The sequence below is a fragment of the Catenuloplanes sp. NPDC051500 genome, assembly GCF_044454585.1.
Lineage (GTDB): Bacteria > Actinomycetota > Actinomycetes > Mycobacteriales > Micromonosporaceae > Catenuloplanes.
This window is the reverse complement of record NZ_JBITDX010000021.1, coordinates 1-56238: the sequence shown is the minus strand read 5'-3', so window position 1 is coordinate 56238 and position 56238 is coordinate 1. Positions and strand designations below refer to the sequence as shown.

The 56238-nt window shown below is 71.2% G+C and carries 53 protein-coding genes, 2 pseudogenes and 1 riboswitch (1 of these 56 only partly in view); of the genes and pseudogenes, 32 read left to right on the top strand and 23 right to left on the bottom strand.

The genetic code is table 11. The features are described from left to right. Positions 1-489, bottom strand: the 5' portion of a protein-coding gene (locus ACIA8K_RS32320) for an ECF transporter S component (protein WP_396066150.1). The gene continues 96 nt to the left of window position 1, outside the view; only the first 489 of its 585 coding nucleotides appear in the window; it begins with the start codon at positions 487-489; its stop codon lies beyond the left edge, outside the window. Positions 490-564: 75 nt separating this feature from the next. Further along, positions 565-674: riboswitch (TPP riboswitch) on the bottom strand. Between the two features lie 70 nt (positions 675-744). Here ACIA8K_RS32320 and ACIA8K_RS32315 point away from each other — a divergent pair. The 6 genes from ACIA8K_RS32315 to ACIA8K_RS32290 are packed head-to-tail and all read left to right on the top strand — an operon-like array spanning position 745 to position 6685. Beyond that, on the top strand, positions 745-1782 hold the full coding sequence (locus ACIA8K_RS32315) for a permease (protein ID WP_396066148.1): 1038 nt from the start codon (positions 745-747) through the stop codon (positions 1780-1782). Further along, positions 1779-2510 carry a TIGR03943 family putative permease subunit gene (locus ACIA8K_RS32310; RefSeq protein ID WP_396066146.1) on the top strand — a complete coding sequence of 244 codons (732 nt, stop codon included), beginning with the start codon at positions 1779-1781 and terminating at the stop codon, positions 2508-2510. Before ACIA8K_RS32315 ends, ACIA8K_RS32310 begins: the two co-directional genes overlap by 4 nt. Next, positions 2471-3304 carry an alpha/beta fold hydrolase gene (locus tag ACIA8K_RS32305; protein ID WP_396066144.1) on the top strand — a complete coding sequence of 278 codons (834 nt, stop codon included), beginning with the start codon at positions 2471-2473 and terminating at the stop codon, positions 3302-3304. Before ACIA8K_RS32310 ends, ACIA8K_RS32305 begins: the two co-directional genes overlap by 40 nt. Beyond that, entirely contained in the window at positions 3301-4092 is a 792-nt protein-coding gene (locus ACIA8K_RS32300; RefSeq protein ID WP_396066142.1) for an aminoglycoside N(3)-acetyltransferase, read from the top strand. The genes ACIA8K_RS32305 and ACIA8K_RS32300 overlap by 4 nt, the downstream gene beginning before the upstream one ends. A gap of 56 nt (positions 4093-4148) precedes the next feature. Continuing rightward, positions 4149-4691 (top strand): DUF6328 family protein, encoded by a 543-nt coding sequence (locus ACIA8K_RS32295; protein WP_396066140.1) that lies wholly within the window; start codon positions 4149-4151, stop codon positions 4689-4691. A 59-nt stretch (positions 4692-4750) separates the two neighbouring features. Next, entirely contained in the window at positions 4751-6685 is a 1935-nt protein-coding gene (locus tag ACIA8K_RS32290) for an acyl-CoA dehydrogenase family protein (protein WP_396066138.1), read from the top strand. On the opposite strand, the gene ACIA8K_RS32285 is transcribed toward ACIA8K_RS32290, so the two are convergent. The 9 genes and pseudogenes from ACIA8K_RS32285 to ACIA8K_RS32245 all read right to left on the bottom strand — a co-directional run bounded on the left by ACIA8K_RS32285 (position 6663) and on the right by ACIA8K_RS32245 (position 12290). Further along, on the bottom strand, positions 6663-7238 hold the full coding sequence (locus tag ACIA8K_RS32285) for a hypothetical protein (protein ID WP_396066136.1): 576 nt from the start codon (positions 7236-7238) through the stop codon (positions 6663-6665). The genes ACIA8K_RS32290 and ACIA8K_RS32285 overlap by 23 nt on opposite strands. Before the next feature lie 79 nt (positions 7239-7317). After that, positions 7318-7767, bottom strand: coding sequence for a PIN domain-containing protein (locus ACIA8K_RS32280; protein WP_396066134.1), 450 nt, complete (start codon positions 7765-7767; stop codon positions 7318-7320). Between the two features lie 31 nt (positions 7768-7798). After that, positions 7799-8332, bottom strand: a complete 534-nt coding sequence (locus ACIA8K_RS32275; RefSeq protein ID WP_396066132.1) for a helix-turn-helix domain-containing protein — start codon at positions 8330-8332, stop codon at positions 7799-7801. 188 nt (positions 8333-8520) lie between these two features. Then, entirely contained in the window at positions 8521-8946 is a 426-nt protein-coding gene (locus ACIA8K_RS32270) for a Fur family transcriptional regulator (protein WP_396066130.1), read from the bottom strand. Positions 8947-9020: 74 nt separating this feature from the next. Next, positions 9021-9314: pseudogene (locus ACIA8K_RS32265) on the bottom strand (ArsR/SmtB family transcription factor); the annotation flags it as partial. 29 nt (positions 9315-9343) lie between these two features. Next, positions 9344-10222, bottom strand: a complete 879-nt coding sequence (locus ACIA8K_RS32260) for a metal ABC transporter permease (RefSeq protein WP_396066128.1) — start codon at positions 10220-10222, stop codon at positions 9344-9346. Further along, positions 10219-10995: a metal ABC transporter ATP-binding protein gene (locus ACIA8K_RS32255; protein WP_396066126.1), complete on the bottom strand. Its 777-nt coding sequence runs from the start codon at positions 10993-10995 to the stop codon at positions 10219-10221. The genes ACIA8K_RS32260 and ACIA8K_RS32255 overlap by 4 nt, the downstream gene beginning before the upstream one ends. Next, the gene (locus ACIA8K_RS32250) at positions 10995-11987 is read right to left on the bottom strand and encodes a metal ABC transporter substrate-binding protein (RefSeq protein ID WP_396066124.1); all 993 of its coding nucleotides are present in this window, start codon (positions 11985-11987) and stop codon (positions 10995-10997) included. Before ACIA8K_RS32250 ends, ACIA8K_RS32255 begins: the two co-directional genes overlap by 1 nt. Before the next feature lie 63 nt (positions 11988-12050). Further along, on the bottom strand, positions 12051-12290 hold the full coding sequence (locus ACIA8K_RS32245; RefSeq protein WP_396066122.1) for a hypothetical protein: 240 nt from the start codon (positions 12288-12290) through the stop codon (positions 12051-12053). Positions 12291-12350: 60 nt separating this feature from the next. Here ACIA8K_RS32245 and ACIA8K_RS32240 point away from each other — a divergent pair, with 60 nt between their 5' ends. The 7 genes from ACIA8K_RS32240 (at position 12351) to ACIA8K_RS32210 (ending at position 22184) form a co-directional block, all read left to right on the top strand. Continuing rightward, complete coding sequence (locus tag ACIA8K_RS32240; RefSeq protein ID WP_396066120.1) at positions 12351-12692, top strand: antibiotic biosynthesis monooxygenase family protein; 342 nt, start codon at positions 12351-12353, stop codon at positions 12690-12692. Positions 12693-12714: 22 nt separating this feature from the next. After that, a complete protein-coding gene (locus ACIA8K_RS32235) occupies positions 12715-13302 on the top strand; it encodes a hypothetical protein (protein WP_396066118.1) in 588 nt (195 codons plus the stop codon). Positions 13303-13372: 70 nt separating this feature from the next. Then, complete coding sequence (locus ACIA8K_RS32230) at positions 13373-14752, top strand: glycine--tRNA ligase (protein WP_396066116.1); 1380 nt, start codon at positions 13373-13375, stop codon at positions 14750-14752. A gap of 125 nt (positions 14753-14877) precedes the next feature. Beyond that, a complete protein-coding gene (locus ACIA8K_RS32225; RefSeq protein WP_396066114.1) occupies positions 14878-17484 on the top strand; it encodes a hypothetical protein in 2607 nt (868 codons plus the stop codon). Positions 17485-17494: 10 nt separating this feature from the next. Further along, entirely contained in the window at positions 17495-18637 is a 1143-nt protein-coding gene (locus ACIA8K_RS32220) for a DUF2786 domain-containing protein (RefSeq protein WP_396066112.1), read from the top strand. A gap of 163 nt (positions 18638-18800) precedes the next feature. Beyond that, positions 18801-20585, top strand: coding sequence for a thiamine pyrophosphate-requiring protein (locus ACIA8K_RS32215; protein WP_396066110.1), 1785 nt, complete (start codon positions 18801-18803; stop codon positions 20583-20585). A 174-nt stretch (positions 20586-20759) separates the two neighbouring features. Continuing rightward, the gene (locus ACIA8K_RS32210) at positions 20760-22184 is read left to right on the top strand and encodes an AI-2E family transporter (RefSeq protein WP_396066108.1); all 1425 of its coding nucleotides are present in this window, start codon (positions 20760-20762) and stop codon (positions 22182-22184) included. 57 nt (positions 22185-22241) lie between these two features. Here the strand turns inward: ACIA8K_RS32210 and ACIA8K_RS32205 are convergent, their stop codons facing one another. The 3 genes from ACIA8K_RS32205 to ACIA8K_RS32195 all read right to left on the bottom strand — a co-directional run bounded on the left by ACIA8K_RS32205 (position 22242) and on the right by ACIA8K_RS32195 (position 24227). Beyond that, positions 22242-23117: a helix-turn-helix domain-containing protein gene (locus tag ACIA8K_RS32205; protein ID WP_396066106.1), complete on the bottom strand. Its 876-nt coding sequence runs from the start codon at positions 23115-23117 to the stop codon at positions 22242-22244. 2 nt (positions 23118-23119) lie between these two features. After that, positions 23120-23275, bottom strand: a complete 156-nt coding sequence (locus ACIA8K_RS32200; protein WP_396066104.1) for a hypothetical protein — start codon at positions 23273-23275, stop codon at positions 23120-23122. 76 nt (positions 23276-23351) lie between these two features. Further along, positions 23352-24227 (bottom strand): winged helix-turn-helix transcriptional regulator, encoded by an 876-nt coding sequence (locus tag ACIA8K_RS32195; RefSeq protein ID WP_396066102.1) that lies wholly within the window; start codon positions 24225-24227, stop codon positions 23352-23354. A gap of 54 nt (positions 24228-24281) precedes the next feature. Between ACIA8K_RS32195 and ACIA8K_RS32190 the strand changes: the two genes are divergently transcribed. Then, positions 24282-25508 carry an MFS transporter gene (locus ACIA8K_RS32190; protein ID WP_396066100.1) on the top strand — a complete coding sequence of 409 codons (1227 nt, stop codon included), beginning with the start codon at positions 24282-24284 and terminating at the stop codon, positions 25506-25508. Between the two features lie 77 nt (positions 25509-25585). Here the strand turns inward: ACIA8K_RS32190 and ACIA8K_RS32185 are convergent, their stop codons facing one another. Continuing rightward, entirely contained in the window at positions 25586-27163 is a 1578-nt protein-coding gene (locus ACIA8K_RS32185) for a peptide-N4-asparagine amidase (protein ID WP_396066098.1), read from the bottom strand. 97 nt (positions 27164-27260) lie between these two features. On the opposite strand from ACIA8K_RS32185, the gene dusB reads away from it, so the two are divergent. The 4 genes and pseudogenes from dusB to ACIA8K_RS32165 form a co-directional block, all read left to right on the top strand. After that, positions 27261-28376 (top strand): tRNA dihydrouridine synthase DusB, encoded by a 1116-nt coding sequence (gene dusB, locus ACIA8K_RS32180; RefSeq protein WP_396066096.1) that lies wholly within the window; start codon positions 27261-27263, stop codon positions 28374-28376. Positions 28377-28465: 89 nt separating this feature from the next. Continuing rightward, positions 28466-28720 carry a type II toxin-antitoxin system VapB family antitoxin gene (locus ACIA8K_RS32175; RefSeq protein WP_396066094.1) on the top strand — a complete coding sequence of 85 codons (255 nt, stop codon included), beginning with the start codon at positions 28466-28468 and terminating at the stop codon, positions 28718-28720. Further along, the gene (locus ACIA8K_RS32170; protein WP_396066092.1) at positions 28720-29139 is read left to right on the top strand and encodes a PIN domain nuclease; all 420 of its coding nucleotides are present in this window, start codon (positions 28720-28722) and stop codon (positions 29137-29139) included. Before ACIA8K_RS32175 ends, ACIA8K_RS32170 begins: the two co-directional genes overlap by 1 nt. A gap of 174 nt (positions 29140-29313) precedes the next feature. Continuing rightward, positions 29314-29454, top strand: a pseudogene (locus ACIA8K_RS32165) (tRNA dihydrouridine synthase DusB); the annotation flags it as partial. A 2-nt stretch (positions 29455-29456) separates the two neighbouring features. On the opposite strand, the gene ACIA8K_RS32160 reads toward ACIA8K_RS32165, so the two are convergent. Genes ACIA8K_RS32160 through ACIA8K_RS32150 form a run of 3 tightly spaced genes read right to left on the bottom strand, consistent with a single transcriptional unit; the run spans position 29457 to position 30728 of the window. Continuing rightward, positions 29457-29879 (bottom strand): type II toxin-antitoxin system VapC family toxin, encoded by a 423-nt coding sequence (locus tag ACIA8K_RS32160; protein WP_396066090.1) that lies wholly within the window; start codon positions 29877-29879, stop codon positions 29457-29459. Continuing rightward, positions 29869-30138, bottom strand: coding sequence for a type II toxin-antitoxin system Phd/YefM family antitoxin (locus ACIA8K_RS32155; protein ID WP_396066088.1), 270 nt, complete (start codon positions 30136-30138; stop codon positions 29869-29871). The genes ACIA8K_RS32160 and ACIA8K_RS32155 overlap by 11 nt, the downstream gene beginning before the upstream one ends. A 41-nt stretch (positions 30139-30179) precedes the next feature. Beyond that, on the bottom strand, positions 30180-30728 hold the full coding sequence (locus ACIA8K_RS32150; protein WP_396066086.1) for a hypothetical protein: 549 nt from the start codon (positions 30726-30728) through the stop codon (positions 30180-30182). 175 nt (positions 30729-30903) lie between these two features. On the opposite strand from ACIA8K_RS32150, the gene ACIA8K_RS32145 reads away from it, so the two are divergent. After that, positions 30904-31962: a hypothetical protein gene (locus ACIA8K_RS32145; RefSeq protein WP_396066084.1), complete on the top strand. Its 1059-nt coding sequence runs from the start codon at positions 30904-30906 to the stop codon at positions 31960-31962. Positions 31963-32242: 280 nt separating this feature from the next. After that, positions 32243-34882, top strand: a complete 2640-nt coding sequence (gene ppdK / locus ACIA8K_RS32140) for a pyruvate, phosphate dikinase (RefSeq protein WP_396066082.1) — start codon at positions 32243-32245, stop codon at positions 34880-34882. Between the two features lie 42 nt (positions 34883-34924). Here ppdK and ACIA8K_RS32135 read toward each other — a convergent pair whose 3' ends face one another. The 4 genes from ACIA8K_RS32135 to ACIA8K_RS32120 all read right to left on the bottom strand — a co-directional run bounded on the left by ACIA8K_RS32135 (position 34925) and on the right by ACIA8K_RS32120 (position 37579). Beyond that, entirely contained in the window at positions 34925-35296 is a 372-nt protein-coding gene (locus ACIA8K_RS32135; protein WP_396066080.1) for a hypothetical protein, read from the bottom strand. Between the two features lie 43 nt (positions 35297-35339). Beyond that, positions 35340-35834 carry a roadblock/LC7 domain-containing protein gene (locus ACIA8K_RS32130; protein ID WP_396066078.1) on the bottom strand — a complete coding sequence of 165 codons (495 nt, stop codon included), beginning with the start codon at positions 35832-35834 and terminating at the stop codon, positions 35340-35342. A gap of 102 nt (positions 35835-35936) precedes the next feature. Further along, the gene (locus ACIA8K_RS32125) at positions 35937-37148 is read right to left on the bottom strand and encodes a DUF4388 domain-containing protein (protein WP_396066076.1); all 1212 of its coding nucleotides are present in this window, start codon (positions 37146-37148) and stop codon (positions 35937-35939) included. A 50-nt stretch (positions 37149-37198) separates the two neighbouring features. Next, positions 37199-37579, bottom strand: a complete 381-nt coding sequence (locus ACIA8K_RS32120; protein WP_396066074.1) for a hypothetical protein — start codon at positions 37577-37579, stop codon at positions 37199-37201. Between the two features lie 324 nt (positions 37580-37903). Between ACIA8K_RS32120 and ACIA8K_RS32115 the strand changes: the two genes are divergently transcribed. The 8 genes from ACIA8K_RS32115 (at position 37904) to ACIA8K_RS32080 (ending at position 48314) form a co-directional block, all read left to right on the top strand. Then, positions 37904-38257, top strand: coding sequence for a VOC family protein (locus ACIA8K_RS32115; protein WP_396066072.1), 354 nt, complete (start codon positions 37904-37906; stop codon positions 38255-38257). A gap of 68 nt (positions 38258-38325) precedes the next feature. Beyond that, a complete protein-coding gene (locus tag ACIA8K_RS32110; protein WP_396066070.1) occupies positions 38326-41952 on the top strand; it encodes a hypothetical protein in 3627 nt (1208 codons plus the stop codon). Between the two features lie 63 nt (positions 41953-42015). Next, positions 42016-43230 carry a deoxyguanosinetriphosphate triphosphohydrolase gene (locus ACIA8K_RS32105; protein WP_396066068.1) on the top strand — a complete coding sequence of 405 codons (1215 nt, stop codon included), beginning with the start codon at positions 42016-42018 and terminating at the stop codon, positions 43228-43230. Between the two features lie 167 nt (positions 43231-43397). After that, positions 43398-45257, top strand: a complete 1860-nt coding sequence (gene dnaG / locus ACIA8K_RS32100; protein WP_396066066.1) for a DNA primase — start codon at positions 43398-43400, stop codon at positions 45255-45257. Between the two features lie 3 nt (positions 45258-45260). Further along, the gene (locus ACIA8K_RS32095; protein WP_396066064.1) at positions 45261-45791 is read left to right on the top strand and encodes a hypothetical protein; all 531 of its coding nucleotides are present in this window, start codon (positions 45261-45263) and stop codon (positions 45789-45791) included. Between the two features lie 42 nt (positions 45792-45833). Next, positions 45834-46757 (top strand): ABC transporter ATP-binding protein, encoded by a 924-nt coding sequence (locus tag ACIA8K_RS32090; protein WP_396066062.1) that lies wholly within the window; start codon positions 45834-45836, stop codon positions 46755-46757. Further along, entirely contained in the window at positions 46757-47506 is a 750-nt protein-coding gene (locus ACIA8K_RS32085; RefSeq protein WP_396066060.1) for an ABC transporter permease, read from the top strand. The genes ACIA8K_RS32090 and ACIA8K_RS32085 overlap by 1 nt, the downstream gene beginning before the upstream one ends. A gap of 4 nt (positions 47507-47510) precedes the next feature. Further along, on the top strand, positions 47511-48314 hold the full coding sequence (locus ACIA8K_RS32080; protein ID WP_396066058.1) for an ABC transporter permease: 804 nt from the start codon (positions 47511-47513) through the stop codon (positions 48312-48314). A 285-nt stretch (positions 48315-48599) separates the two neighbouring features. Here the strand turns inward: ACIA8K_RS32080 and ACIA8K_RS32075 are convergent, their stop codons facing one another. Both ACIA8K_RS32075 and ACIA8K_RS32070 read right to left on the bottom strand, forming a co-directional pair. Further along, positions 48600-49844 carry a D-arabinono-1,4-lactone oxidase gene (locus ACIA8K_RS32075; protein WP_396066056.1) on the bottom strand — a complete coding sequence of 415 codons (1245 nt, stop codon included), beginning with the start codon at positions 49842-49844 and terminating at the stop codon, positions 48600-48602. Beyond that, entirely contained in the window at positions 49841-50797 is a 957-nt protein-coding gene (locus tag ACIA8K_RS32070) for an ADP-ribosylglycohydrolase family protein (protein WP_396066054.1), read from the bottom strand. The genes ACIA8K_RS32075 and ACIA8K_RS32070 overlap by 4 nt, the downstream gene beginning before the upstream one ends. A gap of 313 nt (positions 50798-51110) precedes the next feature. Here ACIA8K_RS32070 and ACIA8K_RS32065 point away from each other — a divergent pair, with 313 nt between their 5' ends. From ACIA8K_RS32065 to ACIA8K_RS32050, 4 genes are all read left to right on the top strand, one after another. Further along, entirely contained in the window at positions 51111-52517 is a 1407-nt protein-coding gene (locus ACIA8K_RS32065; RefSeq protein WP_396066052.1) for a S8 family serine peptidase, read from the top strand. Between the two features lie 48 nt (positions 52518-52565). Further along, complete coding sequence (locus ACIA8K_RS32060; protein WP_396066050.1) at positions 52566-53288, top strand: hypothetical protein; 723 nt, start codon at positions 52566-52568, stop codon at positions 53286-53288. Next, the gene (locus tag ACIA8K_RS32055; RefSeq protein WP_396066048.1) at positions 53285-54631 is read left to right on the top strand and encodes a WXG100 family type VII secretion target; all 1347 of its coding nucleotides are present in this window, start codon (positions 53285-53287) and stop codon (positions 54629-54631) included. Before ACIA8K_RS32060 ends, ACIA8K_RS32055 begins: the two co-directional genes overlap by 4 nt. A gap of 432 nt (positions 54632-55063) precedes the next feature. Beyond that, on the top strand, positions 55064-55834 hold the full coding sequence (locus tag ACIA8K_RS32050; RefSeq protein ID WP_396066046.1) for a hypothetical protein: 771 nt from the start codon (positions 55064-55066) through the stop codon (positions 55832-55834). Positions 55835-56238: the final 404 nt, after the last annotated feature.

Here is a 56238-nt window from a genome sequence, read left to right as displayed (position 1 = left end):
GACTGCGGCGCTGAGTGCGGTGATCACGATCATCGGGACCCGGAACGCCAGGAGGTCGTTCGCGGCGTACCAGGCGAACGTGTCCCACAGCCCGGCGGCGAGGCCCGCGAGCAGGCCGGCCAGCACCGCGACCGGAAGCCGGAAACTCCGGTAGGCGAACGCGAGGAAGACCAGCTCCGCGCCGAGACCCTGGACCAGGCCCTGCGGGATGACAGTGGTACCCCAGGCGTTGCCGAGAAGCGCGGAGATGATCGCGGCGAGCGTCTCCGCGTAGAGCGCGGCGCCCGGCTTGCGGATGATCAGGCCGGCCAGTACGCCCGGCAGCAGCCAGACGCCGTAGAGCACGGCCTGCGCCGGCGGGAAGAACGCGAAGGCGGCGCCGCTTGCGTTCCACAGCAGATTCCAGGCCCAGAAGACGACGCCGAAGGCGACGGCGATCACCGAGGCGACGACGATGTCGACGGTGCGCCACCGATTGGTTTGATTCATGACGGATTGCCCCCTGCACAGGATGGGGGAAGACGCGCGCCACGGGTCCGGTGGACGGACTCGTGGCGCGGCGATGAGGTTGTCAGACCGAACTCCCTGCGCTGGCATTACCCAGATCAGGTGGTTGAGGGTCTGCGGCTCGATGACCGCACTCTCAGCGCTGTGGCGCTCCCCTGTCGGATATGAAGTTGTATCGCGGACGCTACTACACGTCGTGATGACGGGACAGCGGGTGCGGCCGCTAGTGTGGTGCGCGTGACGCAGCAGATCCTCCCGGGCGACGAGATCGACTGGGCAGCGCCGCCGCCGAAGGACCCCGGACCGCCGCGGCGGAAGCCGTTCGGCGACCGGATCGGCTCGGTCGAGGTGCTCGCCGTCCTGCTCGTGCTCCTGGTGATCTTCCGAAATCCGATCGCCGGCCTGATCTCCGATCCGGCGCTGCAGACCTGGACCACTGTCTTCGTCTCCGTGATGGTCCAGGCCGTACCGTTCCTGGTCTTCGGCGTGCTGCTCTCCGCGGTCATCGCGGTCTTCGTGCCGCGCTCGTTCTGGGCGAAGGCGCTGCCCCGGCACCCGGCGCTCGCGGTCCCGGTCGCCAGCGTGGCCGGGGTGATCCTGCCCGGCTGCGAGTGCGGGTCCGTCCCGATCGCCGGGTCACTGATCCGCCGTGGCGTCACGCCGGCCGCCGCGCTCGCGTTCCTGCTTGCCGCGCCCGCGATCAACCCGATCGTGCTGGCCGCCACCGCTGTCGCGTTCCCGAACAACCCGGAGATGGTGGTGGCCCGCGCGGTCGCCAGCCTGATCGTCGCGATGCTGATGGGCTGGCTCTGGCTGCGGCTCGGCAAGACCGAGTGGATCAAGCTGCCGCACCGCCCCGACCTGGAGGGCGTGTCGAAGGCGCGCGCGTTCTGGGCCGCCGTCCGGCACGACATCACGCACGCCGGCGGCTTCCTGGTGGTCGGCGCGATGGCGGCCGCCACGATCAACGTGGTGGTGCCGGAGGCGTGGCTGCAGAGCCTTGCCGCGCAGCCGGTGCTCGCCGTGCTCGCGCTTGCCGTGCTCGCGGTGCTGCTCTCCATCTGCTCCGAGGCGGACGCGTTCGTGGCCGCGTCGCTCTCCCAGTTCTCGCTCACCGCGCGCCTGGCGTTCCTTGTGGTCGGCCCGATGGTCGACCTGAAGCTGATCTCGATGCAGGCAGGCATGTTCGGGCGGCGGTTCACCACCCGGTTCGCGCCCGCGACGTTCGTGGCGGCGGTCATCGTCGCATCGGGAGTCGGGCTGGTGCTGCTGTGAACCGTCAGGCCCAAGCGGTGATCATGCTGCTGTTCGGCGGCGCGATCCTCAAGGCGTCGATCGGCGACCTCTATCTCCGCTACGTCAAGGAAGGGCTGCGGCCGTTCCTGATCGTGGCCGCCCTGCTGCTGATCGCGGCCGCGGTGATGACGCTCTGGTACGACCTGCGCTCCCCCCGGGACACCGGCCACGACCACGGCGATCACGACCACGGCGATCATGCCCATCACGAGCCGCGGGTGGGCTGGCTGCTCGTGCTGCCGGTGCTCGGGCTGCTGCTTGTCACGCCGCCCGCGCTCGGTTCCTATGCGGCAGGTCAGTCCGGCACCGCGCTGGCCGGTGTGCAGTCCGACTCGGACTACCCGGCGCTGCCCGAGGGCGACCCGGTCACGGTCACCATGCTCGACTACGCGTCCCGGGCCGTCTTCGACGAGGGGAAGTCGCTGACCGGCAGGCGTCTGCGGGTGACCGGCTTCGTCACCCAGGGGCCGGACGGGAAGCCGATGCTGGCCCGCATGATCCTCAGCTGCTGCGCGGCGGACGGGCGGCCGATCAAGGTCGGGCTGAGCGGGAACGTGCCTGCGAACGTACCCTCGGACACCTGGATCGAGGTCACCGGCGGGTACACCGCGCAGACCACGAAGGATCCGGTCAACCAGGCCACCGTGCCGTACCTCGAGGTGGAGACATGGACGGAGATTCCGGCACCGAAGCAGCAGTACGAGTAGCGGCACGCGGGCTGACGTTCGATGTCTACCCCGGCGGGCCCGCCGAGGGAGAGCCGATCCTGCTGCTGCACGGCTTCCCGCAGCACAGTGCGGAGTGGGACCTGGTCGTGCCGCACCTGCACGCTGCGGGCATGCGCAGCTACGCGCTCGACCAGCGTGGATATTCACCCGGCGCGCGGCCGTCAGGTGCGGCCGCGTACACGATGACCGAGCTGGTCGCGGACGCGGTCGCGGTGCTCGACGCGCTCGGCCTGGACAGCGCGCACGTGGCCGGGCACGACTGGGGTGCGGCCGTCGCCTGGGCGCTTGCGGGGGAGCACCCCGGCCGGGTGCGGTCGCTCACCGCGGTCTCCGTGCCGCACCCGCGTGCCTTCGGCTGGGCGCTGCGCAACGACCGTGACCAGCGCCGGCGTTCCGCGTACTTCCTGCTCTTCCGTACCCGGTTCGTGGCCGAGGCGGTGCTGCGCGCGGGCGGTCTGCGGCGGATGCTGATCCGGAGACGGGCCGGCCTCTACGTGTCCCGCATGCGTGAGCCGGGCGCGCTGACCGCGGCGCTCAACTGGTACCGGGCGCCCGCCTCGCTCCGGACCGGCGACATCCAGGTGCCGACCACGCTGGTCTGGAGCGATGCCGACCCCGCGCTCGGCCGGGCCGGGGTGGAACGCACCAGCAGGTACGTCACGGCCGACTACCGGTTCACCGAGCTGACCGGCGTGGACCACTGGATCCCGGAGCGGGCGCCCGGGGAATTGGCCCGCGAGATCCTCCGGCGGGCCGATATCGTTCCCGGGTGAACGACAGCCTGCTGCCGCCGACCCGATCGTCGCTCGCGGCCGAGCTGGCCGCGCTCGGCGTCCGTACCGGCGGCGTCCTGTTGGTGCACGGCTCGCTTCGCGCACTCGGCTGGGTGTGCGGCGGCGCGGAGGCGGTGGTGCTTGCGCTTCGCGACGTGCTCGGCCCGGGCGGCACGCTCGTGGTGCCCACCCACACGCCGATCAACTCGGACCCGGCGCACTGGGTCAATCCGCCGGTGCCGGTCGAGTGGTGGCCTGTCATCCGCGCCGAGACGCCCGCGTTCGACCCGGCGCGTACGCCCAGCCGGTACATGGGCGCGATTGCGGAGCAGGTCCGCACGTGGCCAGGCGCGCGGCGCAGCGCTCACCCGCAGGTGTCGTTCGCGGCGCTCGGGCCACGGGCCGCCGAGATCACCGACGGGCACGGGCTCGGTGACGGGCTCGGTGAGGCGTCCCCGCTCGGCCGGCTCTACCGACTCGGTGCGGACGTGCTGATGCTCGGCACCGGCTGGGACACGTGCACCTCGCTCCACCTGGCCGAATACCGCTGGGCGGGCGCGCCCCGGCAGACCGAGGGCAGTGCGGTCCGCGGCCCGGACGGCGAGCAGACCTGGGCGACCTGGGAGGACGTGGCGTTTGACTCGTCCGACTTCGAACTGATCGGTGCCGATCTGCCCGATTTCGTGCCGGTGCATACCGGACCGGTCGGCGGCGGGACCGGCACGCTCGTCGCACAGCCCGCCGCGGTCGACTTCGCGGCACGCTGGCTGCCGCTCCACCGGGTTTGATCTTCGTCGGGCGCGGGCATCCAAACAGCTCTTGAACGAACGATGAAGGGCAGGCGATGGCACCGCACACCAAGGAGTCCGAGAAGCAGCGCTGGGACCGCAATTTCCAGGACCTGCTCCAGGAACTGCGGGTGGCGCAGACCGGCGTCCAGATCCTGTTCGCGTTCCTGCTGACACTGCCGTTCGCGGCCGGGTTCGGGCAGACCTCCCAGCTGCAGAAGGACGTCTACCTGGTCGCGCTGGTCTCCGCCGCGTTCGCCACCGCGATGATCATATCCCCGGTCGCATTCCATCGTGCACTGTTCCGCCAGGGCCGCAAGCCGGAGCTGGTCAAGTACGCGCACAAGATGGCCACCGGCGGGCTCGCATTCATGCTCGTCTCGATGGTCAGCTCGGTCTTCGTGATCACCGACTTCCTGCTCAACCTCACCTGGGCGATCATCCTGACCGTCGTGACCGGACTGTGGTTCACCACGTTCTGGGCGTTCCTGCCATGGGCGCGCCGCACCTGGGCGGATGACGACGACGAGGATGAGGACGGCGTGCCGGACAACGCCGAGTACGCGGAGCCGACGCGCCCGGACGCACGCCAGGAGTAGAGGCTAGTAACTTCAGGCGGAGGGTGCGGCGCACGACCGTACCGTGTCAGGGGTTGACCGTGACGACCACAGAGCGCAACACGCCCGCCGATGAAGGCGACGGCGTCACCGAGCGCCAGGCCCGCCGCGTGGCGGAAGCGGCCCGTGAGCAGAGCTGGGACCGGCCGAGCTTCGCCAAGGAGCTGTTCCTCGGCCGGTTCCGCCTCGACCTGATCGACCCCTGGCCGGACGACGATCCGGCCAGGGCCGGCGACGCCGCTGAGTTCCTCGGCCGGCTTGAGGCGTTCCTGCGCTCCGAGGTGGACGGCGAGCGCATCGAGCGTGAGGGCAGAATTCCGGACGAGGTGCTCCAGGGTCTCGCCGCGCTCGGCGCGTTCGGCATGAAGATCGATCGGCGGTACGGCGGGCTCGGCCTCTCCCACCTGCACTACTGCCGGGCGCTGACGCTTGTCGGATCAGTCAACCCGGCGCTCGGTGCGCTGCTCTCCGCGCACCAGTCGATCGGCGTACCCCAGCCGCTCAAGCTCTTCGGCACCGACGCGCAGAAGCGCGCGTTTTTGCCCCGGCTCGCGGCCGGCGAGATCTCCGCGTTCCTTCTCACCGAGCCGGACGAGGGCTCCGACCCGGCCCGGCTGCGCACCACCGCCACCCCGGTCGAGGGCGGCTACCGGCTCGACGGCCTCAAACTCTGGGCCACCAACGGCACGATCGCGTCGCTGCTCGTCGTGATGGCCCGGGTGCCGGACGCGGGGATCACCGCGTTCGTGGTCGAGGCAGACAGCGAGGGCGTCACTGTCGAGCGCCGCAACGAGTTCCTCGGCCTGCGCGGCCTGGAGAACAGCGTCACCCGCTTCCACGACGTCTTCGTGCCGGACCGCAACGTGGTCGGCGGCGTCGGCAAGGGCCTGAAGATCGCGCTGACCACGCTCAACACCGGTCGCCTCTCGCTGCCTGCGCTCTGCGTCGCCGCCGGCAAGTGGTCGCTTGCCGCCGCGCGTGAGTGGTCCGCCGCCCGCGTCCAGTGGGGACAGCCGATCGGCCGGCACGAGGCCGTCGCGAAGAAGCTGTCGTTCATCGCGGCCTCCACCTACGGCATCGAATCCATGCTGGAACTGTCCTGCCTGCTCGCCGATGAGGAACGCGGCGACATCCGGATCGAGGCCGCGCTCGCCAAGCTCTACGCCAGCGAACTGGCCTGGCAGATCGCTGACGAGTTGGTCCAGATCCGCGGCGGGCGCGGCTACGAGACCGCCGCGTCGCTGGCCGCCCGCGGCGAACGCCCGCTCGCCGCCGAACAACAACTGCGCGACCTGCGGATCAACCGCATCTTCGAGGGCTCCACCGAGATCATGCACCTGCTGATCGCGCGCGAGGCCGTCGACGCGCACCTGGAGGTGGCCGGCGACATCATCGACCCGGAGGTCGGCCTCACCGGCAAGGCGCGGGCCGGCGCCCGGGCCGGTGCGTTCTACGCCAAGTGGCTGCCCACGCTTGCCGTCGGCAAAGGCCAGAACCCCGGCGGGTACGCCGACTTCGGGCATCTCGCCACCCACCTGCGGTACGTCGAGCGCTGCTCGCGGAAGCTGGCCCGGTCCACGTTCTGGGCGATGGGCCGCTGGCAGGGAAAACTGGAGCGCAAGCAGGCGTTCCTGGCCCGGGTCGTGGACATCGGCGCGGAGCTGTTCGCCATCTCCGCCGCCTGCGTGCGGGCGCGCGCCGAGGCCGGTGCCCACCCCGAGGTCATCGAGCTCGCCGACCTGTTCAGCCGCCAGGCACGGCTCCGGGCGGACGCGCTCTTCGCAGCCCTCTGGGAGAACACCGACTCGGTCGACAACGCGGCCGCCCGGCGCATCCTGGCCGGCCGATACGCGTTCCTGGAGCGCGGCATCGTGCCGCCGGGCGGAACGGGGGAGTGGGTGGCGCCCTGGAAACCCGGCCCGGCGGCCGTTCCGGACGTGCGCCGCCGCGTCCCTACTTCAGACCAAGCGACCTGAGCTCAAGCGCGGCGAGCGCGTCAAGCGTCTTCTCGTCGCCCCGCCGCCAGGCACCGGCCACGTCCGGGTCCAACTTCGCCAGCCGGCGCACCGGCTGGCCGGTCAGCGCGCGCAGCGCCAGCAGGTCCCGCCCGGCGATCGACCCGCGCGCGGACGCGGCCGAGCCGGCCCGGCGGATCCACCGGACCCGCAGCGGCAGCCAGACCAGCAGCACCAGCGCGATCGGCCCCGCGACAAGCGCCAGCGGCAGCGCCCAGGACAGGTCCGCAACCAGGTCCTGCTGGTCCCGGCCCGCGTTCGCAAGCCCCTGTGCTGCCTCCGCGGCGCGGGCGAACGGCGCGGTCAGCTCGTCGCCGGCGATCGGCACCCGGCCCACCTTGTCGCCCGCGTCCGTGAGGTTGTCGGCGAGGCCCTGGCCCGCGCCCTCCATCTTCTGACCGGGGACCGCGAGCTTCTCGATCAGGTCCCGCAGCCACAGCCCCGCCTTGATCCAGCCGTAGACCCAGGCGACCACGAGCAGGTCGGTGACGACCTGCCGGACAAACGCAGGCATGCGATCGGCGTAAATCTTCACGCGCCCAGGGTCCCGCACCCCGCCCCGCCACGCACGCCGGGTCCCACCCGGGCGGTACCTATCGGGCTTGCCGGATGAGTTCCACCGCGCCGTGCATGCTGTAGCGGAGCGAGAGGATGTCGAGCAGGTCGTCTTCACCGAGCATCGGCCCGGACCTGCCGGAACGGGTGACGATCGCGCCGGCCCCGGCGATCACGGCGGCCGCGACGACATGCTCATCATCGGGGTCGGGGAGACCGACTGTTCCTTCGAGGCTCTCGAATCCGGTGATCCCGGCGTCGCTGAAGGCGGCCCGCATGCGTTCGATGAGCGTGGCGGCGCGCCGGCCGGCGTCGGCCTCGGTCAGCCCTTGGCGCGCGTGGAGTTTGACGGCCTCGTGGTATTCCAGCTCTTCGAGGACCACGGAGCTCCACGTCGGCCGGTACATGCCCTCGACGGCCAGGGACAGCAGGAAGTCGCGCTGCTTGCTGGGCCAGAGCACGCAGGTATCGAGAAGCGCGGTGAACACGTCCGTATCGTCCCATCGAAGGCGATGATCGTCATAGGGCTGTGTGTCGCCGCCGTCGCTCGGCCCCCGCGTGGCGCGCGTCGCGCAACTGCTGCAGGGTTTCGTTGAGGTCGTCCTCGTCGTCGAGGTCCACACCTGTGGCCTCCAGCGCCGCGTATTGCTCGGCGCGTCGCTGGTCACGGTAGGCGAGGAGGTCGCGGAGGAGGATCCGGCGGTGGGTGCCGTTCCTCTCGTACGGCATCTTGCCGTCGTCCAGCAGCTTGATGACTGTGGGGCGGCTGACACCGAGCAGGTCGGCTGCCTGCTGAGTGGTAAGGGTCTGGGTGATGGGGGCGACGGTCACCGCATGGCCCTGATGCAGCGCCTCGACGACCTGTCGGAGGACACGATAGATCTCGGCGGGCAGCTCGACCCTGTCGTCCGGTTCCGCGCCGGTGAGGAAGTATCGCGGCTCCGGCGCTCCGTGCGCCCCGGCACCGTGCAGGTCGAGGAAGTCCGAGAGGGCCTCGACATTGTCGTCGGTGCCGGGTAGGTACGTCTCCTGCCGCAGTGCCAGCGCGCTCATGGATCCCCCTTCGCAAGAAAGCAATCAGCTTTCGTTCCTTGCGATTACCAGTCTCACGCTGACGAACACATCCGTCAAGCCGAAACCACGCGGCAGACCTCGCCCCAAAGCCGGCCACCTGATAGCGGGCAGGGACGAGCCCGATGCCGGCCGGAACGAAGCTCCTGATCTTCCGATGCCGAGCAGGGTCAGGCGTTTGCGCAGTTGGTGCAGGTGCCGAAGATCTCCAGGGTGTGGCTGACGTCGACGAAGCCGTGTTGGGCGGCGACGCGGTCGGCCCAGGACTCGACGGCGGGGCCCTCGACCTCGACGGTGCTGCCGCAGGAGCGGCAGACGAGGTGATGGTGGTGGCCGGAGCTGCAGCGGCGGTAGAGGTGCTCGCCGCCGGGCGGGCGCATCACGTCGATCTCCCCGCCGTCGGCGAGGCCCTGGAGTGTGCGGTAGACAGTGGTCAGGCCGACGCGCTCGCCGCGGTCGCGGAGCATCGCATGGAGGTCCTGGGCGCTGTGGAAGCCCTCGACCTCGGCCAGCAGTGAGCTGACCGCGGTGCGCTGGCGGGTGTTGCGGACGGCGGCGGACTGGGCATCGGCCTGGGCCGGGTTCTGAGCGATCATCGGGCATCTCCGGCGTGCGTGGGCGCGGGGGCGGCTGGCCGGGGCGGCAGCGCGGCCGTGACCACGGTGGCGCCGGACTCGCCGGCGTGACTCACCGCGTCCGCGACGATATGCGCGATGTGCTCGTCGACCAGGGTGTAGGCGATCTCCCGACCGCGCCGGGAGCCGCGCACCACGCCTGCCCCGCGCAGCACGCGCAGGTGCTGGGAGACCAGCGGCTGGGGGGCGCCGAGCGTCTCCACCAGGTCGTGCACGCACTGCTCGCCCTTGGCCAGCTCGGTGACGATCGCGACGCGGATCGGTGCGGAGAGGGCACGCAGAAGCTCACTGGCGGCCTCGTAGGCCCCGTACCCCGTCGCGCCTGTCACCTGGCAACCGTACAACCGTGGCGAAGGGGCTATGGATTGAGCACCACGTCCGGCGGCTCGGCGGCGGAGACCGGCGACTCGGGGATCAACCGGCGGCGGACCAGGCGCCAGACGGCCGCGCCGACCGCCAGGCCGAGGAAGACCGCGATGGTCAGCAGCACGATCGTGGCGCCGAGCGCGGTGTTCGCCTCCCCCGCGAGGGTGACACCGGCGCCGGCCGAGACGAGGCCGATCACCATGGCCAGCGCCATCGTGGCCCGGAAACCGCGGGTCACCTGCTGGGCGGCCGCGACCGGGACCACCATCAGCGCGCTGACCAGGAGCAGGCCGACCGCGCGCATCGCGATCGTGACGGTGACCGCGGTGGTGACCGCGAGCAGCAGGTTGAGCGCGCGCACGGGCAGGCCGGAGACGCGCGCGTACTCCTCGTCGTGGCAGATGGCGAACAGTGCGGGGCGCAGCGCGACCATGGCGATCAGCACGGTGAGGCCGAGCACCACGATCACGGTGAGGTCGCTCGGCGAGGTGGTGGTCAGGCTGCCGAACAGGTACGCGGTGAGGCTGTTCCCGGCGCCGCCCTTTGGTGAGAGCCCGACAAGCACCACGCCGCCCGCGATGCCGCCGTAGAAGAGCACGGCCAGTGCGAGGTCGCCGGAGGTACGCCCGCGCTCGCGGACCAGTTCCACGCCGATCGCGCCGAGCGCGGCCACGATCACCGCGGTGAACACCGGCGACTGGTTGGTCAGCAGGCCGACGCCGACGCCGGTGAGCGCCACGTGCCCGATGCCGTCGCCGATCAGCGAAAGCTTGCGCTGCACCAGGTAGATGCCGAGCGCGGGCGCGGTGAGGCCGATGATCAACGCGCCGACCAGCGCCCGGATCATGAAGTCGTACTGGAACAGGCTCACCTGTCCACAGCTCCTCGGACGATCGCCAGGCTCGGGTCCTCGGCGCAGTGCTGGTGCTGGTGGTCGTGCCCGGCGTCGGCGTGGTGGCCGGCCGGCTCCGGGATCTCCGGGCCGTCGTACGCGATCCGCCCGTCGTGCACCACTACCGCGCGCTGGATGAGCGGCTGCAGCGGGCCGAGCTCGTGCGCGACGAGCAGCACGGTGCCGCCGGTGCCCAGGAAGCCGCCGAGCGCGGCCGCGAACGCGACCTGGCTCGTGGAGTCGACGCCGGCCGTGGGCTCGTCGAGCACCAGCAGCTCCGGCTCGCCGGCCAGCGCGCGGGCGATAAGCGTGCGCTGCTGTTGGCCGCCGGAGAGCGTGGCGACCGGATCCTTCACCCGTTCGGTGAGCCCGACGGACGCGAGCGCGGCCGCGACCGCCGCCCGGTCGGCCGAGCCCGGGGGCCGGAACACGCCCCGGCGGGCCAGCCGCCCGGACGCGACGACCTCACCCACGGTCGCGGGTACGCCGCCGCCGGCGTCCAGGCGCTGTGGCACGTAGCCGACCCGGTGCCACTGCCTGAAGCGCCGCTGCGGCGTCCCGAACAGTGACACGGTGCCGCCGGAGAGCGGGACCAGGCCCAGGATCGTGCGGATCAGCGTGGACTTGCCGGAGCCGTTGGCGCCGAGGATCGCGACGACCTCGCCGGCGGAGACCGTCAGCGAGACGTCGCGGAGCACGGGACGGCCGTCGTAGCCGACCACCCCGTGCGAGACCGAGACAATTTCGTTCATCAAGAGCAGCTTAGTGCCGTCTTCAGAGCCGCCAGATTCGTCCTCATCACGCTGAAGTAGTCGCCGCCGTCCGCGATGCCCTCGATCGGGTCGAGGACCGCGGCCTTCGCGCCGACCTCCTGCGCGATCGTCTCGGCGATCTTGGGGCTGACCAGCGTCTCGAAGAAGATTGTGGTGGCGCCGTGCTCCTTCGCCTCGGTGGCGACCTCGGCCAGGCGCTGCGGCGACGGCTCGTCCTCGGGGGAGAGGCCGGAGATGCCGATCTGCTCCAGCTTGTAGCGCTCGGCCAGGTACGCGAACGCGGTGTGGCTGGTCACGATCTCCCGGCGCGCGCAGGTCTGCAGGCCTGCCGTGTACTCGGCGTCGAGCGTGGTAAGCGAGGTGCGCAGCGCGGCGGCGCGGGCGGTGTAGTCGGCGGCGTGGTCCGGGTCGGCCGCACCCAGCTTGGCGGCGACCGCGTCCGCGACTGTGGCGAGCCGCGTCGGGTCCAGCCAGATGTGCGGGTCGGTGCCGCCCTCTTCCTCCTCGCCCTCATGGGACGACTCCTCGCCCTCATGGGACGACTCGTCGTGCGAGTGGGAAGCCGTCCCGGAGAGCAGCGTCACGGACGTGCCGGCGTCGAACGCCCGGTCCGCGTTGTTCTGCGAGACGGCCTCGTCGACGGCCGGCTGGAAGCCCTTCAGGTAGAGCACCACGGTCGCGTCCGTGAGCTGGCCGACCTGCTGCGGGTTCAGCTCCAGGTCGTGCGGCTCCGCGCCGGGCTTGGCGAGACTGGTGACGGTGACCGCGTCGCCGCCGACCTGCTCCGCGACGAACTGCAGCGGGTAGAACGCGGCGACCACGCCGACTGTCCCCGGTGCGGCCGCGGCGCCGCCGTCGTCGCCGCAGGCCGTGAGCGCGGTGACGCCGAGCAGTGCGGTGGCGGCGACGGCGGCCAGGCGCGGGCGGAATATCTTAGAGGTCCGGAAGCCGGGGGTGTTGCTGCTTGACATGATTTCCACTTTCCGGACTTCGGAAATCATTGTCAAAGACGCATGGGTGCATGTGAGAGCCGCTCAGAGCAGTTTCCAGACCGCGGCCGCGACGAGCAGCGCGATCATCACGATCCGCACCGGGCGCAGCGAGGCCGCGGTCACCCGCCAGGACGACACGGCCAGCGCGGTCACCCCGGCCGCGAGCAGCAGCAGGATCACGCCACCGGCCGGGCCGGGGATCAGCAGGCCGAGCAGCACCACAAGCAGCGTGGCGAGGAACACTCCGGTCGGGTTCAGCCGGGACAGCCGCGCGACCGTCACCTGTGCCTCGCTTTCGTCGTACCGTATGGGAGTTTCAATTATTGGTTGAAGGGATCGCCGGTGCTAGTCATCAACCGCTTCGTGGTGGCCGAGGACGCGACAGCGGACTTTGAGGAACGGGGACGTGCGGCGCTCGCGGCGCTGGCGGCCCGGCCCGGGTACGTCTCCGGCCGGCTGACCCGCGCGCTCGACGACCCCACCCACTGGGGCCTGGTCACGGACTGGGAGTCGGTGGGCGCCTACCGGCGTGCGCTGAGCGACTTCGACGTCAAGATCGCCGCGATTCCGCTGATGGCCGAGTCGGCCGACGAGCCGTCCGCGTTCGAGGAGTTGGCGACCGCGGAGCCCGGCGGCGAGGTGCACGTCGTGGACAGTGATCGGGCCAGGCACCCGCACCGCTAGATCAAGCGATTATCGTGGGTCCATGACCCTCGCCGGAGAGACCGCCGCGCCGATCCCAGAGCCCGGCGAGGCGGCCACCCCGCCCGGCCACGGCGCGACGGCAACCCCGCCCGGCCACGGCGTGACGGCCACCCCGCCTCCGCCCGGTCCCGGTGTGGCGCCGCCGTTTCCGGCGCCGCCGTCCGAGGGCCGTGCCGGCCGGATCTGGCTGAGCGTCGGCATCGCCGCGGCCGTGGCGCTGCTCTGCTGCGGCGGTGGTGCGGTCGCGGTGCTCGGCATCGGCCTGACCACCACGCAGGCGCTCACCGAGCAGGCCGAGACCCAGGTCGGGCAGTACCTGGACGCGTTGCGGGACGAGGACTACTCGCTCGCCTACAGCTACATTTGCGACCAGGAGCAGAGCAGCACCACCCGGCGGGAGTTCATCGACGACCTGGCGGAGCAGCCGGTGCTCGACTCGTACCGGCTGGGGGAGCTCAACGCGTACTCCACGGAGCTGCTGATGCCTGCCGAGTTGACGTATTCCGGTGGTCAGCAGGTGCAGGTGGAGTTCATCCTTGTACAGGACACGAGCTCGGCTCAGCTCGAAGTCTGCGGTACCCAGGGGTAGCCTCTAACGGTTCCGCACGACCACAGAACCCACACAAAGCGCCGACCGCCAGCCGGCGTAGAAGGAAATCATGCCCGCCGATCGCATTGACTCCGTTGTCAGCCTGGCCAAGCGCCGCGGCTTCGTCTTCCCGTCCAGCGAGATCTACGGCGGCACGAAGTCGGCCTGGGACTACGGTCCGCTCGGCGTCGAGCTGAAGGACAACGTCCGCCGCCAGTGGTGGAAGACCATGGTCCAGCAGCGGGACGACATCGTCGGCCTCGACTCGGCCGTGATCCTCTCCAAGGACGTGTGGGCCGCCTCCGGCCACCTCGACGCGTTCGTCGACCCGCTCACCGAGTGTCAGTCCTGCCACAAGCGCTTCCGCGCCGATCACCTGGAGGAGGCGTTCGAGGCCAAGCACGGCCGGACGCCCACCGACCTCAGCGAGCTGAACTGCCCGAACTGTGGCAACAAGGGCACGTTCAGCGCGCCGCGCATGTTCAACGGCCTGATGAAGACCTACCTCGGCCCGGTCGAGTCCGAGGAGGGCCTGCACTACCTCCGCCCGGAGACCGCGCAGGGCATCTTCGTGAACTTCGCGAACGTGGCGACCGCCGCGCGCAAGAAGCCGCCGTTCGGCATCGCGCAGGTCGGCAAGTCGTTCCGCAACGAGATCACGCCCGGTAACTTCATCTTCCGGACCCGCGAGTTCGAGCAGATGGAGATGGAGTTCTTCTGCCAGCCGGGCGAGGACGAGCAGTGGCACGAGTACTGGCTCAACGAGCGCTGGAACTGGTACCTCGACCTCGGCCTCTCGGAGTCGAACCTGCGCCGGTTCGAGCACCCGAAGGAGAAGCTCTCCCACTACTCGAAGCGCACGGTCGACATCGAGTACCGCTTCCAGTTCGGCGGCACCGAGTTCTCCGAGCTGGAGGGCGTGGCGAACCGGACCGACTTCGACCTGACCACGCACAGCAAGCACTCCGGTGTGGACCTCTCCTACTTCGACCAGGAGAAGAAGGAGCGCTGGACGCCGTACGTGATCGAGCCCGCCGCCGGCCTCACCCGGGCCGTGCTGGCGTTCCTGCTCGAGGCGTACGACGAGGACCAGGCGCCGAACACCAAGGGCGGCATGGACACCCGTACCGTCATGCGCTTCGACCCGCGCCTCGCGCCGGTCAAGGTCGCGGTGCTGCCGCTGTCCCGCAACCCGGAGCTGTCGCCGAAGGCCAAGGAGCTGTCCGCTGCGCTGCGCAAGCGCTGGGTCGTCGAGTTCGACGACTCGCAGGCGATCGGCCGCCGCTACCGCCGGCAGGACGAGATCGGCACGCCGTTCTGCGTCACAGTCGACTTCGACACGCTTCAGGACAACGCGGTGACCGTCCGGAACCGGGACACCATGCAGCAGGAGCGGGTGTCGCTTGACCAGATCGAGACCTACCTGATCGAGCGCCTGCCCGGCTGCTGATCTTCGGGTACGGCCGGGCTGATCGTGAGGTCGGCCCGGCCGTTCGTTTCGACCCGGCGGCCGTTCCGGCACAGTTGCCCGCATCGGCATGTGCAAATCCGGCGCCTGCCACTACTTTCCGGGGCGTGCGTACACACATCGCCGTGCTGGCGGCGGCCACGCTCATCCTCACCGGCCTGGGCGCCACCGCCGCGTCCGCCGCGGTCGCCCCGGTCGAGGTCACCGCGAAGCTCGGCGGCGACCCGGTCACCGTCCGCACGTCCGAGCCGGGCCAGGATGCGGTCGTCACATTCCAGGGCGAGGCCGGCCGGCGCGCGCTCGTCGAGCTGACCGACATCCGGTTCGGCAGCATGTGGCTCTACCTGCGCGACACCACAGGCGCCACGCTTCGCGCGGTCTCCTGCGCCGACGGCCTCGAGTGCGTGCTCGACACCGCCGACCTGACCGTGAGCGGCAGGTACACGATCTATCTGGACGCGTCGCCGCTCTCCTTCGGACTTGCCACGGTCCGGGTGCATGACGTGCCGCCGGACCTGCGCGCCGCGTACACGATCGGCGACCCGGCCACCACGCTCACCACCGAGGCGCCGGGGCAGGACGCGTACCTGGTCTTCAAGGGCCGGGCCGGGCAGCGGGTCTTCACCCGGGTCAGCGCGGGCACGGTCGGCACGATGGCGGCGTACCTGCTGGACCCGAGGGGTGCCGCGCTCGGCGGTGGCGTCTGCGACGTGCCCTGTGACATCGACGTGGTCGCGCTGCCCGAGGACGGCGAGTACCGGCTGCTGCTCAGCCCGGGCGGCGTCCGGGCCGGCTCACTGACCGTGCAGGTCCTGGACGTGCCGGAGGACATCGCCGCGATCGCGAAGCTCGGCGAGCCGGCCGCTGTCACCACCACGGCCGCCGGCCAGAACGCGCGCGTGTTCTTCGAGGCGAACGCGGGTGACAAGGTCACGGTCGCGGTCTCGGAGAGCGGCTTCACCACCGGGCGGATCACGCTGTACGCGCCGAAGGGCGAGACGCTCGCGACCGGCGACTGCACCCGCAACTGCGCGCTGACCGGCGTGCCGCTGACCTCGTCCGGTACGCACACCGTGCTGCTCGACCCGTCCGGCGCGCAGACCGGCGCCGCGGTCGTCACCATCACGGTGAGCGCGCCCGACGTGATCACCGAGGTCATACCGGGCGGGCCCGCGGTCACCCTGAGGATCTCCGAGGCCGGGCAGAACGCGGCGGCGTTGTTCGACGGCCTCGCCGGCCGGCACATGTCCGCGGTGTTCAGCAAGGGCACGCTTACCGGCGCGACCGCGTCGCTGCGCGCGCCGGACGGCACGGTGCTCGCCTCCGCAGCCTGCCAGGTCTCCTGTTTCCTCGACGTGCCGGCGCTGCCCGCGGACGGGCGCTACACGATCTACGTCGACCCGGACGGCTCGCACACCGGGTCCATAGTGGTCCGCCTGTACGACGTACCAGCGGACGCGGCGGTGCGCGCGGTCCCGGGCGGCGAGTCGGTGCTGCTCACCACGGACGTCCCAGGGCAGAACGGCGTGGTGGAGTTCGCTCTCAAGCCGGGCGAGCGGACGTTCGTGCAGCTCGGGAGCGGCACGTACGGCAGCGCGACCGCCCAGCTGCGCGACCCGGCCGGCGCCGTCCTGGGCACGCAGCCGTGTGCGAGCGGCTGTGTGTTCGACAGCGGCGCGGCCACGGCCGGAGGCGTACACCGGATCGCCCTCGATCCGCAGGGTGCGGAGGTCGGGGCCATCAAGGTCACTGTCTACGCGGTCCCGGCCGACTCGCTGGTCCGCACCGCGCCCGGCGGGGGAGCGGTCACTGCCGCCACCGGCACGCCGGGCCAGTCCGCGCTGATCGCGTTCGAGGCGGTGGCCGGGCAGCGCGTCTCCGCCCGGCTCGGTGGCGGCACGTTCGGTGCCGCCCAGGCCGGACTGCGACGCCCGGACGGCAGCTGGCTGGTCACGCCGGTGACCTGCGCCGCGGCCTGTTTCCTCGACACGGTCACGGCGGACGGCGCCGGCACGTACACGCTCGTCGTCGACCCGTCCGGCGCGGCGACCGGCACGATCACGGCGGAGGTCTTCGACGTGACCGACGCGGCCTACGACGCGACGGCCGGCGGCGACCCGGCCGGGATCACGACGGTCACCCCGGGCCAGAACGCGGTGGTGTCGTTCCGTGGCGGCAAGGGCCTGCGCGTCTCGGTCCGGCTGACCGCCGGCACGTTCGGCGCGGCCGGCATCGCGCTGCGCGGGCCGGACGGGGCCACGCTGATCTCGGCCGGCTCCTGCGGCACGACCTGTTTCGCGGACGCGGTGCTGCTGCCCGCGGACGGCGTCTACAGCGTGCTCGTCAACCCGTCCGGGGCCGCGGCCGGCACGGCGACGCTGCAGATCCACCTGGTCCCGGCGGACGCGTCCGCGACCGTGAAGATCGGTGGCGACCCGGCGTCCGTGTCGATCAGGGTGCCCGGCCAGAACGCGTCGGTCACGTTCGACGGCGCGGCCGGGCAGGCCGTCACGCTCACCGTCGCGAACGCCGGGCTCGGCGCCGTCACCTACCAGCTGCGCGGCCCGGACGGCGCGCTGCTGACCAGCCGCTCCGGCACATCGGCCGCGACCGTGACGCTCGGGCCGGTCACGCTCACCGCCACCGGCACGCAGACGCTGAGCCTGAACCCGACCACCCACGCCCTCGGGTCCGCGACGGTGACCGCCACGTAGCCTGTGCGGCGTGACTTCAACGGCGACGGCGACGATCCGGGCGATGCTGAGCGGCGCGACCGGCTATGAGCAGGGCCTGGACCAGCTGACCGTGCTGCCGCCGGAGACTGTCGACCCGGCGTTGTCCACCGCGCTGCGCGAGTCCGGCGAGCGGCTGTTCAAGGCCGGGTGGCAGCCGGTCGAGCTGCACCGGCTGGTGACGCGCCGGGTCGGGCCGGAGGCGGCGCGCCTGGTCGCGGATGTGGCCGCCGCCATGCTTGACCGCACCCAGACCGCTGACCCCCGGTGGGCCGCGCAGGCCGCGGAGATCGGCGCGGAACGCTGGTGGTTCTCGGACGCTGAGTACCCGTCGGAGCTGGCCAGGCGGGTGCGCGCGGACCGGGTGACGGTGTTGGACCTGATCGTGTCCGCGCTCGCGCTGCTGCGTACCCTCCCGTCGATCGAGATCTTGATCCCGCCACCCGGCGCGGCACCATCAAAGACCATGAATGTCGAAAAATCGGACAACCGGGTGCTGGACCGGGTCCGTGCGCTGCTGGCCAAGGCCGAGTCCACCGACTTCCCGGCCGAGGCCGAGACCTACACGGCCAAGGCCCAGGAGATGATCACCCGTCACAGCCTGGACGAGGCACTCCTCACCGCGGACCGCGCCGAGGTCGTCCCGCTGACCCGGCGCATCCCGGTCGACGCGCCCTACGAAAGCGAGAAGGCCGCGCTGCTGCACGCGGTCGCCCGCGCCAACCGCTGCCACGCGGTCTGGACGCCCGACCTCGGCTTCGCCACAGTCTTCGGCTTCGACGCCGACATCGACGCGGTCGACCTGCTGCACGCGTCGCTGCTGGTCCAGGCGCAGCGCGCGATGTCCCGCACCGAACCGCGCGGCAAGGCCGGCAAGGCCAGGATGAAGGCGTTCCGCGCGTCGTTCCTTGTCGCGTTCGCCCACCGGATCGGCGAGCGCCTCGCCCAGGCGGCAAAGGCCGCGCTCCCGGCCGAGGACGGCAATCTGCTGCCGGTGCTCCGATCCCGCGACGTCCAGGTCCAGGAGACGATGAACCGCGTCTTCCCCCGCACCGAACGCGCCCGAGGCGCCCGCGTCGACAGTGACGAGGGCTGGCGCGAGGGCCGCGCGGCGGCGGACCAGGCGACGTTCTAAGTTCAAGATCTACTTCCTTTTCCCGCTCCCGCGGTGGTCCGGCCCGCATGCTCCCGCGGGCAAACCTCGCGCCGGGCTCCGCTGGCGCTCCGCACGTCGCTCGGAGCCGGTTCCGGCGGGCGTTCGCTCACATGGACGGCCGTGCGCGGGGTATGCGGGGACCATGAGCGACAAGACCGTCTCCGATGTCCTGGTCGAACGGCTTGAGGCCTGGGGGGTGAGCCGCGTCTTCGGGTACTCCGGGGACGGGATCGACCCGGTGCTCGGTGCGTTGCGGCGCGCGGGCCGGCCCGAGTTCGTGCAGGCCCGGCACGAGGAGACCGCCGCGTTCATGGCGTCCGGGCACGCCAAGTACACAGGCGAGGTGGGCGTCTGCCTCTCCACCCAGGGGCCGGGGGCGGTGCACCTGCTCAACGGGCTCTACGACGCGAAGCTTGACGGCAAGCCGGTGGTGGCGATCGTCGGGCAGCAGACCACGACCGTGCTCGGCAGCGCGTACCAGCAGGAAATCGATCTGGTTCGGCTCTTCGGCGACGTGTGCGCGCAGTTCGTCCAGGCGGCCTACACGCCGGAACAGGTGCCGATGCTCATCGACAAGGCGTTCCGGACCGCGCTCGCCACCCGCAGCCCCACCTGCGTGGTGTTGCCGCACGACGTGCAGTCCGCGCCCGCGCCGGACCCGCACGAGCAGTCGCACGGCGTGCTGGTGACCAGCCCCGGCCTGCGCCCGGCCCGCGTCCTCCCCTACCAGGAGGACATCGAGGCGGCGGCTGCGGTGCTGGCAGCGGGCGAGCGGGTGGCGATCCTTGTCGGCCAGGGTGCGGCAGGTGCCGCGCCGGAGGTGGCGGAGCTTGCCGAACGGCTCGGCGCCGGCGTGGCCGCGTCGCTTCTCGGCAAGCCGGTGCTTGACGAGTCGCTGCCCTACCACACAGGCGTGATGGGGCACCTCGGCACGACCGCGAGCGCGGAGCTGATGCGCGCCTGCGACACGCTGCTGCTGATCGGCACGAACGACCCGTGGACCGAGTTCTACCCGAAACCGGGCCAGGCGCGGGCCGTCCAGATCGACATCGACGGGCGGCGGCTGGGCGTGCGCTACCCGGTCGAGGTGCCGCTGCTCGGCGACGCGGCCGAGACGCTGCGCGCGCTGCTTGCCGCGCTGCCGGACCGGGCCGGGAAACCATTTCAGGACCAGGTGCATGCGTGGGTACGCCGCTGGCACGAGATCGCGGCCGTTCGGGCCGGCGCCCCGGCCGAGCCGGTCAACCCGCAGCGCGTGGTCCGCTCCCTCTCCGCGCGGCTGCCCGCGAACGCCCAGGTGTCGGTGGACGTCGGCTCGATCGTCTACTGGTACGCCCGCCACCTGCGCCTGCCGGTGGGCGTGCCCGCGCACCTGTCCAGCACGCTCGCCTCGATGGGCTCCGCGCTGCCGTACGGCCTCGCCGCCAAGCTCGCCCGCCCGGACCGCCCGCTTATCGCGCTGGCCGGCGACGGCGCGATGCAGATGAGCGGCCTGGCCGAGCTGATCACGGTCGCGGCCCGCTGGCGGGACTGGGCGGACCCGCGCTTCGTCGTCTGCGTGCTCAACAACCGGGACCTCGCGGAGGTGAGCTGGGAGCAGCGGGAAACCGAGGGCGAACCACGTTTCCCCGACTCGCAGAACCTGCCGGACGTCCCGTACGCGGCCTGGGCCGGACTGCTCGGCCTGCGCGGCATCCGGGTGGAGGACGCCGGCGCGCTTGACGCGGCCTGGGACGACGCGCTCTCCGCCGACCGCCCGGTGGTGATCGACGTGCTGACCGACGCGGCCGTTCCATTGCTGCCGCCGCTCCAGGACGACGAGACGATCGCGCCGATGTTCGCCGCGCTGGAGGCCGAGGGCGGCGATCTGGCTCGCCGCGCCGCCGACTATCTCCGCCGGGAGCGCGCCATGGAATCCGGGTCCTGAGCGCCGCGGTGCTTTCGCGCCTGAGTGCAACAGCTTTCGTTTCTGGGTGCTGCGGCGCGTTTGGCCGGTAACGCTCCGTTTCCGCCGGTCAGGGCGGGGGTATCGCGGTAGTGACCGCGCCGCCGTGCGGAGATCCCACCGCCGCAGCGCGGAACGTTCGCCGAGGAGCACGTCATGACCTGGATCGCCACCGCCCGCACGCGTGCCCGGCATGCGCTCGCCGGGCGGAACACCGCACCGCCGCCGTTCACACCGCCCTCACCGTTCGCACCGGTTCCCAAGGTCGCCGACGCCGTGGAGCCGCAGGTGGTGGTGATGCGGCCCGCGCCGACCACTGATGACCTGGTGCCGCGCGGGGTCCGGCTCGCCGCCTCCTGGGCCTGGCGGGTGATCCTGCTTGTCGCCGCCACGTACCTGCTGATCAAGGTGGTCGGCATCCTGCGCGTGGTGGTCATCCCGGTCGCTGTCGCGCTGTTGCTGGCCGCGCTCTTCGAGCCGGTCGCGGCCCGGATGCGCAGGCACGGCGTGAACCGCTCGGTGGCCGCCGCGCTTGTGCTGGTGGCCGCGCTGGTGCTGGTCTTCGGCGGCCTCGGGCTGATCGTCCAGACGTTCATCGCGCAGTACGACGACCTCGCCACCCAGGTCGGCAGCGGCATCGACGAGGTGCAGGCCTGGCTCACCGAGGGCCCGCTGCACCTGTCTCAGGGCCAGCTCAACGGCTACGTCGAAGCGATGCAGCAGCAGGTCGCAGGCAACCAGGGCGCGCTCACCACTGGTGCGCTGAGCACTGCCGGCACGGTCGGCGAAGTGGTCACCGGCTTCTTCCTGGTGCTGTTTACGCTCTTCTTCATGCTCCGCGACGGCGGCGCGATGTGGAACTTCCTCTGCCGCCTGCTGCCGCACAACGCCCGGCTGCCGATGGCCCGCGCCGGGCACTACTCCTGGCACACGCTGGTGTCCTACGTACGCGCCACAGTCTTCGTGGCGTTCGTCGACGCGGTCGGCATCGGGATCGGCCTGGTCGTGATGGGCATCCCGCTCGCGGTGCCGCTGATCGCGCTGGTGTTCCTGGGCGCGTTCATCCCGGTGATCGGCGCGACGGTGACCGGCGCGGTAGCGGTGCTGGTGGCGCTGGTCGCCCAGGGCCCGTTCGCCGCGCTTGTCGTGCTGGCCGTGGTGATCCTGGTCCAGCAGCTGGAGGGCCACGTGCTCCAGCCACTGATCATGGGCCGCGCGGTGTCGCTGCACCCACTGGCCGTGATCCTGGCGATCGCGGCCGGCATCGTGCTGGCCGGCGTGGTGGGCGGCCTGGTGTCGGTGCCGCTGCTCGCCGTGCTGAACACCGGGCTCCGCTACCTCTTTGCGCACCCGGACGGAGAGCCGACCCCGGACCGCGAGGCGCCCGGCACCGAACCCGCCGAGGTCGACCTGCCCGGCGGCCCGGACGCCGGCGACGCGGACACCACGAAGCCGATCCTCCAGGACGGCGCGGAGGCGGGGACTCACAAGGACCCGAAGGCGGTGGAGCCGGTCAGTGCGGCCACGCCACCCGGACAGCGCGACGCCACCTCGGACCCGGCCCGGTCACCCCTGCCCTGACGGCGACCAGTCCGGCCGGAAGCGCTGGTTGGTGACCGGCCGGGCTGCCGCTTTCGGCTAGAGGTTGCGGAGGGCGCGGTGGATGACGTCGGCGGTGCGTTCAGGGGTGGTGGCCTCGATGATGAGGCGGCTGGCGGCGGCCGCGTACTGGTCGACGTCCTCCTGGCGGTCCAGGTAGAGGCTGCCGGTGAGCTGTTCGAGGAAGACCAGGTCAGGGACCTCCTCGAGGGCGAAGCGCAGGATGCTGAACGCGCCACCGGCCGCGGCGTGGCCGCCCGCGCTGAACGGGACCACCTGGAGGCGCACCACGCGGGAGTCGGTAAGCGTGAGCAGCGACTCCAGTTGCGCGCGGTGGGTGGCGCGGCTGCCCATCGGGCGCAGCAGCACGGCCTCGTCGATCACGGCCCAGAGCCGGGGTGAGTCGGCGCGGGCGAGCATGGTCTGGCGGGCCATCCGCAGCTCGACGCGGCGGTCGAGTTCGCGTTTGGAGCCGCGGCCGTGACCGATCGAGATGACCGCGCGCGCGTAGTCCTCGGTCTGCAGCAGGCCGGGCACGAACTGGATCTCGTAGGTGCGGATCAGCTCCGCGGCCTGCTCCAGGTCGAGGTAGTTGAGGAACCAGGTGGGCAGCACGTCCGAGTAGGCCTGCCACCAGCCCGGACGGTTCGCCTCGCGGGCCAGGGCCAGCATCTCGTCCTGGTCCTCGACGCCGTAGAGCGTGAGCAGGTCGGTGACGTCGCGTTCCTTGAAGCCGACCCGGCCGAGCTCCATCCGGCTGATCTTCGACTCGGACGCGCGAATCGAGTATCCGGCGGCCTCCCGGGTCAGATCCGCGGCGATCCGGTGGCCGCGCAGGCGTGCGCCGAGCTGCATGCGGCTCACGGTCGGGCCGGCGTTTGCGGGCCCGCCGGTGACGGACGGTGAGCTGGTCATGGTTATGGCTTGCGCCCGACCGTGCCGTACCTGTCGATCTCGGGCACGTCCGTCCCGGGCTTCCCCCCCGTCACGGAGACGACGCCGGGTTCGACGAAGTCCAGGCCATCGGGCAGGTGGTTCCAGATCCTGGCCGTCCGGGGTACCGAGGTGTCCACGTGCACATCCCTGGGGAGTTCGGTGGTGGGGCCCGGCCAGCATAGTGCGTGGTCCCGTGCAGTCCACAAAAGACCATCAGCGGGTACGCCGTGCGACGCGTTCCAGCATGTCATCGACGGATCCGGCCGGATCGCTCACCGGGAACTGCACTGCGCGGACGGTCAGTTCCGGGTCGGTCAGCAGCGTCAGCCGCTTGAACCGGTCCACCCCGGCGGCCCGGAACGTGGGCAGCAGCAGCCCGGCCGCGAGCCGTGCGTCCTGATCGGACAGCAGCGGGTACGGCAGCCCGGCCCAGGCGGAGTAGGCGGCCAGCTGGTCCGGTCGCTGGGTGCTGACGCCACGTACGGTGACGCCCGCGCCGGCGAACGCCGGATGCCGGTCCGCGTAGGTGCGCGTCTCGAGCGTGCAGCCGGCCGCACCGGGGATCTCGCCCCAGCCGGGCGGGTAGGCGTGCGCGTCGGCCGGGGCGAACGCGCCCGGGAAGAGGAACAGCACGGTCCACTCGCCGGGCTCCGCGGGGCGTACCGGCGAATCGTTCTGGTCCTTGATCGTCAGGTCCGGCAACCGGCGGCCGACCAGGCTCTCCACCCGGCGCACCTCCGCGTCGCCGCCGGTCGCGGTGAGCGTGCCGTCGCCCATCACGTGCCGGGTGCCCCAGTCCTGCAGCGCGATCAGCGTGGGCAGCAGCGCCTCGCCCTTGCGGGTGAGCAGGTAGTCGTGGCGTGGTGGGTGCGCCGAGTACGCCCGCTTCTCAAGCACGCCGTGGTCGACGAGCGTGGCCAGCCGCTCGGTCAGCGCGCGGCGGCTCATGCCCAGCTCCCGCTGCAGCGCGTCGAACCGGGTGACGCCGCCGGCCACGTCCCTGACGAGCAGAAACGTCCACCAGTCGCCGAGCACGCCCATGGCCTGCGCGATCCCGCAGTCCGCGTCCGACAGTTCCTCCCGCTTCACGTCTCCACTATAGTGAGTTCCAATCTGGAACTCACTAGCGAAACGGGGATCGCCATGGGAGTTTTCGCCCGCTGGTACGCCGCGATGGCCACCAGCCAGGCCGGGACCGCTGTCGGCGCGGTGGCGCTGCCGCTCACCGCGCTTGTTACGCTCAACGCCACGCCGTTCGAGATGGGCCTGATCGCCGCCGCGCAGTACGTCGCCTGGATCGTGATCGGCCTCCCCGCAGGTGTGCTGGTCCGGCGCCTGCCGCTGCGCAGCGCCCAGATCGGCGCGGACCTGGCCCGGTTCGCCGCGGTGCTCTCCGTTCCTCTCGCCTGGTGGGCCGGGGTGCTCTCGGTCGGCCAGCTGATCGCGGTCGCGCTTGTCACGAGCTTCGCCAACGTGATCTTCGACGTGGCTAACTCCACGTTCCTGACCTCGATCGTCCCGCCGGAGCAGCTGCAGTCCCGCAACAGCCTCACCTCCGGCACGCACGCGGCCACGCTGCTCGGCGGCCCGTCCATCGGCGGCGTGATCGTCGCGGTGCTCGGCGCGGTGCCCACGCTGCTGATCGACGCGGTCAGCTACCTGGCGTCGGCGGCGCTGCTGCGCACGCTGCCGTACCGTCCCGCGGACGCCGGGACCGGCCGCGTCGAGGTCGTCGCGCAGATCCGGGAGGGCTGGCGGTACGTGACCGGCCACCCGATCATCGGCCCCTGCATGTGGACCGCGACCGCGGCCAACACCGTCTGCGGCGCCCAGCACGCGCTCTTCGCGCTCTACCTGGTCCGTGAGCTGCACGCGCCGCCCGGCCTGGTCGGCGTGCTGCTGGCCGCGGACGGCGTCGGCACGCTTATCGGCGCCGCGCTCACCACCCGGCTCGCCACCGCGATCGGCACCGCCCGTGCGCTTGTCCTTGCCGGTTTCGTGGCGGTCGCCGGCGCGATCGTGATCCCGTTCGGCAGCGGCCTCCGGGGGTACGCCGCGTTCGCGCTCGGCAACGCCGTCTTCGCCGCCGGGGTGGTCGTGCTCAGCGTGATCACCCGCACCTACCGCCAGATCACCAGCCCGCCGGAACTGCTCTCCCGGGTGATGGCCACGGTCCGCTTCGTCTCCTGGGGCGCGATCCCGCTCGGCGGCCTGCTCGCCGGCGCGCTGGCCGGTGCGATCGGCGCCCGCGCCACGCTGTTCCTCTTCGTGGCCGCCGCGGTCTGCATGCCGCTCTCCCTGGTCCGCTCCCCGGTCTGGCACCTCCGCGACCTGGCCGACTTCCGCTCCGACCCGGTCCCGGCGGCGTGAGGCCGGTGGCCGCCGTGCCGACGGGGGACGGCGGCCACCGCGCTCCGGCCGAGCCGGAGCGGAGGATGCTCAGCGCGTCAGGGCCGGACCAGGTAACCCTGCTCGGTGGCGATCGTCCGGTCGTACCTGCCGTGCGGGCTGATCAGCAGGTAGCGCTCGCGGGAGGTGCCGCGGGCCTGTCGCTCCGGGCGGGGCACGGTGGTGAGGAACGAGGCCTCACCCGTGTACGTGTCGGTGAGCCGTGCCGGGCCGCCGGGCGCACCGGTGATCACGGCCGCGTCGGTGAGCGTGATCGAGGTGGTCCGGCGTCCGTCCGGGGCGTCGCTTGTCGCGCCGTCCATCACGTACCGCCGAGAGGTGTTGATCGTGGTGGGTTTCCCGTGGCCGGCCCGGGTGGTGATGCTGTCCGTGTCCGTCCAGGCCGCGTCGAGCGCGTCGGACGTCTCGCCCTCGGCCCAGGTGTGGGTGGAGTCGTTGGTGACCGCGCGGCTGACGGTGGTGCTGACGCGGCCGTGTGACGTGTCGACGTATCCGCTCGTGGTGAGGCTGTGCCGGCCGGTCGTGGTGACGGTGCGGCCGTCCAGGACCGAGGTGTTCGTCAGCGCGCCCTCCGCGGCCGTGACGAGCGCGCCGGTGACCTGCCGCCGGTGTGGGTCCTGCCAGGCCAAAACCGCTGTGGGTACGTCCCAGCCGGACTGGCCCGGCGGCACGCCGAGCACCGACACCTCGACGCGGTGCGCCCGGCCGTCGGTGAGCGTGCCGGCGAACGGTGTCACGTCGTAGCGGATCGGCTGGATGTCGAACGCGCGCGGCGCGGGAATCGTGTACCACAGGAACGGGTTCGACCAGCCGCCCGTGTAGACGTGCGGGTACGGCGCGGCGACGCCCGCGAGCACGCCGTCGATCCGGACCTGGACCTCCCGGTACGGGCCCGCGTCCGCCGCGCAGGAGTAGCCGGCCGCGGGCGGCGTCGACAGGTACCAGTACTCCTCGCAGCCGCCGCCGGAACCCGTCGCGTAGACCTCGGCCACCAGCCGCTCCGTGTTGCGCGGCACGGTCAGGTCACCGACCAGGCTGGTCCCCTCGCTGTGCTGGTCCGCCAGGCCGATCACCAGGTCCGCGTCCCCGGCCGGCGCGCGCCCGGGGTAGAACGTCAGGTCCACCGTCACGTCCAGGATGCCTGTGTACGTGTCGTCGACCACGTTGCCGATCAGCATCTCGACCGGCTGGGCCGCCCGCAGCAGCGGTGCGTAACCGGTCACGTCCTTGTCCACGGTCCATGCGATGCCGTCCACGCTCGGCTCCGGCGTGGACGTCTTGAAGATGGTGATGCCGCCGACGCGCAGGTAGCCGAGCCGGTCGTACTGGCGCCCGGCGACCGCGCCGCGCAGCGTCAGCACCACCTTCTGCCACGGTCCGCGACAGGCCGCCGGCGGCGTGAACGTGCCGGTGAACGGCGTGAAGTCACGGAACTCCGCATCCACGATCCGGGTAGTGCAGGACCGGCCGGACGGACGCTCGACCGGCGGGGACGCGGTGACCGGATCATCCCAGTCCGACCCGAAGACCGGTGGTGGGGCCGCCGCGTGGGCGACCCCCGGGGTCAGGAGGATCGCGGCGGCCAGGATCGCTGACAACGCTTGGAATCGACGCACGTGGCTATCCGATCCGAGAAGATCGTCCCCTGTCAACGGGGGTGCCCGTTACAACCTTGTTTTGGGTCCGGCCACGGCGCTGTGGGATTCTCGACGGGTGACGCTTACGCTGGGCCGCTACCCCGTCGACCCGCCCGTCGTGCTCGCGCCGATGGCCGGGATCACGAACGTGGCCTTCCGCCGTCTCTGCCGTGAGCAGGGCGCCGGCATCTACGTGTGCGAGATGATCACGACGATCGCGCTTGCACACCGGAACCCGAAGACCGAGCGGATGATCGAGTTCGGCCCGGAGGAGAACCCGCGGAGCATGCAGCTCTACGGCGTCGACCCGGTGATCACCGCGCGCGCGGTCCGGCGGATCGTCGACGAGAACCTCGCGGACCACATCGACCTGAACTTCGGCTGCAGCGTCCGCAAGATCACCAGCAAGGGCGGCGGCGCGGCGATCCCGGTCAAGCGCCGTCTCTTCGGCGCGATCGTGAAGGCCGCGGTGGACGCCGCCGACGGGCTTCCGGTCACCATCAAGATGCGCAAGGGCATCGACGACGACACCCTGACCTACCTCGAAGCCGGGCAGGTCGCGCAGGACGCCGGCGTCAAGTGGGTGGCGCTGCACGCGCGTACCGCCGCCCAGCGCTACTCCGGCACCGCGGACTGGGAGGCGATCGCCCGCCTCAAGGAGAGCCTCGACGTGCCGGTGCTCGGCAACGGCGACATCTGGGAGGCCGACGACGCGCTCCGGATGGTCCGCGAGACCGGCTGCGACGGCGTCGTGGTCGGCCGCGGCTGCCTCGGCCGCCCATGGCTCTTCGCCGACCTGGCCGCCGCGTTCGCCGGCCGCCCCGAGCGCCTGATGCCCACGCTCGGCGAGGTCGCCCAGGTCATGCGCCGCCACGCCGAACTGCTCTCCGACTGGTACGGCACCGAGCGCGACGGCGTCACCGACTTCCGCAAGCACGTCGCCTGGTACCTCAAGGGCTTCCCGGTCGGCACCGAGATCCGCCGCGCGCTCGCCATGTCGTCCTCCCTGATGGAGATGGACGACCTGCTCGGCAAGCTCGACCCCACGGCCCCGTTCCCGGTCGAGGCGCTCGGCCAGCCCCGCGGCCGCACCAACTCCCCGGGCCACGTCTTCCTCCCCCCGGGCTGGCTCAACGACCGCGAGGACGACGCCGTCCCCGAGGGCGCCGAACTCGACAACTCCGGCGGCTGACCTGGTGCTGCGGTGTGGCGTCTTGGCGCACCACCTGTCCTCCCTTCGTGGTGCTCTTTAGGAGACCGATCCGGTGTACCGTTGAGGTCATGACGCGCATCACCGTGGACGTGAATGAAGAATGGCTTGACGCCGCCAAGGAGGCGTTGGGCACCGATACGAAGGTCGCCACCATCAACGAGGCGTTGCGCACCTTCGCGGTTCGCCGTCAGGCGGCCGAGGCCATCGCGGTGTTCCGTAACGCGGAGATGGATTTCTCCGGTTCGGAGGAGTCCTGGGGATACGGGGGCGGGCGCGATCTGAGTCGGCTGGCAGAGGATGCGCGCGGTGAGCGCGCTGCCTGATGGCCGCGCCGATCTATCTCGCGGACACGTCGGTTTATGTGTTGCAGGCCAGACACCCGGCGGTCCAACGAACGTTCGATTCACACCTGATGGCAGGGCGGCTCGCGGTATGCGAAATGACGGCCATGGAGTACCTCAACAACGCGCCGAACCCTGCGATTTACGAGACTTTGTGGGGTGCGCTCCAGTCGCAGCGCTGGCTGAAGGTAACGGCGGAGGCGATGGCCAGAGCCCTGGAAATCCACCGCGCGATGGCGGCCGGCAGCCAGCATCGGCACTTCCGGCTCCCTGACCTGATCATCGCCGCCACCGCCGAGGTGCACGGCGCGACGGTCCTGCACTACGACGTCGACTACGACCGCATCGCGGCGATCACGGGCCAGCCCACCGAATGGGTCGCCCCGAGGGGCTCGATCTAGCGGATCTCGGTCGTCAGGCCTGGCTGTTGAGGTAGCCGATGATGAAGGCGGTCCACCAGGCCAGCTGGGAGAGAGCGGTGGCCAGGCCGGCACGGAGCAGCAGCGACGTCGGCGGGCGCTGGCCGGCGTATCGGGCCAGCCGGGTGGCGAGCGAACCTGCGTAGATGCCGTTTCGGCAAGCCCGACCCCACGGCCCCGTTCCCGGTCGAGGCGCTCGGCCAGCCCCGCGGCCGCACCAACTCCCCGGGCTGGCTCAACGACCGCGAGGACGACGCCGTCCCCGAGGGCGCCGAACTCGACAACTCCGGCGGCTGACCTCAGCGGTTGTCGGGATGCGTGACCGCCACCACCTCAAGGAGGCGATCAAGGCCGGCGAAGCCCGCGGGATTCGTCGTGTAGAGCGGTAGGCGGTTCGCCGCGGCGATCGAAGCGATCATCAGATCGGCGGTGCGGCCGCGGGGCTTCCGGCCCACCGCTATCACCGCGGCGACCATCTGCCCGAACGTGCGCGCGGCCCGGATGTCGAACGGAAGCGACTCGAATGCCGCTTCGGTGTCCTGGAGGCGCCGGATGCGGAGCGCACGCTCGATGGGATCGTCAGTCTGATGGGGGCCCGCCGAGAGCTCCGCGAGCGTGATGGTGCTGACCGCGATTTCGTCGGGTAGATCGCGTTCATCGAGAGCGTCGAACAGGATGACGATGTTCGTGTCGACCAGTCCGAGGTCGTGTCTACCGTTCACGATCGAAGAAGTCCTGGTCGACGGTGGCCTCCTGATCGCGGCGGAAGCGCTCGAGATCCATGGGCGGGGTGGACGCGAAGATCGCCTTGACCTCTTCACGGGGGACGAAGGTCCGGCGACGGAGGGGAATGAGCCGGGCGATCGGCGTCCCGTTACGGGTAATCGTGTACGACTCGCCCTGCTCGACCCCGCGCATGATCGCGCCGGAGTCGTTCCGCAGTTCGCGCTGCGTAATCTCTCGCGGAATGGGATCAGACATAAGCTGATGGTAAACCGTGGTGCTACGACGTGCTACGCCGATCAGTTTTGGCTGTTGAGGTAGCCGATGATGAAGGCGGTCCACCAGGCCAGCTGGGAGAGAGCGGTGGCCAGGCCGGCACGGAGCAGCAGCGACGTCGGCGGGCGCTGGCCGGCGTATCGGGCCAGCCGGGTGGCGAGCGAACCGGCGTAGATGCCGTTGAGGCCGACCACAAGCACGGCGAGCAGTTTGACGGTCGTCAGGTGCGTGCTTGCGGGGTTGAGCAGCGCACCGGAGCCGAGCAGGCCGATGAAGCCGATCCAGGTCGGGGTCATCGCGCTCTCGGCGGTACGCAGCACGTCGGTGAACGAACGGCGCCCGGCCAGGAACAGCAGACCGGACCAGTCGACGAAGAGCACCGCGCCGAAGCCGATCAGCAGCGAGATCAGGTGGGCGAGGAGCGCGACGGCCCGGATCTCGGGCGGCGGGGCCACGCGCGGCGCGACCACCACCACGGCCAGCCAGATCAGCGAGACCAGGGCGGCCCGGGTGGTGTGCGAGAAATGCCGGCGGTGGCGCCCGGGGAGCGCGATCAGCGGCTGACCGGCCATGCGTCGTCTCCTTCTGCGCGGTGCGGGCCGATTGTGACCCACCAGGAGACGCGGGGGTACGGCGGGGATAACAGGAATCCGGCCGGGCTCACGAATTTCCTGATCTACCACTACATTCGTTTGGCACGCGGTGGCACGGGGTCACACCGCGCCGGTCGAGAGGTGCTTGCCCGTTATGGTGGCTAGACGCGTGATCAGCGCGCTGATCTTCCTGGTCGCGGCGGTGGCGTTCGCCGGCCCGTTCGTGGTGCTCGACACGGCCGAGTCGACCTGGGGCCAGCGGCACACCACGATCAGCATCTCCGGCTTCAACCTGATCCTGGGGACGACGCCGAGCATTCGGACCGAGGGCGACGAGCGTAGCGGCGACTCGTCCATCCCGGGCCTCGCGGAGGCGGCGGCGAACGCGCCGAACTCGCCGGCCGCGCTCACTGACGGCAGCGAGGCGCGCGTCACCGCGGTCGTCGCGCTGCTGCTCACGCTGGGGGCGACGGCGCTGGCCGCGTTCCGGACCGGGCGAGGACTGGGTGCGTTGTCGGCGCTGCTCGCGGTGTCGTCCGGCGTCGCACTTGTGTGGTCGACGGATGCGATCAAGGGTGCGGTCGAGGACTCGGACGCGAGCAAAATCTTCCCGGACGCGTCGATGGGCGGGGGCGCCGAGTGGGCGTTGGTGATGCTCGCCGCGGGCGCGTTCTTCGTATTCCTGGACGCAATGGTGACCGGCGCGCCGCAGAAGCCGTTCGTGCCGCTGAACATGTCTCAAGGGCAGCCGCCGGGGTACGGGCCGCCCGGTTACCCGCAGCCCGGTTATCCGCAGCAGGGTTTCGCGCAGCAGGGCTTCCCGCAACAGGGGTTCCCGCCGCAGGCATCCCCGCAACAGGGTTTCGCGCAGCAGGCGCCGTATCCGCAGCAGCAGGCGCCGCAGCAGCAGCCATATCCGCAGCAGCAGGCGTATCCGGTGTCCCCGCAGCCGCCGCATCCGCCGCAGTCGGCACCCCCGCAGCCGTATCCGGCACAGGGACATCCGACACCGCAGGGACCGTTCGTGCAGCAAGGGCCGCCCGCGCAGCAGAGCTACCAGCAGAGCTACCAGCAGGGCTTCCCGCAGCAGGGCTACCCGCCGCAGGCGCCCCCGTCCCAGGTCCCGCAGAGTGGTCCGCCGTTCCCGCAGAGTGGGCCGCCCTACCCGCCGCCACCGCCTCAGCCGCCCTACGGCGCGCCCTACGGATCCTGACCGAATAGACCGAACACAGACGGGCCCGGCGATGTGATGTCGCCGGGCTCTCGTCGTACCCGCTGACGGTTGTGAATTGTGGGAATTGATATCGGTGAGCAGTGTCGGGCGGGCGGATGGAAGCGCTTCCATGTCTCCATGGCAACGCCGCAGGTCGGGGCGGTGTGATGTGCGAATAGTCACCCTTCCCTCGCCCTCGGCGACGTTCTCGCTTAGATTTCGCCCACTGACCGGCATCGACCGGTACCCACGTTCAGCGCGGAACGGACGGGAGACCTTCATGAAGTACGTCTTCGCCTTCGAAGAGGGCAACAAGGATCTCAAGGACCTGCTCGGCGGCAAGGGTGCGAACCTCGCCGAGATGACGAATCTGGGGCTGCCGGTCCCGCCCGGGTTCACGATCACCACCGAGGCCTGCCGGGCCTACCTGCACGACAAGCGGCTGCCGGACGGGCTCACCGGGCAGATCGAGGCGCGGCTGACCGCGCTCGAAGAGCGGATCGGCCGGCGGCTGGGCGATGCCGCGGATCCGCTGCTCGTCTCCGTCCGGTCCGGTGCGAAGTTCTCCATGCCGGGCATGATGGAGACCGTCCTGAATGTCGGACTCAACGATGAGAGCGTGAACGGGCTTGCGGCGCAGGGTGGCGAGCGATTCGCCTGGGATTCCTACCGCCGGCTGATCGCGATGTTCGGCGCCACGGTCTGCGAGGTGCCGGCCGAGGACTTCAGCCACGCGCTGGACGAGGCGAAACGCCACAAGGGCACGCGCAACGACCTCGACCTGGACGCGGACGATCTCCGCGCGCTCGTCGGCACCTACAAGAAGATCTTCGCGAAGCACGTCGGCCGGGACTTCCCGCAGGAGCCGCGCGAGCAGCTGGACCTGGCGATCCGCGCGGTCTTCGACTCGTGGAACGCGGACCGGGCCGTGCTCTACCGGCGGCAGGAGCGCATCCCGGCCGACCTGGGCACCGCTGTCAACGTGGTCGCGATGGTCTTCGGCAACCTCGGCCCGGACTCCGGCACCGGCGTGGCGTTCACCCGTGATCCCGGCACCGGCGCGCCGGGCGTTTACGGCGACTACCTGGCGAACGCGCAGGGTGAGGACGTGGTGGCCGGCATCCGCAACACCGTGCCGCTGCAGGAGCTGGAGCGGCTGGACAAGACCTCCTACGACGAGCTGCTGCGGATCATGACGTTGCTTGAGGAGCACTACCGCGACCTGTGCGACATCGAGTTCACAATCGAGCGCGGGAAACTCTGGATGCTGCAGACCCGGGTCGGCAAGCGCACCGCCGCGGCCGCTTTCACGATCGCGGCGCAGCTCGTGGACGAGGGCGTGATCGACCTGGACGAGGCGATCCGCCGGGTCACCGGCGCGCAGCTCGGCCAGCTGATGTTCCCCAGGTTCGACCTGTCCGGCGCGCCCGAGGTGCTGACCAGCGCGGTCGGCGCGTCGCCGGGCGCGGCGGTCGGCAGGGCGGTGTTCACCGCGGAACACGCCATCGAGCTGGCCGGGCAGGGCGAGGCGGTGATCCTGGTCCGCCGCGAGACGAATCCGGACGACCTGGGCGGCATGATCGCGGCGCAGGGCATCCTCACGTCGCGCGGCGGCAAGACAAGTCACGCGGCAGTTGTGGCGCGCGGGATGGGCAAGACCTGCGTCTGCGGCGCGGACGACCTGGAGGTGGGCCGGAACGAGTTCACAGTGCACGGCACCCGGGTCGCGGAGGGCGACCTGCTCTCCATCGACGGTACGACCGGGCGCGTCTACCTGGGCGAGGTCCCGGTCGAGCCGTCGTCAGTGGTGCGGTACTTCGAGGGCGACGCCGATCTGCAGGATCCGCTTGTCGCGGCCGTGGACCGGCTGATGCGGCACGCCGACACCCGGCGGCGGCTGCGGATCAGGTCCAATGCGGACACCGGCGAGGACGCGGCCCGCGCCCGGCGCTTCGGCGCGGAGGGCATCGGCCTGTGCCGGACCGAGCACATGTTCCTCGGTGACCGCCGCGAGCTTGTGGAGACGCTGATCCTGGCGGACCGGCAGCCGGAACGGTCGGCCGCGCTCGACGCGCTGCTCCCGTTGCAGCGCGCGGACTTCGTCGAGCTGTTCCACGAGATGGACGGGCTGCCGGTCACGGTCCGGCTGATCGACCCGCCGCTGCACGAGTTCCTGCCGTCGCTTACCGACCTCGCGGTACGGGTCGCGGTGGCGGGGGAGCGTGGCGAGGATGCCCGGCACGACGAGCGGCTGCTCACGGCCGTGTCCCGCATGCACGAGCAGAACCCGATGCTCGGCCTGCGCGGCGTCCGTCTCGGCCTGGTCATCCCGGGTCTGTTCGCGATGCAGGTGCGGGCGATCGCGGAGGCCGCGGTCGAGGTCGCACGCGCGGGCGGCACCGCGCGGCCGGAGATCATGGTCCCGCTTGTCGGCGCGGTGCAGGAGCTGGAGACCGTGCGCGCGGAGGCCGAGAAGATCCTGGCCGAGGTAATCGGCGACAGCGGCGTCGAGGTGCTGATCGGCACGATGATCGAGGTGCCGCGCGCCGCGCTCACCGCCGGGCAGATCGCGGAGGCGGCCGAGTTCTTCTCGTTCGGCACCAACGATCTCACCCAGATGGGCTGGGGCTTCTCCCGCGACGACGTGGAGGGCGCGTTCTTCTGGCGCTACCTGGAGCTGGGCATCTTCGGCATCTCCCCGTTCGAGTCGCTGGACCGGGACGGCGTGGGCCGGCTGGTCCGGATCGCGTCCGAGGAGGGGCGTGCGGCCCGGCCCGGCCTGAAGCTCGGCGTCTGCGGCGAGCACGGCGGCGACCCGGATTCCGTGCACTTCTTCCACGAGGTGGGTCTGGATTACGTGTCCTGCTCGCCGTTCCGGGTGCCGATCGCGCGGCTTGAGGCAGGGCGCGCCGCGGTGTGAACGACTGCGGGCCCGCTTCTGATGAGGCGGGCCCGCGAACCGTCACATGTCGAGGTCTTCCTCGATCTTCTTCAGCTGGTGGCGCGCCATGGCCAGGTTGGCCCGGTTCTTCAGCAGCGCCAGGTAGAGGAAGAGCCCCTTGCCGGAGCGTCCGGTCAGCGGCCGGATCAGGTGGTACTGGCTGCCGAGCGTGATCAGGATGTCCTCGATGCCGTCCTTCAGGTTCAGCATCTCCATGGTGCGCAGCTTGGCGCGGACCACGTCCGTGTTCCCGGCGGCTGCCACCGTCAGGTCCAGTTCCTTGGTGCCGCCGGCGACGCCGAGCGCCATGCCGCTGGTGTAGTCCACCAGCGCCACGCCGATCGCGCCGTCGATGTTCATCGCTTCCTTGAGCGCGAGGTCCATGTCGGGCATGTGCCTTTCCTCCGTGTGTAATGAAAGGGGCTGGGACGTCCTGTCAGCCGGCGCGCTGACCGGGAACGCTCGACTGCAGTGCGGCCATCGGAGTCCGCTTGGCAAGCGGCATCTGACCTTCGACCGGGATCACCCGGGCCTCCTGCATCGGTGCGAGTGGTCGCACCTCCACCGGGTCGAGCAGCTCACCGAGGCGGCGTGCGGTGCGCCTCGCCTCGTGGTGGATGCGTGCCACGTTCGCGCTCGGCCTGGCGAGCACGGCGAGCAGCGTGCGGAGCCCGGCCGCGTAGATGGCCACGTACCCGCCGGCCGACTCGATGATGGTCTCGCGCAGTTCTCCGTGGCCCACCGTGTGGGCGAAGCGCTGGGTCAGGCCGAGGTTCGCCGCGGACAGGGCAGCGATCGTCTCCGGCTGCAGGCCCGGGGCGTCGTACGCGAGCAGCATCCCGTCGACGCCGGCGATCACGGTGGCCGACAGGTCGGGCAGCCGGCTGCGAAGCCTGGCCAGCTCGGCCAGCACCGCCCGGTCGGTTTCCACGGCAGTTCTCCTTCGCGAGGGCAGGGGTGAGGCGGGGGTGCGGGGTGGGGGTGTGGCGTGCCGGCGGTGCCGCCGGGGGCGCGCGGACCGGCGGCGACGCGCTCACCGCAGGGCCTTCAGCGCGCTGCGGATGCGGGTGAGCAGCGCCTCGTCCGGCGCGTCGGCGTCCGGCGCGGACCCGGCCTCGCCGGAGCCGGCCGGCATCTGCTCGCCGGGGATGCGGCGCGGCATGGTCTCGGTCAGGATCGCGGCGCCGGCGCGGTTTCCCGCCCGCCGCCGGCCGCCGGTGGCCTTGCGCCCGGGCCGGGCCGGTTCCGGCTCCTCGTTCTTCGCCGCGGGGATCACCATGGTGTCGTCCGGACCCGCGGCCCCGACCGGAAGCGCAGTGGCCCCGACCGGAAGTGCAGTGGCCTTGACCGGCGGCTCGGCCGACCTGATCGGCGGTTCCACCGGCGTGGCCTGTGGGCCGGGCGTGGCCGGGGCGTCCACGGCCGCCTTGGTCGTGCCGCGGCCCGGCGTGGTGACCCGCGCCGGCACGGCGGCTCTGAGCGCGCTGCCACCCGCCCGGCCGCCGTCCGTGCCGCCGCCCGGCGCCTCCGTGTCGCCGGACTCCCCGATCCTCTCCTCCGGCGCCACCACGATCAGCCCGGCCGCCGCCAACGCCCGCACCTGCTGCAACGTGACGAACCCGGCGCGGCCGAGGATCCGGGCCAGCGCCGCCGGGGTGCGCTCACCGTCCGCGGCGAGCAGCAGTTCGTACTGCAGCGCACTCAGCACGACGCGCTCGACGGGCGGCCGGGGTGCCGGCCGAACCGCCGCCGTGTCCAGTGTGGACGAGTCGAAGACCTCGTCGAGGAGTCGTCGCCGCCGGGTCGTCTCCTTGGACAGCACATCAGCGTCCACCCGGCAGACCGGGCCGATCCAGTGCTGTTCACCTGCTGCGAAGCGGACGGGCACGGCCGCCGGTTGCAGTACGAAGTACGCCGCGTCATAGATCACCCCAAGGACACAGAGCTCAAGCTCGCCTTCCGTAAGGTGCCCCTGTTCGATGAGCAGACGACCGACACGGTGTGCGTCTTTTCCGGCGGACACCGCGGAATCCCACGTCGGTGCCGACAACCGGCCCGAGGTGGTGAGCAGTTCGCCGACGCCCGGTGCTGCCGCCGACTCCACGTAGGAGACTTGACCTTCGGTCAGATAGATGACGCCGCCGGGATCGCCGTCGACGTGAAGCGCGCCGGTTTCGCCGGCGGTGACGAGCTGACTCAGCGCCCGACGGGGGAGGGTTGCCTTCGCGGCACGGGCGGCCTTCACGTTGAACTCCTCACCGATCTCTCGGTCTCGTGCGTCGTCACGCCCGGCACTCAGGCCGTGACCAGGCCTTCGGCGAGCATCTGCAGGCGCCGGCGCCCCACCGCGAGGTTGCCGCGGTCCCGGTCCAGCCACAGGTAGAGGGCGAGCCGGCTGTCGAACCCGGTCGGCAGCAACCTGATCAGGTGATATCCGCCGGCGGTGGTGATGATGAGGTCCTCCACGCCGTCGCCCGGCCGGGTGGACGCGAACGGCGAACGGCTGACCGCGGCGTGCACGATGTCGGCGGTACCGGTGGCGGTGCCGTCCGCGTCGTCGCCGGGCGCCGCGCCTGCCGACCCCAGTGCGAAACCTGTGGTGTAGTCGACCAGGCTCGCGCCGATCGCGCCGGGAATTGTCATCGCCTGCCGGAGGCAGTCGTCGATGCCGGACACACGCTCTCCTCCACCCGGAGCGGTTGCTTCGCCTCCGCACCGGCCAGCGGGCGGCGAACAGACTCCGGGCAATGGTGTGGGACCGGCGGTGGCCGGCCAGTGACGTTGTGCATCCGGCACGCTACTACCGGACGTGGAAATTCTCCATCCCACGACGGTGGGCGACGGGTGACACCCCCGGCCACCCACCCCTTCGTGGAGTGACAGCGAACATCGACGTTTGGTGATTCATGGCGCGCAGCGGAAACACGAGATGCCCGGAACGCCTTCCGGGCGTAACGTGTTCGTCACCTTGCCGCCAACGGCCGGACGATGAGGAGCACCATGGGCAGCGACTGGGAGAACGTGGTCGTCGACGCCGAGGACCCCGGCCGGCTGGCCCGGTGGTGGGCCGAGGCGCTGCACTACCAGATCACGTTCGAGCGTCCCGGCGAAGTCGAGATCCGCCGCAAGGCCGACGAACTGCCCGGCCTCATCTTCATCGCGGTCCCCGACCTCAAGACCGTCAAGAACCGCCTGCACATCGACCTGCGCCCGGACGATCAGGAAGCCGAGGTCGAGCGCCTGGTCGACATGGGCGCCCGCCACGTCGACGTGGGCCAGGGCACAGTTGACGGCTGGGTGGTGCTGGCCGACCCGGAGGGCAACGAGTTCTGCGTGCTGGCACCGCGCCCCTGACACACCGCCGGCCCCTGAATTCCGCCCGGCGCCGATATTCCGTTGCGGCCGGTGAGACCATCGAGCGGTTGATCACTAGTTCCGCCGACCCGGAGGTCTCCCTGACCCTCACCCGCGACCAGCTCGCCGCCCTGCCCCACGCCGACCGGATGCGCGTCCTCGCCGACGACGGGCGGCGGCTGTCCGAATTGGACTATCGCACCCTCCGTGCCGCCCTCGACGCCGGTGACCCGGCCGAGCGGCGCTGGGGCCTGCACCTTGCGGTGATCCGCCGGGACCTGGACGCGGTCCGCGCCGCGCTTGCCGACCCTGACCTGCGGCCGCATGCGATCACGGCGGCCGCGCGCCTACCCGTACCCGATGCGGATCTGCTGTCTGTTCTTGACGACTCCGCGCCGCGGGACCGGGCCGCGCTTTATCGCACGTTGCGCTGGTCACGCCGCCGCCGGCTGGCCGATTCCCAGATCGAGAAGATCATGCGGCGGTACGGCGAGAGCGACGTGGCCCGGCTGCTCCCGGCCTGCTCCCCGGCCGCGATCGGCGAGTGGCTGCCCCGGCTTGCTCCACGCCCCGGCCTGCTGTCCGCGCTGGCCCGCGTCGCGCCGGAACAGGTGCTTGACCTGCTCGTCGCGACGCCCGGCGGCAGGAGCGGCGGCCGGGCCGGCGACGTCATCGACGTGATCTCGGAACGCGCTCCCCAGGCGCTCGCGGACGCGCTAGCCCGCGACCCCGAACTGTGGGACCTGGTCAGCGAGGACGCGATGGGCCGCCTGATGGCCCGCCCCGGCCGGGTGATCCGGCTGATCCGGGCCGCGGAGGCACCGCACCCCCGCGACGTCGGGCGGCTGTCGCGCCGTGCGCGCCGGGGCGTAGCGGCGCTCCCGGACGCGGACGTGGTCGCGCTGATCGCCGCGGAGTGGCGGTACAGGCCCGCGTCCATGCACGCGACGCTGCTCGGCGCGCTGCCGCCCGGACGCCGCCGGCCCGTGCTCGAGGCCGCGCTCCCCGACGACCGGCTGACCGCCGAGGAACTGGGCACGCTCCCGCCGGGAGACCTCGACCAGGTGCTCGACCGCCTGGAGGCGACGGACCGGGCCTGGAGCGACGACACCCGCGGGGACACCGTCGACCGGGTGGCGCTGCGCTCGTGGAACCGCGCGCTGCCCAGGCTGCGGGCCGCGGTCGCGGACCATCGGGTCTCCCTCCGCCAGGCCGGCTGGCGGAACCTGATCCCCTGCGCGCGGCGCGAGCCGGACCCGGCGGTCTTCGTGGCCGCGGTCGTGGAGGCGCGGCGCGCGTTGCAGGACGAGGACCGGGTACGCGCGACCGCGTTGACCGGCATCGTCACCGCGCCGGCCCGGCTGCTGGCCGCGGTGCCGGACGACCTGCTGCGGGACTCCACCCTGCTTGTGCTGGCCGCCCGGGACACCTCCACCGGCAGCCTCGACATGGTGATCCACTGGCTGGACCGGAGCATCGGCATCGCTGCCGCGTACGGACTGCCCGACCGGGTCACGACGCTGGTACCGCTGCTGGCCAGGGCTGTCGGCCGCCGCCGGGCCGGCACGACCAGATTCAGCCGCTGGGCCGGCACGTTCGACCTGGCGATCCGGGACCAGCCCCGAGTGCCCGTTTCCGTCGCGGCGGCGGCCTGGTCCGGCCTTCGCGACCGGGCGCTGCGCGGCGGGCCGGACGCGCTGCTGGAGGCCGCACGCCTGCTCGGGCCGGCCGGGGTGGCGGCGGTTCCAGAGTTGGACGACCTGCTGCGCGCGCTCGCGCTGGGTGAGCCCGGCGCGGCGGGGCCCACGGAACAGGCGGCGGGGCGAGACGTGAAGGTAGGCGCCGGATCGGAGTCGATCGCCGGCCCGGCGGCGGTGCCCGGTCAGGCGGTGCCCGGTCAGGCGGTGATTCTCGGCCGGGTGGACTCCGGTCCGTCGGCTCAGGCGGCGGAGCTGTGGGTACAGGCCGGGGACCCGGTCGCGCGGACGGTCGAGCTGGTCAAGGCGGCACCCGTGCTCGGTGCCGCGCCGGTGCTGTGGCGCGTGGTCACGGAACGCCGCGCCGACCTGCTGGAGACGGTGCTGGCCGGCGCGGTGGCGCTGCCGCCGGTCCGGCCGCTCGCGCCCGACACCTGGACGTCGTCGCAGGTCAGAGCGGTGGGGGAGTGGGCGGCCCCGCGCGCCGTCGACCCGGAGGCCGATCCGCGCGCCGCGGCGGCCGCGGTGCGGCTGGTGCGTGACCCGGCCGTGCTGACGCGGATCGCCGCCGAGGCCCCGGCGCCGATCGCCGGCGTGTCGCTTGTCGCGCTCGGTGGCGGCAGGCCGCGGCCGGAGACCGTCTCGTTCCTTGCGGACCGCGCTGCCGGAGCCGCGGGCCCGGTGACACGTGGTGCCGCGTCCGGGCTGCGGCGGATGGTGGACGTGCTGCCGGAGCGGACCGCGTTCGACCTGCTGGCACCGCTGGTGACCACGCCGGGCGGGGCGGTCGGCGCGGCCAAGGAGGCGGTACGCGCGCTGGCCGGGCTGCCGCTGCCCGAGGTGACAGAGCTGTTGCTGGCGACGCTCGCTGATGTGGACCGCCACCGGGACGTGCGGGCCGCCGCGGCCGGCGGGCTGAGCGGCCGGTTCGCGGACCCGCGCGTGCCGACCGTGCTTGCAGACGCGCTGCGCGGCCCGGAGGCACTGCGCGACGCGGTGATCGCCGGTCTGACGCCGACGTCGGTCCCGGCCTCCGCGCGCGTGGGACCGGCCGTGTTGTTCGGCGAGGCGGTGAGCGAGAAGCCCGGTGCGGAGCTGCTCTCCGCCTACGAGATCTGGGGGCCGCACGACCCCGAGGTGGTCTCCCGCCTCTCGGAGCTGCTGGTCACGGCCCTGCCGGACGACGTCGAATGGTCGGCGCTCAGGTTCGCCACAGACATCTCCGAGATTCCGGCCGGGCAGGCGGTCATCGGCCGGGTCGCCGCTGACCTGGCCCGGTTGTCCACGCGGCCGGCCGATGACCTCAGGGCCGCGCAGCAGTCGGATGACCTCAGGGCCGCGCGGCCGGCCGACGACTCAGATGCAGCGCGGGTGGCTGACGATGCAGCGGCAGCGCGGGCGGCTGACGATGGAGCGGCGGCACGGGCGGCTGACGATGCAGCGGCAGCACGAACCGCCGATGACGTAGCGGCCGCGCTGCCCGCAGACGGGCGTGAAGCCGTGCGGACCGACCGGCTCACGCCTGACGCCGCCTGGCGTCGGCTGGGCAGGCTTGTCGCCGGCCTGCGGTACCGGATGGCCGCGCCCGAGGCGCTGCGCCCGATGATCGAGGCCTGCCGGACGGCCGGGCGGCACACGGACGAGGTCGCCCTGCTCTCCCGGCTGGCGGCCCCGGGGCTGGCCGAGCCGGAGGCGGATCTGCGGCAGTGGGACGAGCTGGTGACGGCGCTCGACCGCCGCCCGGCCCGCTGGCGGGGGTCGGGCAGACGGTTGCCGATGCCGGACGAGGCTCCCGTGCGGACCTCGTCGATCACGCCGGTGCTGGACCGGCTCACCGCGGGCGACGACCCCGCGGCCGCGATGGTGGCGCTCACCGTGATCGAGTGGGCCGGTGAGCGGACCGGGTGGGACGCGCCCTGGCCGGACGAGCTGCGGAAGCTGGCCGCGCATCCTGATCCGGACGTGCGCGAGCGGGCGCGCGAGATCGAGATCCGTTGAACGCCTGCGGAAATCCCGGCGTCGGCCGGACCGGGGCGGGGTGAGCCGGTTTAGGCTCGGCTCATGATCGGCGAGGACGGCGACGCGGAGCGGTGGGCGTCCGAGCAGTCGAAGGACACCGGGTACGCCCGGACGCCGTACCAGCGGGACCGGGCCCGGGTGCTGCACTCGGCCGGGTTCCGGCGGCTGGCGACCAAGACGCAGGTGCACGTGGCCGGCTCGGACGACTTCCTCCGGACCCGGCTGACCCACTCGCTCGAGGTCGCGCAGATCGCCCGCGAGATGGGTGAGCGGCTCGGCTGCGACCCGGACGTGGTGGACGTGGCCGGCCTGGCCCACGACCTCGGCCACCCGCCGTTCGGGCACAACGGCGAGACCGCGCTGGACGCGGTCGCGGGCGGCTGTGGCGGCTTCGAGGGCAACGCGCAGACGCTGCGGGTGCTGACCAGGCTGGAGGCGAAGGTCGACGGCGCCGGGCTCAACCTGACCCGCGCCTCGCTTGATGCGACATGCAAATATCCGTGGCGGCGGGACGGCGTGCGCCGCAAGTTCGGCGTGTACGCCGACGACCTGCCGGTCTTCGAGTGGCTGCGCCGGGACGCGCCCGAGCCCGAGCGGCAGAGCCTGGAAGCGCAGGTCATGGACTGGGCGGACGACGTGGCGTACTCCGTGCATGACCTGGAGGACGGCATCCACGGCGGCTACATCGACCTGGAGCGGCTGACCGCGGACGCGGACGAGCGGGCCGCGCTCTGCGCCGACGTGTCAGGCGTCTACTCCACCGAGCCGGTGGACGTGCTCGGTGCGGAGCTGGCCGTGATGCTGGCCGGCCCGATGCTGGCCCCGGCGCTCGCCTACGACGGCAGCCACCGCGCGCAGATCGCGGTCAAGCGGATGACAAGCGTGCTCACCGGCCGGCTGGTCGCCGCGCCGGTCGAGGCCACTGTCGAGGCGTTCGGATCCAGATCCCTCCGCCGGTACGCCGCGGACCTGATCGTCCCGCGCGACGTGCGGATCCGGTGCGCACTGCTCAAGGGCATGGCGCTGCGGTACGTGATGCGGCGGGCCGGCGCGGAGGCACAGCAGGAACGGCAGCGCGACGTGCTCACCCGGCTGGTGCACGTGCTTGCGGTACGCGCGCCGGACGGCCTGGACCCGGTCTTCGCGCCGATCTGGCGGGCGGCGCCGGACGACGCGGCCCGGCTGCGCGTGGTGATCGACCAGGTGGCGTCGCTCACCGATCCGGCCGCGATCTCCTGGCACCGCGCGCTCACCTGAGCACGGCCGAGGGCTGGCCCCTCCGTGGCGCGCGGCTCCCGCCGTACCCTTGGATCGCCCTTGTGGTTGGGTATTCGCGGTGGCTTTCCGCGGGGGTGACTTTTCCGCGGGTGGGGTTCCGCGGTCGAGTGTTCGCGGGCGGCGACGAGCGGGAGGTGGCGGCGCGGATGGCCGGCAGGATTCGGGACGAGGACATCGCGCTTGTGCGTGAGCGGACGGCGATCGCCGACGTCATCTCGGAGACCGTGACCCTGAAGTCGGCCGGCGGCGGCAACCTGAAGGGGTTGTGCCCGTTCCACGACGAGAAGACGGCGTCGTTCACCGTCTCACCGGCGCGGAACGTGTATTTCTGTCACGGCTGCGGTCAGGGCGGCGACGCGATCAAGTTCCTGATCGACGCGGACCACCTGACGTTCGTCGAGTCGGTGGAGCGGCTGGCCGGGCGGGCCGGCATCCAGCTGCGCTACGAGGAGCCGGCCGCCGGCGGGCGACCGTCCGGGCCGCGGCAGCAGCCCGGCCAGCGGCAGCGGCTGGTGGCGGCGCACAACGACGCGGCCGACTTCTACCTGTCACAGCTGGTCACGCCGGGTGCCCGCGCGGCACGCGAGTTCCTGGCCCAGCGCGGGTTCGGGCGCGAGCACGCGGAGGCGTACGGCTGCGGGTTCGCGCCGGACGGGTGGGACGTGCTGACCCGGCACCTGCGGCAGAAGGGCTACACCGCGGAGGAGCTGGTCACCGCCGGTCTGTCCCGACCGGCGCGGTCCGGCTCGCTGATCGATAGGTTCCGGCGGCGGCTGCTCTGGCCGATCAAGGACATCAGCGGCGACGTGATCGGTTTCGGCGCGCGCAAGCTGTTCGACGACGATGACGGCCCGAAATATCTGAACACGCCGGAGACGCCGCTCTACAAGAAGTCGCACGTCCTCTACGGCATCGACCACGCCAAACGGGACATCGCGCGGGAGAGCCGCGCCGTGATCGTCGAGGGCTACACCGACGTGATGGCCTGTCACCTGGCCGGCGTGCCGACCGCGGTGGCGACCTGTGGCACCGCGTTCGGCGAGGACCACATCAAGGTGCTGCGCCGCCTGCTGCTTGACGCGCGCGACCTCGGCGGGGAGATCATCTTCACGTTCGACGGCGACGCGGCCGGGCAGAAGGCGGCGATGCGCGCGTTCTCCGACGACCAGCGCTTCGTGGCCCAGACGTTCATCGCGGTCAGCCCGAACGGCATGGACCCCTGCGACCTGCGCCTCAACCGGGGCGACCTGGCCGTCCGTGACCTGGTGGGCGCGCGCGAACCGATGATCGCGTACGCGCTCCGTTCGATCATGCGGCAGTACGACCTGGACACGGTGGAGGGCCGGGTGGCCGCGCTCCGCGCCACCGCGCCGCTCGTCGCGCAGATCAAGGACCGGTCGATGCGCCCCGGTTATACCCGCAAGCTCGCCGACGACCTGGGCCTGGAGATGCCGGAGGTGGAGGCCGCGGTTCGCCGCGCCGGTGGCAGCGCGCCGGACGAGAACCGGCGCCGGCCGGTCCAGCCCACGTCCGCGCCGCAGCTGCAGGTCGAGCGCGAGGCACTGAAGCTGGCGCTGCAGGAGCCGGTGCTGGCCGGCCCGATGTTCGACGCGCTCGACGCCACCCACTTCACCGACCAGGTGCACGCGGTGCTGCGCAACGCGGTCGGCGCGGCCGGCGGCACCGGGTCCGCGGCCGGCGGCGGCGTGGTCTGGATCGAGAAGGTCCGCGACCTCTGCGACGACCTCGGCGCGAAGGCACTTGTCAGCGAGCTGGCCGTGGAGCCGCTGCGCGTCGACCGGGACCCCGACCCGCAGTACGTCGCGGTCACGCTGGCCCGGCTGCAGTCCGCGACGGTGACCGCGCGGATAGCCGACCTGAAGTCCAAGGTGCAGCGGATCAACCCGGTGGCGAACAAGGACGAGTACTTCGCGCTCTTCGGCGAGCTGCTCTCGCTGGAACAGCACGCGCGCGCGCTGCGCGAACAGGCCGTCGGAGGGTTGTGAGACGTGTTCGATTTCCTGCGTAGGTCGAAGCCGCCGGTCGCGCTGCGCCCGGAGCTGGAGCGTGACGAACGCATCCTCACCTGGGCGGGCACGTCCACCGAGGCGGTCGTTGTGGTCACCAATCGGGGGCTCTGGCTGCCCGGCCGCGAGCGACTCGGCTGGCACGAGATCATCAAGGCGGTCTGGTCCGGCCGGGAGCTGACGGTCACGGCCGGGCGGGTTGTCGAGGAGCGTGACGGCTACACAGTGGTGGCCGACGAGCCCGCGGTCTCCACGCTGCTGCTCACGCCCGGCCACGTACCGCACCAGGTGCAGGTCCGGGTGCTGAAGTCGGTGGCGGTCACCACCCACCATCCGCTGCCGGACGGCGGTGGCGCGCGCGTGGTGGCCCGCCGGGTGAGTGGTGTGGACGGTCTGCGCTGGACCGTGCGGTACGACGAGAACACGCCGGTCGAGGAGGACGCGGTGCGCGCCTGGACGGACGAGCTGGTGGCCCACGCCCGCCGGGACGCCGACGCGGCCGCGCCCCGCTAAAACCAGTCGGATTCTGTCGTACCCCCGGATTAGGGTCGGGGGATGACTCCGATGATCGAGGCCGCGGGGCTGGTCAAACGTTTCGGCGACTTCACCGCGGTCGACGGCATCGACGTCACCGTGCAGCCCGGCGAGGCGTTCGGCTTCCTCGGGCCGAACGGCGCCGGCAAGAGTTCCACCATGCGCATGATCGGGTGCGTGTCGCCGCCCACCGACGGCCTGTTGCGCATCCTCGGCATGGACCCGGTCCGGCAGGGCCCGGCGATCCGCGCCCGGCTCGGCGTCTGCCCGCAGCTCGACAACCTCGCCCCCGACCTGACCGTCCTGCAGAACCTGACGACCTATGCGCGCTATTTCGGCATCCCGCGCCGCGAGGCACGCCGCCGGGCCACCGAGTTGCTTGAGTTCGTGCAGCTCAGCGAGCGGGCCGGCGCGGAGGTCGATCCGCTCTCCGGCGGCATGAAGCGACGGCTCACCATCGCCCGCGCGCTGATCAACGAGCCCGACCTGGTGCTGCTCGACGAGCCGACCACCGGCCTCGACCCACAGGCCCGCCACCTGGTGTGGGAGCGGTTGTTCCGGCTGAAGCAGCGCGGCGTCACGCTCGTGCTCACCACCCACTACATGGACGAGGCCGAGCAGCTCTGCGACCGGCTCGTCGTGATGGACGCGGGGAAGATCGTGGCCGAGGGGTCCCCGCGCGCGCTGATCGAGCGCTATTCCACCCGCGAGGTCGTCGAGCTGCGCTTCCAGGCCGAGTCGCAGTCCGGGTTCGCCGCGAAGCTGGACGGCATCGGCGAGCGCGCCGAGGAACTGCCCGACCGCATCCTGCTGTACGCGGCAGACGGCGACGCCGCGCTCGCCGAGGTGCACGCGCGCGGGCTCACCCCGTCTGGCGCGCTGGTCCGCCGCAGCTCGCTTGAGGACGTGTTCCTGCACCTCACCGGCCGGACGCTGGTCGACTGATGATCGCCGCTCTGGAGTTCCACCTGGTCGGGTTCAGCCGCAGTTGGCGAGGCACGGTCTTCGGCTCGTTCGTCATCCCGCTGCTCACCATGGTCGGCTTCGGTCTCGGCGTCGGCGGTTATGTGCAGGGCGGCGTCGACGGCGTCTCCTACCTGCAATACCTGGTGCCTGGCCTGCTCGCGTCGACCGCGCTGCAGATCGCGCTCGGCGAGTCGCTCTGGCCGGTGCTCGCCCACATGGAGTGGACGAAGATGTACAGCTCACAGGCCTCCTCGCCGCTGCGGGCCGCGGACATCCTCGGCGGACACCTGCTCTACGCGCTGCTCCGGGTGACAGCGGGCGCCACCGCGTTCCTGCTTGTCGCCGCGCTCTTCGACGGGCTGCGTTCACCGTGGGCGCTGGCCTGCCTGCCGATCGGCGCGCTGCTTGGGCTCGCGATCGCGGCGCCGGTCTTCGCGTTCAGCGCGTCCGTGACAAATGAGATCTACCTGAGCCTGCTGATGCGCTTCGCGGTGCTCCCGATGTCGCTCTTCTCCGGCGTGTTCTTCCCGGTCGAGACGCTGCCGGTGGTGCTTCGCTGGATCGCGTACGCCGCACCGCTCTGGCACGCGGTCGACCTCTGCCGCGCCGCCACGCTCGGCCGCGCGCCGGACTGGTCGCCCGCCGGCCACCTGCTCTACCTCGCGCTCTGGGTGGTCGCCGGCCTCGCACTCGCGCTGCACCGGTTCCACAAGCGGCTGGGGGTCTGACACGATGCTCGCCGCACTTGCCGTACCCCGCATCGCCTCCTCCGGGAGCCGCGTGGTGGCCGTCGCCGGCCGCAACGTGGTCGCGCTGCGCAGCGTCGGCTGGCTCGCGTTCGTCTCCGGCGCGCTTGAGCCGTTCCTCTACCTCTTCTCCATCGGCATCGGCGTCGGCACGCTCGTCGGCGACATGACGCTCGCGGACGGCACCGTCGTGTCCTACGCCGCGTTCGTCGCGCCGGCCATGCTCGCCGCGTCCGCGATGACCGGCGCGCTCACCGAGACCACGTTCAACTTCTTCGGCAAGATGAAATTCTGGAAGCTGTACGACAGCGTGCTCGCCACCCCGGTCAGCCCGATGGAGATCGCGTTCGGCGAGCTGTGCTGGGCGATGACCCGCGGCGCGCTCTACTCCGCGTCCTTCCTCGCCGTGATGGTCGGCATGGATCTCACCAGCTCGCTCGGCGCGCTCGCGGCGCTGCCCGCCACCGTCCTGATCGGCTTCGCGTTCGGGGCGACAGGCATGCTCGTGGCCACCTATCTGCGCGGCTGGCAGGACTTCGACCTGATCGGCACCATCCAGTTCGCGCTGTTCCTCTTCTCCGGCACGTTCGTCCCGGCCACCGCGTACCCCGACGCCGTCCGCTGGCTCATCGAGATCACCCCGCTCTACCGCGCGGTCGACCTGATCCGCGCGCTGACCACCGGCGGCCTGGGCTGGGTCCAGGCGCTCGACGTCGCCTACCTGCTGGCCATGCTCGCCCTCTGCCTCTGGGCCGCATCCCGCCGGATGGGCCGCCTGCTGCGCCGGTAGGACACCCCGCCCCCGCCGCCCGCCGCCGTCGTGCGGCGCGGCCGGTTCGTGACCCACCGCGTGACTTGCGGCCCGTGCCCGGCCACGGCGGAACCGGCTCCGAGCGGCGGGGAAAGCGGAGCGCCAGCGGAGTCTTTGCCCGCCGCGAGGTTGGCCCGCGGGAGCATGCGGGCCGCACCACCGCGTGAGCGGGAAGATCTGGGTCGGGGTCTGGGGTCGTTCCCAGGTGAGTTCGAGCGCCCGCGGGAGCGTGCGGGCTGCACCATCGCGGGAGCGGGAAAGGAATTACAGGTTGAAAAGGCTTGTGAGGAAAGGGTTGAGGAACTTGCCTGTGGGGTCGAGGTCGGCGCGGAGGGCGAGGAAGTCGTCGAAGCGGGGGTAGCGGGCGCGAATCGCGGCCGGGTCGGTGGCGAAGACCTTGCCCCAGTGCGGGCGTGCGTCGAACGGGGCCAGGCGCTCCTCAAGCGCGGCGACGACCGGCGCGACCGCCTCGGCGTCCGGCTTCCAGGTGAAGTGGATCGCGACGCTGTCCCGGCCGTGGCTGGGGCTGAGCCAGAGGTCATCGGCGGCGATGGTACGGATCTCGGAGATCTGCAGGACCGGTGAGACACGGTCGCGGATCGCGTCCACGGCGTCGAGTGCGTCGAGCGCGTTCGTGGCCGGGACCAGGTACTCCGTCTGGATCTCGTCGCCGCTGCTCGGCGTGAAGTCGAGGCGGAAGTGAGGGAGCCGCTCGTGCCACGGGCCTGGTTCGCCGCCCTGCGGGGTGCAGTTGACCGCGGACATGGCCGGGACCGGATGCAGCGGTGTGGTGGCGAGCGTCGCACCGAGCCACCGGTCGGGCAGCGCCGGGTCGAGCGGGGCGCGTTTCACCCAGATCTGGTTGATCTCCGGGCCGGTCCAGTCGGTGAACAGGCTGACCGAGTAGCCGGCGGCGGTGATCTCCCGGAAGCCGGTGGACAGGCGGGACCAGGGCAGACGTTCGTAGACGGACTGGGCGATGTCGAACGTGGGCCGGATGCGCAGGCTCACCTCGACGACCACGCCGAGCGCGCCCAGGTTGACGACCGCGCCGAGGAAGCGCGGGTCGCCGCGGCGCAGGTCGAGCAGCTCGCCGTCCGCGGTGACCAGGCGCAGCGCGGTGACCGCCGACGACAGGCTCGGGTTGAAGACGCCGGAGCCGTGCGTGCCGGTGGCGACCGCTCCGGCCACCGAGATGTGCGGCAGCGACGCCAGGTTGTGCAGTGCGTAACCGGCCGCGTGCAGCCGGGAGGCGAGCTCGCCGTACCGGACGCCGGCCGAGACCGTGACCTCGCTCGCCACCGAGTCGATGTGCACCTGGGTGGGCAGCCCGGCCGCGGAGACCAGGTCGCCGTCCGTGTCCGCGATCCGGTTGAACGAGTGCGCGGTGCCGAGCGGGCGCAGCCGGGGGCTCGCGGCAACGATCTCGCGGAGCGCGTCGAGCGTGCCGGGCGTGTGCAGGCGATCCGTGCCGAAGGTGACGTTCCCGGCCCAGTTGGTGATGGTCACGCGTCCGCCCTCACGAAGTCGTCGGCGATCGCGCCGATGGTGTCCAGGCCCTCCAGGCGGGCGACCCAGTCCGCGGGGAGCGCCTCCTCGCCGTACCGCGCGCCGAGCAGGTTCCCGCAGATCGCGCCGGTCGAGTCGCTGTCGCCGGCATGGTTGACGGAGATGAGCAGTGCGTTCCGGAGCCGGTCCGGGGTCTCGGCCGCGAGCGCCGCGTAGACGGCCATGGCCAGGGCCTCCTCCGCGATCCAGCCTAGGCCGATCCGCTCGATGCCGGTGTTGCCCGGCGCGAACGGCGTGTCAAGCGCCCGCCGGAGCGCGGTAAGCGTCTCCTCGTGCTCACCGTGGCGGACCAGGATCGCGATCGCGCGCTCGGCAGCCTCCCGGACGTCGTCGCCGTCCAGCAGGTACCTGACGACAGCGGCGAACGTGCCCGCGGCCAGGAAACCCGTCGGATGCCCGTGCGTCTGCACCGCACACTCGGCGGCCAGCGCGAACGCCTCCTCCGCGCCGAGGTGGGTCCACAGGCCGAACGGCGCGGACCGCATGACCGAGCCGCAGCCCTTGGAGTCCGGGTTCGCAGGATTCTGGAACGTGCCCATCCGGCCCAGGGCCAGGCCGCTCAGGCAGGCATTGCCCGGCGCGCGCTGCGCGTAGAGGAACTGCTGCGCGGCGAGCCCCTCCGCATGATCAGGTGGGCCGGGCAGGCGCTGGGTGTCGAGCCAGCGCAGGTGGGCGCGGTAGACCGAGGCCGGAAGGTCGTCGCCGGCGTGGAGCAGGCCCTCCGCCGTGAAGAGCGTCATCTGGGTGTCGTCGGTGATCAGCGCGAGCCCGTCGCGGGCGAGCATCAGGTCGGCGACCGCCGGTTCGCGGTGGAACTCGACCGGATTGCCGAGGGCATCACCGACCGCACCACCGAGCAGGGAACCGCGGACCCGGGAACGGTAGGCAGCCATAGGCCCGTGATCTTACGACACGTTGCGGTCGCGGCGCCGGGAATGATCATGGCGGCTCCGAGGTCACGGCGGTGGTGCTCGCGCACGAGGGCTACGGTCGGAGAGCCGACTCGGTGCGCTCGAAACAAGTCGCAAATCCGGCAATGGGTGCAGAGTTGACGGACGTGGATGCGTTGATCGGCGGACGGGCCGGTCTACGCGGTGGGCGAGGTTGCCTCGGCGCGCGATGATGGCCGTATTCTCGGCAGCAGATATGGACAATCACGGCCGCTCCGGGCGGTCGCCGAGCGAGATCCGACAGGGGGAACCAGCGGTGAAGCCCACGAGGGGCCGGCGCCGAGCCGGCGGGGCGTTGCGGTTCGCGGCGGCCACGCTGGCCATGACGCTGGCCGGCGGCGGCGCGCTGTTCGTCGCGCCGACGGCGGCGTATGCGGATACGGTCGCGCAGGGCCAGAAGTGGTACCTCGACCTGCTGAAGATCTCCGAGGCCCACAAGATCTCCACCGGCAAGGGTGTGACGGTCGGGGTGGTCGACTCAGGGGTGGACGCGTCTCACCCGGATCTGGCGGGGCAGGTGCTGGCGGGGGCCGGTACGTCTGGCCTGGCGAGCGATGGTCTCTCTGATCTCGATGGTCACGGCACCGGCATCGCGGCCATCATCGCCGGAAAGGGCGGCGGGGCCAACCACGTACTCGGCATCGCGCCCGGCGCCAAAATCTTGCCTTACGCCGCGCTTGACGCGTCGGGCAAGGCAGTCGGAACCGGATCCGTTGACGGCATCCGGTGGGCGGCTGACAAGGGTGTCAAGGTTTTGAACCTTTCCTACGGCGCGGCCGGCGAGCCCACAGCGGCCGAGGTCGAGGCGATCAACTACGCGCTGGGCAAGGACGTCGTGGTGATCGCGGGGGCTGGCAACATCAGTGCCGGTGACACCGAAGTCATCTCACCGGCCAAGATCCGTGGTGTGGTCGGCGTGACCGGCATCGGAACTGACGGCAACTTCTGGGCCGCAGGATCCGTGCAGGGTCGTGGCGCCGTGCTGTCCGCACCGGGGCAGAAGGTCATTTCCGCAGGCGCTCCTTCGGCGGGAAAGACGCCCTACATCACGACCGACGGCACCAGTTCGTCCGCCGCGATCGTTTCCGGCATCGCGGCGCTGGTCCGGGCGAAGTACCCGGACATGGACGCGAACAACGTGATCAACCGGCTGATCAAGACGGCCGATGACAAGGGCGCGAAGGGCTGGGACGGTCAGTACGGTGACGGCATCGTCGACCCGGTAGCCGCCCTGACCGCGGACGTCCCGACCGTTGACCGCAACCCGCTGCTTCCCAAGGGAGACGGTGGCGCGGCCGCGAGCCAGGCGCCGGCGCAGGGTCAGCCGGCCGATAAAGAGGACGGCGGACTCGGGGTTTCGCTCGAGGGTGACCCGATGCCGCTGTACATCGTCGGCGGTCTCCTCGTGGTGCTCGTAATCTTCGTCGTGGTGATGGTCGCGGTCCGTTCCGGCCGGAAGAAGACACCCTCGCCCGCGTTCGCACAACAGGGCTATCCGCAGCAGGGCTACCCGCCACAGCAGCAGGGCTACGGACCGCCGCCGCAGCAGGGATATCCGCAGCAGCAGGGATTCCCGCCGCCGCAGGGTGGATATCCGCCCGCGCCCGGCCCGCAGTACCCGCCACCGCCAGGCGGACAGCCGCCCTACCCGGGGAACCGGTGACGGAGGGCGATGCACGATGAGTTCAGTAATCACGGGGAGGACAGCTAGATGAGTGGATATGGGGGCGACGACGACCAGTACTCGGTGCCGGTCTACATGCCGCCGGTCGTGCCGTTGTTCCCGCTGGTGCCGGTATTGCCGATTCCGCAGGAAGGCGGGGTGACCCAGGACAACGTGTGGAACACCCACCAGCCGACCTCGATCAACTCGGCGTCCGGCACTTCGGGCACCAAGACCGAGTGGGATGCGGCAAGCCTCGACGGTGCGATCAGCTGGCTGGAGGACCACTCGAAGTACCTCGGCGACCGCCTCCTGCCGGCCATGCCGATGGACATCAAGGACCGGCTGATGGGTCCGTTCAACGACAACGGCAGAACCTCGTTCGGCAGCTATCCGGCCGCCGGTGAGATGGCCCGGAAGCACCTGACGCACTTCGACATGGCCGAGCAGTCCGTGCGCTCCATCGCGGAGGCGCTCTGGCAGGCCGCGCAGACGCTCCGCCAGGTCAAGGAGCAGTACGAGAGCGCAGAGGGCGCGAACGAGATGTCCGCAGCAGCGTTCGAGCAGGTTTTCGCGGGCGAGTCGGCCGCGGGCCGGTACGGCGACGGCCGCGGCGCGGCAGAATACGACACCACCGCGCAATACCAGGACCAGGGGGATTACACGCCGCCATCGTCCTCCACGTCGTCGGACACTTACACAACGGCGCCTGCCCCGTACGGCAGCAGTGGCAGTGACAGCAGCGGTGGCTATGGAGGGCAGCAGGTATGAGTCCGTCCTGGGAAGAGATGGCGATCCAGGTCGTGGCGCACGGCCGGCCCGGTGACCTGAAGAGCGCGGCGCTCGGCTGGGAGGCGTTGCTGCGCAACCTGAACTCCGTCAAGACCAGTCTCGACACGAATGTCACGGACCTCGGCGAGTCCTGGAAGGGTGACGCGTACGACGCGTTCAAGACGCACATCGCGCAGATCTCCCAGAAGATCCAGGATCTGAACGATGAGGCAAACCGCCAGGGAACCATCGTCGGCAGCCTCAACGAGTCCGCCCGGCTGATCGAGGACGCGCAACGTAACTTCCCGATTCCGAATGCCGCGCTGGGCGACATCCTTGAGGCGCGGAACGGTCACGTGGACGTCCCTTCCGGCTTCTTCGACTACAAGCTGAAGCTCGAGGCCGGATTCTTCGAGTCCGGCCCGGTCGAGTTCATCAACAGCATCGGCGACTCCGTCCGGGATGTCTTCACCCGCGAGAGCGAGGATGCCGAGCGCATCTGGAAGGCACTCGACGGAAACGTCCGCACCGAGTCGAACAACACGCCACAGGGGATCTACGCCAACCCCACTCCGTCGAAGGTCAGTGAGGACGGGGCGTACGACACGAGTTCCCCCGGTGGCGGCGCCAGTGGCGTGGCCGGTGGTGGTGGCGCTGGTGGCGGCGCCAAGACCCCGAGCATGAACCCGCCCGGCGTCGGCTCCGTCTCCCCGCCGGGTGTCGGCAGCCCGCCCGGCATCGGCGACGACATGCCGCCGATCGCCAAGACCCCGTCCATCGATACGGGTACCGGCGGCTTCGACCCGGAGATCGGCTCCGGCTCTCCACCGGGCACGGGCAGCATCGACCCGGCCGACCGCCGCGGTACCGGCCTGGCCGGCGCCGGCGGTGGCATCGGCTCCGGCGGTGGGGTCGGTGGCCTCGGTTCCGGCGGTGGCCTCGGCTCGGCCGGTGGCATCGGCACCGGCGGTCTCGGTGCGGGCGGGGGTGCGAGTGGCCTGGGTTCGGGCGGCGGGATCGGCGCCGGCGGCATCCCGGGCGGCGGCTCGCTCGGGAAGGGTGTGTCCGCGGGCGCGGGCGGCCTGGCCGGCATGGGTGCTGGCGCCGGAGCGGGCGCGGGCAAGGGTGCCGGTAAGGGCGGCGCGGGCAAGGGCGGCAAGCCGAGCCTCTCCGGCGGCGTCGCGGGCGGCGCGGGCAAGGGCGGCGCCGGTCGTCCTGGTGCGGGCGGCCTGGGTGGTGGTCAGGGCGCGGGCTTCGGCAATGAGGAGGAGCGCAGCACCTGGCTGCAGGAGGACGACGACGTGTGGGGCGGCGGCGACGCGGCGCCGGGTGTGCTTCGCTGACCGGCTGAGATCTCGATCACGAAACGCGGAGCGGCGGCGAGGGTGGACCCTCGCCGCCGCTTCGCACGTCCGGTGGATCTCCGACTTCGAAGATCGCAAATGGGAGCAAATCGGACAGGACTGACGTCCAAGACCGATTCGCTGGTGACCGACGTCGATTGGGAAAATGACGTTTTCGCTGGTCAGGGTGGTGGGGCGGGCGGGACTCGAACCCGCGACCGAGGGATTATGAGTCAGCTGGCGCAGTGCGCCGCGACCTGGGCTTTGGCATGTTCTCCCTGCTCAATACCGTTCGAACACGACCAAGGGTGACCACCCGGGCCGGCGTTGTGTGCGGTTTCGCGGCGTGGCTGCCGCGGTGTGCTGACCGGTCGGCCGACGCCTCACGATTTGAGGCACACGCACGCCGCGTGGCTGTTCGCGGATCCAGGCGTGGCACCGCTGGCAGTATCGCGGCGGCTGGGGCACGCATCGTTGCAGACGACGAGCGAGATCTATGGCGGTTTGATGCCGAGTGTCGAGGAGGCTGCGGTGTCTGCGATCACGGTAGCGATGGGTGGTGACAGCTCGAGGGTTGTCTCGGTGGAGGAGGCGGTGCCGGTTGTCATTCCGGTGCGGCGGGAGCCGTCGCATGGTGCGTTCGCGACTGGTACAGAGGAGGCGGCGTATTGGTGTGGCTGGTTCGCTGTCGCCGGAAGGTGGGATGCGTCCCGGGTGACGGTGGAGTTCGCTGAGCGCGACCGCGGTCACCTGGCACGCTTCAACGTTTTCGCCGGGCTGGTTTCTCCTAATGATCCAGCCGCTGGCTACGTGGGGGTGCGTGGTTTCGGGAGGTTGCTGCGATTGACGATCTCCTCCGCCCGGATGGCTGACGATCTGGAACTTTCGACCGGGGGTCGGCTGATGGACGATCGCCACTTCTGGCGCGGGGTAGTCGATGGAGCGGGATGGGCCGGTCTGGTTAACGGGGCTCCACGGTTGCAGGTCATCGGCTCGCTGAAGCTGGTCAACGGATTGATCTATTTCTTGAAGCGGAATGGCGTCATGGTCTTCGCGCAGCCACGGCCGATCAAGTTGCAGTATCGTGTTCAGCTTTCTGGCCGGACCGCGACTGCCGCAGCCGATGTGCTTTATCGGCAATCTTCTTCAAGCCTGTCGCGTCGTCGGGTTGTAGTGGATGAGTGGCTAGAGCGAGCCAGGTGATCATCTGAGATGTCTTATCCGCCGGGGCGGGTTGTGGGCGCGTGGTAGGGGGCCGAGATGCGCTGTTGTCGTGCCGCGTACTTCGGGTTGAATCGCTTCCGCGAGTGGCGCCACGGGATGGCGTTGCTTAGATGGCTGGGATGATTGGGCCTGGCGTTGCCCAGCGGAACGGCGTGAACGGCGCGGTGGTGGTGCCGGGTTGAATTGGGTGTTGGCAGTGACGGCCGGTGTCATGTCGGCACCGACTACGATCGTCGGGCATGCGGTAACGAAGAGTGCGAATTCACCCGTTTAATACGCCATGCTCAATGAGGTGATCTCAGCAAGATTCGGGTAGGTGTTTGTATTCGAAGTGGGTCAGGTGGAGTGCGGCGGCGACGATGTCGCCGATTCTGCGTGGGCTG

Bases quoted from the DNA above. Each gene is read 5' to 3' on its own strand.
- ACIA8K_RS32230 (WP_396066116.1), top strand. From the start codon at position 13,373: ATGCCCGCCGATCGCATTGACTCCGTTGTCAGCCTGGCCAAGCGCCGC.
- ACIA8K_RS32235 (WP_396066118.1), top strand. From the start codon at position 12,715: ATGACCCTCGCCGGAGAGACCGCCGCGCCGATCCCAGAGCCCGGCGAG.
- dnaG (WP_396066066.1), top strand. From the start codon at position 43,398: ATGGCCGGCAGGATTCGGGACGAGGACATCGCGCTTGTGCGTGAGCGG.
- ACIA8K_RS32115 (WP_396066072.1), top strand. From the start codon at position 37,904: ATGGGCAGCGACTGGGAGAACGTGGTCGTCGACGCCGAGGACCCCGGC.
- ACIA8K_RS32150 (WP_396066086.1), bottom strand. From the start codon at position 30,728: ATGGCCGGTCAGCCGCTGATCGCGCTCCCCGGGCGCCACCGCCGGCAT.
- ACIA8K_RS32210 (WP_396066108.1), top strand. From the start codon at position 20,760: ATGACCTGGATCGCCACCGCCCGCACGCGTGCCCGGCATGCGCTCGCC.
- ACIA8K_RS32070 (WP_396066054.1), bottom strand. From the start codon at position 50,797: ATGGCTGCCTACCGTTCCCGGGTCCGCGGTTCCCTGCTCGGTGGTGCG.
- ACIA8K_RS32305 (WP_396066144.1), top strand. From the start codon at position 2,471: ATGGACGGAGATTCCGGCACCGAAGCAGCAGTACGAGTAGCGGCACGC.
- ACIA8K_RS32250 (WP_396066124.1), bottom strand. From the start codon at position 11,987: ATGTCAAGCAGCAACACCCCCGGCTTCCGGACCTCTAAGATATTCCGC.
- ACIA8K_RS32175 (WP_396066094.1), top strand. From the start codon at position 28,466: ATGACGCGCATCACCGTGGACGTGAATGAAGAATGGCTTGACGCCGCC.
- ppdK (WP_396066082.1), top strand. From the start codon at position 32,243: ATGAAGTACGTCTTCGCCTTCGAAGAGGGCAACAAGGATCTCAAGGAC.
- ACIA8K_RS32190 (WP_396066100.1), top strand. From the start codon at position 24,282: ATGGGAGTTTTCGCCCGCTGGTACGCCGCGATGGCCACCAGCCAGGCC.
- ACIA8K_RS32085 (WP_396066060.1), top strand. From the start codon at position 46,757: ATGATCGCCGCTCTGGAGTTCCACCTGGTCGGGTTCAGCCGCAGTTGG.
- ACIA8K_RS32145 (WP_396066084.1), top strand. From the start codon at position 30,904: ATGGTGGCTAGACGCGTGATCAGCGCGCTGATCTTCCTGGTCGCGGCG.
- ACIA8K_RS32060 (WP_396066050.1), top strand. From the start codon at position 52,566: ATGAGTGGATATGGGGGCGACGACGACCAGTACTCGGTGCCGGTCTAC.
- ACIA8K_RS32205 (WP_396066106.1), bottom strand. From the start codon at position 23,117: ATGACCAGCTCACCGTCCGTCACCGGCGGGCCCGCAAACGCCGGCCCG.
- ACIA8K_RS32270 (WP_396066130.1), bottom strand. From the start codon at position 8,946: ATGATCGCTCAGAACCCGGCCCAGGCCGATGCCCAGTCCGCCGCCGTC.
- ACIA8K_RS32055 (WP_396066048.1), top strand. From the start codon at position 53,285: ATGAGTCCGTCCTGGGAAGAGATGGCGATCCAGGTCGTGGCGCACGGC.
- ACIA8K_RS32080 (WP_396066058.1), top strand. From the start codon at position 47,511: ATGCTCGCCGCACTTGCCGTACCCCGCATCGCCTCCTCCGGGAGCCGC.
- ACIA8K_RS32295 (WP_396066140.1), top strand. From the start codon at position 4,149: ATGGCACCGCACACCAAGGAGTCCGAGAAGCAGCGCTGGGACCGCAAT.
- ACIA8K_RS32255 (WP_396066126.1), bottom strand. From the start codon at position 10,995: ATGAACGAAATTGTCTCGGTCTCGCACGGGGTGGTCGGCTACGACGGC.
- ACIA8K_RS32285 (WP_396066136.1), bottom strand. From the start codon at position 7,238: ATGCCTGCGTTTGTCCGGCAGGTCGTCACCGACCTGCTCGTGGTCGCC.
- ACIA8K_RS32105 (WP_396066068.1), top strand. From the start codon at position 42,016: ATGATCGGCGAGGACGGCGACGCGGAGCGGTGGGCGTCCGAGCAGTCG.
- ACIA8K_RS32090 (WP_396066062.1), top strand. From the start codon at position 45,834: ATGACTCCGATGATCGAGGCCGCGGGGCTGGTCAAACGTTTCGGCGAC.
- ACIA8K_RS32135 (WP_396066080.1), bottom strand. From the start codon at position 35,296: ATGCCCGACATGGACCTCGCGCTCAAGGAAGCGATGAACATCGACGGC.
- ACIA8K_RS32170 (WP_396066092.1), top strand. From the start codon at position 28,720: ATGGCCGCGCCGATCTATCTCGCGGACACGTCGGTTTATGTGTTGCAG.
- ACIA8K_RS32275 (WP_396066132.1), bottom strand. From the start codon at position 8,332: ATGAGCGCGCTGGCACTGCGGCAGGAGACGTACCTACCCGGCACCGAC.
- ACIA8K_RS32215 (WP_396066110.1), top strand. From the start codon at position 18,801: ATGAGCGACAAGACCGTCTCCGATGTCCTGGTCGAACGGCTTGAGGCC.
- ACIA8K_RS32155 (WP_396066088.1), bottom strand. From the start codon at position 30,138: ATGTCTGATCCCATTCCGCGAGAGATTACGCAGCGCGAACTGCGGAAC.